Annotated in this window: 56 protein-coding genes (1 of these 56 running past the window's edge); 35 read left to right on the forward strand and 21 right to left on the reverse strand. The window is 62.5% G+C overall.

Annotation, left to right across the window (positions count from 1 at the left end; translation table 11 throughout):
- Positions 1-458 precede the first annotated feature (458 nt).
- The 4 genes from BMY03_RS23350 to BMY03_RS23365 all read right to left on the reverse strand — a co-directional run bounded on the left by BMY03_RS23350 (position 459) and on the right by BMY03_RS23365 (position 3084).
- Complete coding sequence (locus BMY03_RS23350) at positions 459-1217, reverse strand: hypothetical protein (protein WP_094012389.1); 759 nt, start codon at positions 1215-1217, stop codon at positions 459-461.
- Positions 1210-1485, reverse strand: coding sequence for a DUF1145 domain-containing protein (locus BMY03_RS23355; RefSeq protein ID WP_023632547.1), 276 nt, complete (start codon positions 1483-1485; stop codon positions 1210-1212). Before BMY03_RS23355 ends, BMY03_RS23350 begins: the two co-directional genes overlap by 8 nt.
- Positions 1486-1582: 97 nt before the next feature.
- Positions 1583-2302 (reverse strand): PA1041 family peptidoglycan-binding anchor lipoprotein, encoded by a 720-nt coding sequence (locus BMY03_RS23360; RefSeq protein ID WP_046854473.1) that lies wholly within the window; start codon positions 2300-2302, stop codon positions 1583-1585.
- Between the two features lie 89 nt (positions 2303-2391).
- Positions 2392-3084 carry a PA1041 family peptidoglycan-binding anchor lipoprotein gene (locus tag BMY03_RS23365; protein ID WP_038706655.1) on the reverse strand — a complete coding sequence of 231 codons (693 nt, stop codon included), beginning with the start codon at positions 3082-3084 and terminating at the stop codon, positions 2392-2394.
- Positions 3085-3244: 160 nt separating this feature from the next.
- Between BMY03_RS23365 and BMY03_RS23370 the strand changes: the two genes are divergently transcribed.
- The 5 genes from BMY03_RS23370 to BMY03_RS23390 all read left to right on the forward strand — a co-directional run bounded on the left by BMY03_RS23370 (position 3245) and on the right by BMY03_RS23390 (position 7538).
- Positions 3245-3739, forward strand: coding sequence for a DUF6231 family protein (locus tag BMY03_RS23370; RefSeq protein WP_094012390.1), 495 nt, complete (start codon positions 3245-3247; stop codon positions 3737-3739).
- Between the two features lie 4 nt (positions 3740-3743).
- Positions 3744-4220, forward strand: coding sequence for a YchJ family protein (locus BMY03_RS23375; RefSeq protein WP_038706657.1), 477 nt, complete (start codon positions 3744-3746; stop codon positions 4218-4220).
- A 2-nt stretch (positions 4221-4222) separates the two neighbouring features.
- Positions 4223-4699 carry an LEA/WHy family protein gene (locus tag BMY03_RS23380; RefSeq protein ID WP_023632502.1) on the forward strand — a complete coding sequence of 159 codons (477 nt, stop codon included), beginning with the start codon at positions 4223-4225 and terminating at the stop codon, positions 4697-4699.
- Between the two features lie 7 nt (positions 4700-4706).
- Entirely contained in the window at positions 4707-4910 is a 204-nt protein-coding gene (locus BMY03_RS23385; protein WP_023632501.1) for an SEC-C metal-binding domain-containing protein, read from the forward strand.
- 192 nt (positions 4911-5102) lie between these two features.
- A complete protein-coding gene (locus BMY03_RS23390) occupies positions 5103-7538 on the forward strand; it encodes a penicillin acylase family protein (protein WP_094012391.1) in 2436 nt (811 codons plus the stop codon).
- A 69-nt stretch (positions 7539-7607) separates the two neighbouring features.
- Here the strand turns inward: BMY03_RS23390 and BMY03_RS23395 are convergent, their stop codons facing one another.
- Both BMY03_RS23395 and BMY03_RS23400 read right to left on the reverse strand, forming a co-directional pair.
- Positions 7608-8033, reverse strand: coding sequence for a type II toxin-antitoxin system HicB family antitoxin (locus BMY03_RS23395; RefSeq protein WP_023630767.1), 426 nt, complete (start codon positions 8031-8033; stop codon positions 7608-7610).
- Between the two features lie 20 nt (positions 8034-8053).
- A complete protein-coding gene (locus tag BMY03_RS23400; protein WP_094012392.1) occupies positions 8054-8236 on the reverse strand; it encodes a type II toxin-antitoxin system HicA family toxin in 183 nt (60 codons plus the stop codon).
- A gap of 233 nt (positions 8237-8469) precedes the next feature.
- Between BMY03_RS23400 and BMY03_RS23405 the strand changes: the two genes are divergently transcribed.
- The gene (locus BMY03_RS23405) at positions 8470-9585 is read left to right on the forward strand and encodes a succinylglutamate desuccinylase/aspartoacylase family protein (protein ID WP_094012393.1); all 1116 of its coding nucleotides are present in this window, start codon (positions 8470-8472) and stop codon (positions 9583-9585) included.
- Positions 9586-9591: 6 nt separating this feature from the next.
- Here BMY03_RS23405 and BMY03_RS23410 read toward each other — a convergent pair whose 3' ends face one another.
- Positions 9592-9834, reverse strand: coding sequence for a hypothetical protein (locus BMY03_RS23410; protein WP_046854466.1), 243 nt, complete (start codon positions 9832-9834; stop codon positions 9592-9594).
- 97 nt (positions 9835-9931) lie between these two features.
- Positions 9932-10498: a dCTP deaminase gene (gene dcd / locus BMY03_RS23415; RefSeq protein ID WP_023630764.1), complete on the reverse strand. Its 567-nt coding sequence runs from the start codon at positions 10496-10498 to the stop codon at positions 9932-9934.
- A 327-nt stretch (positions 10499-10825) separates the two neighbouring features.
- Between dcd and BMY03_RS23420 the strand changes: the two genes are divergently transcribed.
- Positions 10826-11035: a cold-shock protein gene (locus tag BMY03_RS23420; protein ID WP_012273869.1), complete on the forward strand. Its 210-nt coding sequence runs from the start codon at positions 10826-10828 to the stop codon at positions 11033-11035.
- Positions 11036-11156: 121 nt separating this feature from the next.
- Here BMY03_RS23420 and apbC read toward each other — a convergent pair whose 3' ends face one another.
- A complete protein-coding gene (gene apbC / locus BMY03_RS23425) occupies positions 11157-12251 on the reverse strand; it encodes an iron-sulfur cluster carrier protein ApbC (protein WP_023630763.1) in 1095 nt (364 codons plus the stop codon).
- A gap of 158 nt (positions 12252-12409) precedes the next feature.
- On the opposite strand from apbC, the gene metG reads away from it, so the two are divergent.
- The 7 genes from metG to BMY03_RS26440 all read left to right on the forward strand — a co-directional run bounded on the left by metG (position 12410) and on the right by BMY03_RS26440 (position 18205).
- The gene (gene metG, locus BMY03_RS23430) at positions 12410-14452 is read left to right on the forward strand and encodes a methionine--tRNA ligase (RefSeq protein ID WP_046854465.1); all 2043 of its coding nucleotides are present in this window, start codon (positions 12410-12412) and stop codon (positions 14450-14452) included.
- A gap of 101 nt (positions 14453-14553) precedes the next feature.
- Positions 14554-15102 carry an Rnf-Nqr domain containing protein gene (locus BMY03_RS23435; protein ID WP_023630762.1) on the forward strand — a complete coding sequence of 183 codons (549 nt, stop codon included), beginning with the start codon at positions 14554-14556 and terminating at the stop codon, positions 15100-15102.
- A 78-nt stretch (positions 15103-15180) separates the two neighbouring features.
- On the forward strand, positions 15181-16152 hold the full coding sequence (locus BMY03_RS23440; protein ID WP_094012394.1) for an RnfABCDGE type electron transport complex subunit D: 972 nt from the start codon (positions 15181-15183) through the stop codon (positions 16150-16152).
- Entirely contained in the window at positions 16149-16760 is a 612-nt protein-coding gene (locus tag BMY03_RS23445; RefSeq protein ID WP_094012395.1) for an RnfABCDGE type electron transport complex subunit G, read from the forward strand. The genes BMY03_RS23440 and BMY03_RS23445 overlap by 4 nt, the downstream gene beginning before the upstream one ends.
- A complete protein-coding gene (locus BMY03_RS23450; protein ID WP_023630759.1) occupies positions 16757-17281 on the forward strand; it encodes an Rnf-Nqr domain containing protein in 525 nt (174 codons plus the stop codon). The genes BMY03_RS23445 and BMY03_RS23450 overlap by 4 nt, the downstream gene beginning before the upstream one ends.
- Before the next feature lie 4 nt (positions 17282-17285).
- The gene (gene nth / locus BMY03_RS23455; protein WP_023630758.1) at positions 17286-17924 is read left to right on the forward strand and encodes an endonuclease III; all 639 of its coding nucleotides are present in this window, start codon (positions 17286-17288) and stop codon (positions 17922-17924) included.
- Positions 17925-18028: 104 nt separating this feature from the next.
- The gene (locus BMY03_RS26440) at positions 18029-18205 is read left to right on the forward strand and encodes a PA3496 family putative envelope integrity protein (protein WP_023630757.1); all 177 of its coding nucleotides are present in this window, start codon (positions 18029-18031) and stop codon (positions 18203-18205) included.
- 46 nt (positions 18206-18251) lie between these two features.
- Here the strand turns inward: BMY03_RS26440 and BMY03_RS23465 are convergent, their stop codons facing one another.
- Entirely contained in the window at positions 18252-18878 is a 627-nt protein-coding gene (locus BMY03_RS23465) for a response regulator transcription factor (RefSeq protein WP_023630756.1), read from the reverse strand.
- A gap of 372 nt (positions 18879-19250) precedes the next feature.
- Here BMY03_RS23465 and BMY03_RS23470 point away from each other — a divergent pair, with 372 nt between their 5' ends.
- Positions 19251-19712: a hypothetical protein gene (locus BMY03_RS23470; RefSeq protein ID WP_023630755.1), complete on the forward strand. Its 462-nt coding sequence runs from the start codon at positions 19251-19253 to the stop codon at positions 19710-19712.
- Between the two features lie 44 nt (positions 19713-19756).
- Here BMY03_RS23470 and BMY03_RS23475 read toward each other — a convergent pair whose 3' ends face one another.
- The gene (locus tag BMY03_RS23475) at positions 19757-20974 is read right to left on the reverse strand and encodes an argininosuccinate synthase (protein WP_023630754.1); all 1218 of its coding nucleotides are present in this window, start codon (positions 20972-20974) and stop codon (positions 19757-19759) included.
- Between the two features lie 128 nt (positions 20975-21102).
- A complete protein-coding gene (locus BMY03_RS23480; RefSeq protein WP_094012396.1) occupies positions 21103-22083 on the reverse strand; it encodes a flagellar protein MotY in 981 nt (326 codons plus the stop codon).
- A 130-nt stretch (positions 22084-22213) separates the two neighbouring features.
- Between BMY03_RS23480 and pyrC the strand changes: the two genes are divergently transcribed.
- Positions 22214-23260 (forward strand): dihydroorotase, encoded by a 1047-nt coding sequence (gene pyrC, locus BMY03_RS23485; RefSeq protein ID WP_038706662.1) that lies wholly within the window; start codon positions 22214-22216, stop codon positions 23258-23260.
- Positions 23261-23319: 59 nt separating this feature from the next.
- The gene (gene rnt / locus BMY03_RS23490) at positions 23320-23931 is read left to right on the forward strand and encodes a ribonuclease T (RefSeq protein WP_236661015.1); all 612 of its coding nucleotides are present in this window, start codon (positions 23320-23322) and stop codon (positions 23929-23931) included.
- Between the two features lie 135 nt (positions 23932-24066).
- On the opposite strand, the gene BMY03_RS23495 is transcribed toward rnt, so the two are convergent.
- Positions 24067-24669, reverse strand: coding sequence for a peroxiredoxin (locus BMY03_RS23495; RefSeq protein ID WP_023629028.1), 603 nt, complete (start codon positions 24667-24669; stop codon positions 24067-24069).
- Positions 24670-24882: 213 nt separating this feature from the next.
- Here BMY03_RS23495 and BMY03_RS23500 point away from each other — a divergent pair, with 213 nt between their 5' ends.
- Both BMY03_RS23500 and bfr read left to right on the forward strand, forming a co-directional pair.
- Entirely contained in the window at positions 24883-25104 is a 222-nt protein-coding gene (locus BMY03_RS23500) for a bacterioferritin-associated ferredoxin (RefSeq protein ID WP_038706663.1), read from the forward strand.
- A 202-nt stretch (positions 25105-25306) separates the two neighbouring features.
- Positions 25307-25780 (forward strand): bacterioferritin, encoded by a 474-nt coding sequence (bfr, locus tag BMY03_RS23505; protein WP_023629026.1) that lies wholly within the window; start codon positions 25307-25309, stop codon positions 25778-25780.
- A gap of 70 nt (positions 25781-25850) precedes the next feature.
- On the opposite strand, the gene grxD is transcribed toward bfr, so the two are convergent.
- A complete protein-coding gene (gene grxD, locus BMY03_RS23510) occupies positions 25851-26186 on the reverse strand; it encodes a Grx4 family monothiol glutaredoxin (RefSeq protein ID WP_031314504.1) in 336 nt (111 codons plus the stop codon).
- Positions 26187-26277: 91 nt separating this feature from the next.
- Entirely contained in the window at positions 26278-28386 is a 2109-nt protein-coding gene (locus BMY03_RS23515) for a molybdopterin oxidoreductase family protein (RefSeq protein WP_094012397.1), read from the reverse strand.
- A 364-nt stretch (positions 28387-28750) separates the two neighbouring features.
- On the opposite strand from BMY03_RS23515, the gene argF reads away from it, so the two are divergent.
- Both argF and BMY03_RS23525 read left to right on the forward strand, forming a co-directional pair.
- The gene (gene argF, locus BMY03_RS23520; protein ID WP_038706664.1) at positions 28751-29671 is read left to right on the forward strand and encodes an ornithine carbamoyltransferase; all 921 of its coding nucleotides are present in this window, start codon (positions 28751-28753) and stop codon (positions 29669-29671) included.
- Positions 29668-30777, forward strand: coding sequence for an ABC transporter ATP-binding protein (locus BMY03_RS23525; protein ID WP_023629021.1), 1110 nt, complete (start codon positions 29668-29670; stop codon positions 30775-30777). The genes argF and BMY03_RS23525 overlap by 4 nt, the downstream gene beginning before the upstream one ends.
- Before the next feature lie 85 nt (positions 30778-30862).
- Here BMY03_RS23525 and BMY03_RS23530 read toward each other — a convergent pair whose 3' ends face one another.
- Both BMY03_RS23530 and ybaK read right to left on the reverse strand, forming a co-directional pair.
- Positions 30863-31642, reverse strand: a complete 780-nt coding sequence (locus tag BMY03_RS23530; protein WP_038706665.1) for a PhzF family phenazine biosynthesis protein — start codon at positions 31640-31642, stop codon at positions 30863-30865.
- 98 nt (positions 31643-31740) lie between these two features.
- Positions 31741-32211, reverse strand: a complete 471-nt coding sequence (ybaK, locus tag BMY03_RS23535; protein ID WP_023629020.1) for a Cys-tRNA(Pro) deacylase — start codon at positions 32209-32211, stop codon at positions 31741-31743.
- Between the two features lie 305 nt (positions 32212-32516).
- Here ybaK and BMY03_RS23540 point away from each other — a divergent pair, with 305 nt between their 5' ends.
- The 4 genes from BMY03_RS23540 to glpD all read left to right on the forward strand — a co-directional run bounded on the left by BMY03_RS23540 (position 32517) and on the right by glpD (position 37578).
- A complete protein-coding gene (locus tag BMY03_RS23540) occupies positions 32517-33368 on the forward strand; it encodes an MIP/aquaporin family protein (protein WP_023629019.1) in 852 nt (283 codons plus the stop codon).
- Positions 33369-33445: 77 nt separating this feature from the next.
- Positions 33446-34945, forward strand: coding sequence for a glycerol kinase GlpK (gene glpK / locus BMY03_RS23545; RefSeq protein ID WP_046854445.1), 1500 nt, complete (start codon positions 33446-33448; stop codon positions 34943-34945).
- Positions 34946-35058: 113 nt separating this feature from the next.
- Positions 35059-35814, forward strand: coding sequence for a DNA-binding transcriptional repressor GlpR (glpR, locus tag BMY03_RS23550; RefSeq protein WP_023629017.1), 756 nt, complete (start codon positions 35059-35061; stop codon positions 35812-35814).
- A 234-nt stretch (positions 35815-36048) separates the two neighbouring features.
- On the forward strand, positions 36049-37578 hold the full coding sequence (glpD, locus tag BMY03_RS23555; RefSeq protein ID WP_023629016.1) for a glycerol-3-phosphate dehydrogenase: 1530 nt from the start codon (positions 36049-36051) through the stop codon (positions 37576-37578).
- 51 nt (positions 37579-37629) lie between these two features.
- Here the strand turns inward: glpD and BMY03_RS23560 are convergent, their stop codons facing one another.
- Positions 37630-38220 carry an NEL domain-containing protein gene (locus BMY03_RS23560; protein ID WP_232888003.1) on the reverse strand — a complete coding sequence of 197 codons (591 nt, stop codon included), beginning with the start codon at positions 38218-38220 and terminating at the stop codon, positions 37630-37632.
- Positions 38217-39200: a dermonecrotic toxin domain-containing protein gene (locus tag BMY03_RS26715; RefSeq protein WP_232888002.1), complete on the reverse strand. Its 984-nt coding sequence runs from the start codon at positions 39198-39200 to the stop codon at positions 38217-38219. The genes BMY03_RS23560 and BMY03_RS26715 overlap by 4 nt, the downstream gene beginning before the upstream one ends.
- Before the next feature lie 350 nt (positions 39201-39550).
- On the opposite strand from BMY03_RS26715, the gene BMY03_RS23570 reads away from it, so the two are divergent.
- From BMY03_RS23570 to BMY03_RS23600, 7 genes are all read left to right on the forward strand, one after another.
- Complete coding sequence (locus BMY03_RS23570; protein WP_031314503.1) at positions 39551-40468, forward strand: glutamate/aspartate ABC transporter substrate-binding protein; 918 nt, start codon at positions 39551-39553, stop codon at positions 40466-40468.
- A 147-nt stretch (positions 40469-40615) separates the two neighbouring features.
- Positions 40616-41362, forward strand: a complete 747-nt coding sequence (locus BMY03_RS23575; RefSeq protein ID WP_023629014.1) for an amino acid ABC transporter permease — start codon at positions 40616-40618, stop codon at positions 41360-41362.
- Positions 41363-42034 carry an amino acid ABC transporter permease gene (locus BMY03_RS23580; protein WP_023629013.1) on the forward strand — a complete coding sequence of 224 codons (672 nt, stop codon included), beginning with the start codon at positions 41363-41365 and terminating at the stop codon, positions 42032-42034.
- On the forward strand, positions 42031-42765 hold the full coding sequence (locus BMY03_RS23585; protein ID WP_038706667.1) for an amino acid ABC transporter ATP-binding protein: 735 nt from the start codon (positions 42031-42033) through the stop codon (positions 42763-42765). Before BMY03_RS23580 ends, BMY03_RS23585 begins: the two co-directional genes overlap by 4 nt.
- Positions 42766-42833: 68 nt before the next feature.
- Complete coding sequence (aauS, locus tag BMY03_RS23590) at positions 42834-44738, forward strand: two-component sensor histidine kinase AauS (RefSeq protein ID WP_094012400.1); 1905 nt, start codon at positions 42834-42836, stop codon at positions 44736-44738.
- Positions 44735-46063, forward strand: coding sequence for a two-component response regulator AauR (aauR, locus tag BMY03_RS23595; protein ID WP_023629617.1), 1329 nt, complete (start codon positions 44735-44737; stop codon positions 46061-46063). Before aauS ends, aauR begins: the two co-directional genes overlap by 4 nt.
- Before the next feature lie 27 nt (positions 46064-46090).
- Complete coding sequence (locus tag BMY03_RS23600; RefSeq protein ID WP_023629616.1) at positions 46091-46426, forward strand: GlpM family protein; 336 nt, start codon at positions 46091-46093, stop codon at positions 46424-46426.
- Positions 46427-46501: 75 nt separating this feature from the next.
- On the opposite strand, the gene BMY03_RS23605 is transcribed toward BMY03_RS23600, so the two are convergent.
- Positions 46502-47491, reverse strand: coding sequence for an alpha/beta fold hydrolase (locus BMY03_RS23605; protein ID WP_023629615.1), 990 nt, complete (start codon positions 47489-47491; stop codon positions 46502-46504).
- A gap of 197 nt (positions 47492-47688) precedes the next feature.
- On the opposite strand from BMY03_RS23605, the gene BMY03_RS23610 reads away from it, so the two are divergent.
- Positions 47689-53088 (forward strand): coiled-coil domain-containing protein, encoded by a 5400-nt coding sequence (locus BMY03_RS23610; RefSeq protein WP_094012401.1) that lies wholly within the window; start codon positions 47689-47691, stop codon positions 53086-53088.
- A gap of 116 nt (positions 53089-53204) precedes the next feature.
- Positions 53205-54122: a transcriptional regulator MetR gene (gene metR / locus BMY03_RS23615; RefSeq protein ID WP_094012402.1), complete on the forward strand. Its 918-nt coding sequence runs from the start codon at positions 53205-53207 to the stop codon at positions 54120-54122.
- On the opposite strand, the gene BMY03_RS23620 is transcribed toward metR, so the two are convergent.
- Entirely contained in the window at positions 54106-54519 is a 414-nt protein-coding gene (locus tag BMY03_RS23620) for an NUDIX hydrolase (RefSeq protein WP_094012426.1), read from the reverse strand. The genes metR and BMY03_RS23620 overlap by 17 nt on opposite strands.
- A gap of 181 nt (positions 54520-54700) precedes the next feature.
- Here BMY03_RS23620 and BMY03_RS23625 point away from each other — a divergent pair, with 181 nt between their 5' ends.
- On the forward strand, positions 54701-55757 hold the 5' portion of the coding sequence (locus BMY03_RS23625; protein WP_094012403.1) for a DEAD/DEAH box helicase. It continues 3227 nt past the right edge of the window; only the first 1057 of its 4284 coding nucleotides appear in the window; it begins with the start codon at positions 54701-54703; its stop codon lies beyond the right edge, outside the window.

Here is a 55757-nt window from a genome sequence, read left to right on the forward strand (position 1 = left end):
GTGGGAGCGGGCTTGCCCCGCGATGTTGATCTAGAGTTCCCACGATGGCAACTAGCGACTAGCTGCGTTAGTGCAGGCGCCGCCCGTAACTTCGCGACTTCAGGAGGCCGAACGGAGGTCTTGCGGAGGGAGGTGACGGGCATGGATGCCCGTCAAGCGCTGCGCCCCAGGATGGGGCGTTCAGCGCGGTCCTCCCGGGAGCAAGGCCGGAGTGAGGGAACCCGGAGCGAAGCGGAGGGCCGGATGAATGGAGCGAGGATTTTTTGGTTCCTTTTTGATCCTTCAAAAAGGGACCCGCCGTAAGGGCGGAAAGGTGAATAAGCGTCGACATCGCAAATGAATGCGCATACAACTTCCAACACCAACTAACCAAACAACCAAACAACCAAACAACCAAACAACCAAACAACCAAACAACCAAACAACCAAACAACCAAACAACACTACCCCAGAAAAACTCAAAGCCGCTGAAGAATCAACTCCCCCGAGGCCCCAGCCAACCCAGGCTGCCCGGCCTGCCCAGGCCGCCCATTCCCCCCCGCATCGGTCCGATAAACCAGACACCCCTTACTGACCCCACCCGCCCCGGCCTTCCCCGCAGCCCCCGCCTTACCAGGCGCACCACCATCAAGCCGCACCACAATCCGCTCCTGCGCAAACCCTTCAGGCACCGCCAGACGAACTCGCCCACCGGGAGCCCCATCATGCCCGTTGCCACCATCATCGCCATTCGCCCCACGACTGGCCTGCCCCCAGGTGCAGCCCCCAGGCTTGCCATTGGCGCCGTCGAGCCCGACATACCCCGGCGCCCCAGCCCCGCCCCGGGCGTCGATCGATAGCCGCTCCGCCTCCAACGCCTGCAGCCGCAGATCCAGGTTACGCCCCGGCCGCGCGGGCCGCTCGTAGCTTCCGGGCGCCCCTGGCGCACTGAATTCGCTACCCTCGCCCAGCCGAGCCGTCAACGCCTCGATGCGCAGGTCGCGCTCGGCCGGCGCGATGGCGATGCGCGCATCGCGCCCCAGTTCGAGCCGGTCGATCTTCAGTTCGGTAAGGCTGGCTGGTAGCAACAAGGTCGCCGAGTCGGCCACCCGCAGGTGCTCCAGATGCACGCTAGCCGCCTTGTTCGGCAGTCGCAGCATGGAATGGGGAGCAACCTCCAGGCTTTCGGCCTGGGCCAAGGGTGTAGCCATTACAGCCAGCAAAATCAGTTTACGCATGGCTCGGCGCCTCCTGCGACCGGGGAATGGACATGACATGGAAGATGCCGGTCAACAGAATCTGCAGGCGGTCGAACCAGCGGTGGCTGCGCCCGCGCAGGCTGCCGTTGAAGAACAGCACCTCGAGCACATGCAGCGACAGCACGACGATACCTGCGGCATTGATCAGCAGATTGAGCGGCAATGGCTGCGGCATGAACTGGTTGAACAGCACCACACCCCAGAATGCCACCGTCAGAGCCTTGCCCAGGCCCAGGATGAACTTCATACCCCGCCCCCATGATTTATTGTTATGCCGAAGCGGTTCGTTCGAGCGGACCGCGTCGGCAACAGTAACCCTACTGCCGGGGCATGCGCCAGAGGGGTCAGTTCAGGTGGAGTTCCACCCGTCGGTTGCGCGAGCGACCTTCGTCGGTGTCGTTGTCAGCCACCGGCTCACTCTCGCCACGGCCCTGGCTGGTCACCTTGTTCGGCGCCAGGCCCTGGCTGATCAGGTACTCCGCAACACCGCTGGCACGGCGCTCGGACAGGCGTTGGTTGTAACTGTCGGAGCCCACGCTGTCAGTGAAACCGATCACCTTGACACTGGCCACACTGGGATCGTTGAGCTTGGGCAGCAAGCCCTGCAGGCGCTGCTGGGCACCCTGGGTGAGTTCGGCGGAGTCGAAGGCGAACAGCACCTGGCCCTGATCATCCAGCGTGATCACCTCTGGGGTCGCCGCAGGCTCTGGCTGCGGTGCGGTGGCTGGATATTGCGGCAACGGGCAGCCCATATGGTTGACCTGGGTACCAGCCGGGGTATCCGGGCAACGGTCGCGGCGGTCGAAAACGCCATCGCCATCCTCGTCGCCATCCTGGGCATAACAAATCAACCCACCGGCAATCGCACCGGCAACGCCGGCACCAGCCGCCCAGCTGGAACTTTCGATGGCGCCCAGGCCGCCACCGACCAAACCGCCAAGCAGGCTGCAGATGGGCCATGTCCTTTGATTGAGGGGCGCGCTGCCATCGCTGTGGGTGGCGCAGCCTGCCAGCAGGCTCGTGGCCACCACCAACGGCAGTGCCGCTTTCGACAATACACGCATGGTGAATGCTCCTGTGTCACCGGCCGCTACCGGTCACACAGGAGTAAAGACGTGCCCACGCCACTTCTCAAGGCGCGGGCACATCGCCGTCAACGCTGGATCTTGATCTCGGTTCGACGGTTCATGGCACGCCCATCGGCGGTGGCGTTGTCGGCGACCGGCTGCGTTTCACCCGCCCCCACCACCGAGACGAAGCTGGCGCGCGGTACACCGCTTTCGACCAGGTAGTTGGTCACCGACTGGGCGCGGCGCTCAGAGAGCTTCTGGTTGTAGCTGTCGGAGCCAACGCTGTCGGTGTGACCGGAAACGCTCAGTCGCGCGCTCGGGGCTTCCTGCTTGAGGCGCGTGGCGATGGTGTTCAGGCGCTCTTTGTCGGTGGCCGTCAGGCGTGCCGAGTCAAACTCGAAATGCACGTCACGGATGACGATGACTTCTTCCTTCTGTACCACGACCTCCTCGACCACCGGCGCCGGCTCCGGCGGGCAGCCATTGGCGTCGACCTGCACGCCGCGCGGGGTGCCCGGGCACTTGTCGCGGCTGTCCGGGACGCCATCGCCGTCTTCGTCACCGTCACCATGGGCCCAGCAGTAACCCGCCGCCAGGCCGCCACCGAGCAAGGCGCCCCAGCCAGCCCAGCTGGAGCTCTCGATCGCGCCCAGGGCCGCGCCGCCAACGCCCCCGACGGCAGCACACTTCGGCCAGTCGGTTTTCTGCAAACCTGCACAACCAGTCAACACACTGGTGAGCAAAACCAGGGGTATCGCTGTGCGTACTATGCTCATCTTGTTGCTTCTCCTAGGGGGAATCGGTAGAAAACCGATGCTCTGGGAGTAAAGACCGGCGCTTCCCGCTCTGCCAACAATAAGCCACGCCGCAGCGGCGCGCCCCTTTGCCCGCTGGCCTGGGACCGTTAGTCTTGAGCGACCTGAACGAGGAATGGCAATGACCGAAGCTTTCTCCCAACGCACGCCCCAGCAGGCACTGGCCGCCCTGCTGGAGCGCTTCACCCCGCGCCACTTGCTGCTGGTGGGCAGCCGCTTCCCGGCTCTGGAAGCCTTCGCCGCCGCCCATCCCGATACCCATATCGAAGCCACCGCACCCGGCCCGCTGCCCGCCGAACAGGCCGCCCGGCGCTTCGACCTGGCGGTGCTGGTCGATTGCCTGGAGCACCTGCCCAAACGCACCGGCCTGGAGCTGCTGGGCGGCATTCGCAACCTCAACGCCAGCCGCGTCGCGGTGCTGGCCGACCTGACCGCCTGCGGCTGGCAGGCCACCGACTTTTACTCGCTGGCGCTCTCGGCCAGCGAGCAGTTCCAGCGCGATGACCAGGTGTTGAGCCTGTTCACTTATGATCTGCATGACTACAAGCAGGTCCCGGACTGGCTCAATGCCAAGTTCTGGGCCAACCCAGAAAACTTCGGCAAGTACTGGTGGTGAACGAATGAGTGTCTCGATCTGCCCCTGCGGCAGTGGCAACCTGCTCGATACCTGCTGCGGGCACTATCACAGTGGAACACCAGCGCCGGATGCCCAGACGCTGATGCGTTCACGCTACAGCGCCTATGTGCTGGGCCTGGTGGATTATCTGGTGGCCACCACCCTGCCAGCACAGCAACCGGGCCTGGACCGCGCCGCCATGGCGGCCTGGAGCGCGCAGAGCACTTGGCTAGGCCTGGAGGTGGAGGGCGCCGAGGTGCTGGGCGGGCAGCCCGAGCATGCCTTCGTCACGTTCACCGCGCGCTGGCACGACCTCGAGGGCGATCACCAGCACCGCGAGCGCTCGGCATTCGTCCAGCATGCCGGACGCTGGTACTTCATCGACCCGACCGCGCCCCTCAAGGCCGGACGCAACGACCCCTGCCCCTGTGCCAGCGGGCAGAAGTTCAAGAAATGCTGCGCCAGTTACTTCGGTAGTTGAGCATGCGCACCCTGGCCCGCCTGCTCTCGCTCAGCCTGCTGCTGTGCGGGTTGGCGGGCTGCGTCAGCTGGGGCAGTGATCCCTGGCGCGAACCACAGTTGCACCTGCTTGAGGTGGAACCGGTGAAGGTGCGCCTGCACCAGCAGGAGTTCGTTCTGCACCTGCGGGTCGACAACCCCAATGACAGCCGCCTGTTCATCCGCCACCTGGCCTATTCTGTACGCTTGGGCGACCTGTTGCTGGCCGAAGACGAGGCCAGCCTGTGGCGCAGCGTTGGCGGCCATGCCCGGCGCACCTTCAAGGTCACCGTGCGGACCAATCTCTGGCAGCACCTCAAGCCTCTGGCAAAGCTGCTCAAGAGCGGGCAACCCGTGCAGTATCAACTGCGTGGCGAGCTGGCCACCGGACTGTTCGTGCATCGGGACCTGCACTTGAGGCAAAGGGGTGAGATAATCCCCGGCGATCTTAAACCGGAGTAACGCTGCAATGACCCAACAACCCCATGTCCATGGCCCCGACTGCGATCACGATCACGGTCACGACCATCACCACGACCACGGCCATGTGCACGGCCCGCACTGCAACCACGGCCACCAGGAGCCGGTGCGCAACGCCCTGAAGGACGTCGGCCGCAACGACCCTTGCCCATGCGGCAGCGAGAAGAAATTCAAGAAGTGCCACGGCGCCTGATCAACGTCAGCGCACGTGTTCAGGGCCAAGCCCACTCCCAGGCAAACCGTCGTGGGAACGGGCTTGGCCCATGATCAACCCGCTCCAGCATGACCACTGGTAAATAAAGCTCCCCGGCACCTTGCACGGCGACTGCGCGCTCACTACCTTAGCGCCTTTCAGAACCCCGCCACGCCCTGCAGGAATCCAGCCATGGCCGCCCCCGTCCTTCCACCCTTCCCCCTCCGCCTCGGCAGTGCTGCCGCGTTGCTTGGCCTGCTCGCGCTGGGCGGCTGCCAGATGGGTGGCTACCAGGACAGCGTCCTGCCCTACAGCGGCGTGCAACCGCTCAAGGGCCTGGCGCAGAACGTCTCGGTACGGCGTAACGCCATGGGCGCGCCGCTGATCGAAAGCAGCAACTTCCATGATGCGCTGTTCAGCCTGGGCTACCTGCATGCCGGGGATCGCATCGAGCAGATGGTCGCCATGCGCCTGCTGGCCCAGGGGCGCCTGGCCGAGCTGGCGGGAGCCGACGCCCTGGAGATCGACCGGCTGATGCGCGCGGCCAACCTCAAGCAGGGTGCCAGCCAGCTGTATGCCGATGCCTCGCCGCGCCTGAAGCGCTTCTTCGAAGTCTATGCCCGCGGGGTCAACGCCTACCTGTTCCGCTATCGCGACAAGTTACCGGGCGAACTCGCTCGCAGCGGTTATCGCCCGGAATACTGGAAACCCGAGGATTCGGCGCTGATCTTCAGCCTCTACGCCTTCAGCCAGTCGGTGAACCTGCAGGAGGAACTGTCGGCATTGACCCTGGCGCAGAAGGTCGGTGCCGACAAGCTGGCCTGGCTGCTGCCCGGCGCTCCGGACGAGCCCCTGGCCGAAAGCGAAGTCGACAAGCTCAAGGGCCTGAACCTGGCCAGCCAGCTGCCGGGCCTGGGCGCGCTCGCCGCCACTGGCCAGCAATTGGCCGACCTCGGCCTGCTGGGCGTGCCCGGCTCGAGCAACCTGGCCCTGTCGCCCCAGCGCAGCCGTGCCGGCAAGAGCCTGCTGGCCAGCGACAGCCGCGCTGCCTGGGCACTGAGCCCGGTGCAGATCCACACCGGCAAGTATCAGGTCGCCGGCCTGTCGCTGCCGGGGCTGCCGATCGTACTGGCAGGCTACAACGGCAAGCTGGCCTGGAGCAGCAGCGCGGTGATGGCCGACAACCAGGACCTGTTCCTCGAGCAGGTGCGCCGCCAGGGCCCCCAGCTGACCTACCTCGCCGACGGCAAGTGGCAACCGGCGCGTGCCCGCAACGAGACCTTCTTCGTTCGCGGCCAGCGCCCTCAGCGCGAGGTGATGTACGACACCCGCCACGGCACCCTGTTGCCGGGGCATGGCAGCCTGGCCCTGGCCCTGCATCTACCGCAGCTCAAGGATGATCGCAGTCTAGATGCGCTGTTCGACCTGACCCGCGCGCAAAACATCGAGCGTGCTTTCGACAGCACCCGCGAGGTCGGTGCGGCAGCGCTGAACTTCGTGTTCGCCGAGCCCCAGCATATCGGTTGGCAGGTCAGCGGACGCTATCCCAACCGCCGTGAAGGCCAGGGCCTGCTGCCCTCGCCAGGCTGGGACGGGCGCTACGACTGGGATGGCTACGCCGACGCGATGCTGCACCCCTACGATCAGGATCCGCCCGCCGGCTTCATCGGCCACGCCAACCAGCGCAGCCTGCCCAAAGGCTACGGCATGCAGCTGTCGAGCAGTTGGTACTACCCCGAGCGTGCCGAACGCCTGGCCCAGTTGGCCGGCAACGGTCGTCACGACAGCCGCAGCCTGATGGCCCTGCAAAACGATCAGGTGACACTGCTGGCCGACAAGCTCAAGCAGATGTTCGACGCCCCCGGCATGGCCCAGCCGCTCAAGCAGGCCATCGACGCCCTGCCTGGCGCCCAGCGCGACAAGGCTCGCGATGCGCTGGCGCGGCTAAAGGCCTTCGATGGCCGGCTAAGCCCGGTGTCGGCCGATGCCGCCTTGTACGAACTGTTCCTCCAGGCAGTCACTCGCCAGACCTTCCTCGATGAACTGGGCCCGGAATCCAGCCCGGCATGGCAAGCGTTCATCGGCAATGCCAAGCTTTCCTACTCCGCCCAGGCCGACCACCTGCTGGGGCGCGAGGACAGCCCGTTCTGGGACGATCGCGGCACGCCGCAAAAAGAAGACAAGCCGGCCATCCTCGCCCGCAGCCTGGCTGCGGCGGTGGATGCCGGCACCACACAACTCGGCGCCGACCGCCGTGCCTGGCAGTGGGGCAAGCTGCATCAGTACCGCTGGCCGGCACCGGCCTATCACGGCCTGGGCGACAAGCTCGAGCGCGCGCCCCTGGCGGCGGGTGGCGACTTCAGCACCCTGGCCCTGACGCCCTATGCCTGGGGGAGCAGCTTCGACACCCAACTGCCGGCCTCGGCGCGGATGATCGTCGATTTTGGGCAGACCGAACCGCTGCAGGTGCTGACCAGCAATGGCCAGTCCGGCAATCCGGCCAGCCACCATTACAGCGATGGGCTCGATGCCTGGTTCAAGGGCCGCTTCACCAGCCTGCCGCTGCAACCGCAGAATTTTGCCCGGGCCTACGGTAGCCAGCGGTTGACGCTGGTGCCTGGCAAATAGGCCTTCGGCCCCACGGAAGTAGCTTCCTGGCGCAGCATCTGCGCCAGGAAGGAACCTCTCGGATCATCTTCAGGCAGCTACCACCGCGAGTTCTATGCGTTGTCCCAATACATGCAAGGCATGCTCGACCTGCTCGATCTTGGAGCGATGCAGCAAATCAACCAGCCGGTCCACCTGCGGCCGATTAACGCCAAGCCGTCGGGCCATTTCGGTCTTGGTCACGTTCTGAGAGACCATGGTGTTCCACAGCGCCGCCTTGGCCGCGGTCAGCGCCGGCAACCTGACAATGGCCTCGGCTGACTGCACTGGTGTCGGCAACGGAATGGCTGCCCGACGCTCCACGTACAGGGAAAGCGCTGACTCCAGGGCATCCACTGCATCGAACAATGCTTCATCGAGCGTATCGCCCGCACTGGCCATCTCAGGTATATCCGGACAACTGATCCAGACACTGCCTGTATCACGGTGCACGTTTACCGGATAGTCGAAATTCATTTGGAAACCTCGTTGCGTGGTCAGTCGCTCAGTCCAAGATCCTTGAGGATCTTCTTCCTCAGCCCCTCCCCTGTTTCCTTGGCGCCGTGGTCGGGGAAGATGGTTTGTCGATTGCCCAGGTAAACCTTGAAATGGCTGCCTTTGGCAGGAACGAAGGTGGCTCCCTGAGAACGCAGCCATCGACGTAGTTCGCTGTACTTCATGCATGCACCAGGAGAAAAATGCAGCAAACAGGTTGCACTCGCAACATATTTGTTGCGCAGCGCGATGAAGCATCAGTAGACAGCACCTGCGGGTTCGGCATGTCCTCATTTCAGGTAGTCCATATCCGAGCTCCACCGTCCGCCCGGCCGATATGAATAGTGCGCCAACGCCGAAGTTATGCTTCTATCCTTGATCCCGGCCCTTGCCGCACAGCGCTCACATCAGGACCACCATGCACCACTCGACCCACGACCTGCTCTCCCCTGTCCCGGGTATCGCCCGCCAGTTGCACAGCTTCCATTTCGGCCCACGTGGCGCCGGCAAGGTGTACATCCAGGCCTCGCTGCATGCCGACGAGCTGCCGGGCATGCTGGTGGCCTGGCACCTAAAGCAGCGGCTTGCGGACATGGAGCAGCAGGGGCGGTTGCGCAAGGAGGTCATCCTGGTGCCGGTGGCCAACCCGGTCGGCCTCGAGCAGGTGTTGCTGGACGCGCCCCTGGGGCGCTTCGAGCTGCAAAGCGGCGAGAACTTCAACCGCAGGTTCGTCGACCTGTCGGACAACATTGGTGACCAGATCGAAGGCCACCTCTCCCAAGACCCGGCGCACAACCTGGCGTTGATCCGTGAATACCTGCGCCGGGGCCTGGATGCCCACCCCGCGCACACGCCGCTGCAGTCCCAGCGCCTGACCCTGCAGCGCCTGGCCTGCGACGCCGACATGGTGCTCGACCTGCATTGCGACTTCGAAGCCGTCGAGCACCTGTACACCACACCCGAGGCCTGGCCCGAGGTCGAACCGCTGGCACGCTACCTGGGCGTCCAGGCCAGCCTGCTGGCCACCGACTCGGGCGGACAATCGTTCGATGAGTGTTTCAGCCTGGTGTGGTGGCAGTTGCAGCAGCGCTTCGGCAAACGCTTCCCGATCCCCCAAGGCAGTTTTTCGGTGACCATCGAGTTGCGCGGCCAGGCCGATGTCAGCCACGCCCTGGCCACCCAGGACTGCCAGGCGATCCTCGACTTCCTGACCCACGCCGGGGTCATCGAAGGGCAGCCTGCCCCGTTGCCGGCGCTGCGTCGACCGGCCACGCCACTGGCAGCGGTGGAACCGGTCATGGCACCGCTTGGCGGGTTGCTGGTGTTCCATGCCAGCCCCGGCCAGTACCTGCAAGCCGGGACACTGATCGCCGAGGTCATCGACCCGCTCAACGACCGGGTCACTCCCTTGCGCAATAGCCAGGCGGGGCTGCTCTATGCCCGCAGCATCCGGCGCATGGCCACGGCGGGCATGGTGGTCGCCCATGTGGCAGGCGAGCAGGTCTGTCGCAGCGGTTACCTGCTGGGCAACTGAGCGGCGTCAAGCCACGGGAGCGGGAGGCGGCTCATCCGGCAAGGTCGGTTCGCCCGGCTCCATCGGTGGCTGCTCGCCAGGCTGTGGCGGCTGGGGGGTGTCGGGATCAGGCTGGTGAGGCACGCCGCCAGCGCGCATGGGCAGTGGCGTGTGTATCGGCGGATGGGCCAGCAGCGACCAGGCCAGCAATCCGATCTGGTTCGGCTGCAGGACGGCCAGCTTGGCACTGATTGCGGGGTCAATTTTCATGGAAGGCTCCTGACGAGAGCCGGCGCACGTCATGCGCGCCGGAACTGTTCACTCGTTGGAGTGCCAGGCGCGGAAACAATTCCCGCGCTTTGTCGGCTCAGGTGCGCGGCAAGGTGACGCCGCGCTGGCCCTGATACTTGCCACCACGATCCTTGTACGACACTTCGCACTCCTCGTCGGACTGCAGGAACAGCATCTGCGCCACGCCTTCGTTGGCGTAGATCTTCGCCGGCAACGTGGTGGTGTTGGAGAACTCCAGCGTCACATGACCTTCCCACTCGGGCTCGAGCGGGGTGACGTTGACGATGATGCCGCAGCGGGCGTAGGTGCTCTTGCCCAGGCAGATGGTCAGCACGTCACGCGGGATGCGGAAGTACTCGACGGTGCGGGCCAGGGCAAAGGAGTTTGGCGGGATGATGCACACGTCACTCTTGATGTCGACGAAGCTGCCGGCGTCGAAGTTCTTCGGGTCCACGGTGGCCGAGTTGATGTTGGTGAACACCTTGAATTCGTCGGCGCAGCGTACGTCGTAGCCGTAGCTGGAGACGCCGAAGGAGATGACCCGGCTGTCGTGCTCGCCGCGCACCTGGCGCTCGACGAACGGTTCGATCATGCCGTGTTCCTGCGCCATGCGGCGAATCCACTTGTCCGATTTGATGCTCATGGCGGGGTGTCCTGAAGAGTGCAAGGTGAAAAACGAGAAGCGCATCTTACCGGTCCCGGCGCGCGGGTTAAAGTTTCCTTGCCCATCCCGCGCCAGACGGGGCCTGCACCGGCCGCCGATCCGAAATTCATCAAAGCGCTCCTTGACCATTGGCAGGTCGTGGAAAGTGGGTTAAGGTGGCGCCACTGTGCTGCACGTGACACCGAGAATCTCTAGTTTGATGCACGATTATCATCGGCCCATCGCTGAATTTTCTGCTCTCTTTGCACTCAGTCCCGGCCAGGGTTTTTCCTGACCGTAATCAACTTTGTCCAAGGAGACAGAAACATGTCCAACCGTCAAAACGGTACCGTCAAGTGGTTCAACGATGAGAAAGGCTACGGCTTCATCACCCCTCAGTCGGGTGACGACCTGTTCGTGCACTTCAAAGCCATCCAAGCTGACGGCTTCAAAACCCTGAAAGAAGGCCAGGCTGTTACTTTCGTCGCTACCCGCGGCCAGAAAGGCATGCAGGCTGAAGAAGTTCAGATCGCCTAAGTCGATCTCGCTTCCTCGCTTTCAAAAAAACCCGCCATTGGCGGGTTTTTTTGTGCCTGAGCGAATGGTCAGAAGCGATCGGGGGAGCGAGCTTGCCCGCTCCCACATGACTTCCTGAACCTCAATCCTCGCTGATGGTGATGCTCGGCATCGCCGGCGCCGCCGCTTCCTGCAGCACGATCCGCGCCCCCACCTGCCGCGCCAGCTCCTGGTAGACCATGGCGATCTGGCTTTCCGGCTCGGCAATCGCGGTCGGCTTGCCACTGTCGGCCTGCTCGCGGATAAGCATCGACAACGGCAACGATGCCAGCAGTTCGACACCGTACTGGGCCGCCAGCTTCTCGCCGCCGCCTTCACCAAACAGGTGCTCGGCATGGCCGCAGTTTGAGCAGATGTGCACCGCCATGTTCTCTACCACGCCCAGCACCGGGATGTTGACCTTGCGGAACATTTCCACGCCCTTCTTGGCATCCAGCAGCGCCAGATCCTGCGGGGTGGTGACGATGACGGAGCCCGCCACCGGCACCTTCTGCGCCAGGGTCAGCTGGATATCGCCGGTGCCTGGCGGCATGTCGATCACCAGGTAGTCGAGGTCGTCCCAGGCGGTCTGGGTCACCAGTTGCAGCAACGCCCCCGAGACCATCGGGCCGCGCCAGACCATGGGCGTGTTGTCATCGGTGAGGAAGGCCATGGACATGACCTCGACGCCATGGGCCTTGATCGGCACGAACCACTTCTGCTCGCGCACCTGCGGGCGGGTGCCCTCGGGGATGCCGAACATCACACCCTGGCTGGGGCCATAGATGTCGGCGTCGAGTATCCCCACCCGCGCACCCTCGCGGGCCAGGGCCAGGGCCAGGTTGGCGGCGGTGGTCGACTTGCCGACCCCACCCTTGCCCGAGGCCACGGCGACGATGTTCTTGACGTTGGCCATGGCCGGCACCTGAGCCTGGGCCTTGTGCGTAGCGATCACACAGTCAATGCCGACCGAGGCCGAAGTCACACCGTCGAGGTTCTCGATGGCGGTCTGCAGTACCTGCGCCCAGCCGCCCTTGAACAGCCCGGCGGCATAGCCCAACTGCAACTGCACATTGACTTGCCCACCCTGGATTTCGATGGCGCGCACGCAACCGGCGCTGACCGGGTCCTGGTTCAGGTAGGGGTCGGTGTACTGGCGAAGCACGCCTTCGACGGCGGCACGGGTAACGGCACTCATGGAGGCTCCCATTGGCAAACTGAATACGGAACAGGCGCCTATGCTAACCCGTCAATCGTCAGCGGATGCGTTGTTGGGGTGAAATATATTCGCCAGCCCTTTATAGTGGCCGATCACCCTCATTTTTACCCCGTAGCCAGATAAGTAGCCGAGCCACCATGTCCGAGCCACGTCAGATTCTCGTCACCAGCGCCCTGCCCTATGCCAATGGATCGATCCACCTTGGCCACATGCTCGAGTACATCCAGACGGACATGTGGGTGCGCTTCCAGAAGCTGCGCGGCAACCAGTGCATCTATGTCTGTGCCGATGATGCCCACGGTTCGGCCATCATGCTGCGTGCTGAAAAGGAAGGCATCACGCCCGAGCAACTGATCGCCAACGTCCAGGCCGAGCACAGCGCCGACTTCGCCGACTTCCTGGTCGATTTCGACAACTACCACTCCACGCACAGCGAGGAGAACCGCGAGCTGTCGAGCCTGATCTACACGCGCCTGCGCGATGCCGGGCATATCGCCACCCGTTCGGTCACCCAGTATTTCGACCCTGAAAAGGGCATGTTCCTCGCCGACCGCTTCATCAAGGGCACCTGCCCCAAGTGCGCAGCCGAGGACCAATACGGCGACAACTGCGAAAAATGCGGCGCCACCTACGCCCCGACCGAGCTGAAGAATCCCAAGTCGGCCATCTCCGGCGCTACCCCGGTACTGCGTGATTCCCAGCACTTCTTCTTCAAGCTGCCCGACTTCCAGGCCATGCTGCAACAGTGGACCCGCAGCGGTACCCTGCAGGACGCCGTGGCCAACAAGCTCGCCGAGTGGCTGGACTCCGGCCTGCAGGAATGGGACATCTCCCGCGACGCTCCGTACTTCGGTTTCGAGATCCCGGGCGAGCCAGGCAAGTACTTTTATGTCTGGCTGGACGCGCCGATCGGCTACATGGCCAGCTTCAAGAACCTCTGCGCGCGCCGACCGGAACTGGACTTCGACGCGTTCTGGAAAGAAGACTCCACGGCCGAGCTGTATCACTTCATCGGCAAGGACATCGTCAACTTCCACGCCCTGTTCTGGCCGGCCATGCTCGAAGGCGCGGGCCTGCGCAAGCCGACCGCGGTCAACGTGCACGGCTACCTGACCGTCAACGGCGCGAAGATGTCCAAGTCGCGCGGGACCTTCATCAAGGCGCGCACCTACCTCGACCATCTGCAGCCGGAGTACCTGCGCTACTACTACGCCGCCAAACTGGGCCGCGGTGTCGACGACCTCGACCTGAACCTCGAAGACTTCGTGCAAAAGGTCAATTCCGACCTGGTCGGCAAGGTGGTCAACATCGCCAGCCGCTGCGCCGGTTTCATCCACAAGGGCAATGACGGCGTAATGGTCGCCGGTGACGCCGCGCCGGAGCTGACCGAAGCCTTCCTCGCGGCAGCCCCGTCGATTGCCGAGGCCTATGAAGCCCGCGATTTCGGGCGCGCCATGCGCGAGATCATGGCCCTGGCCGACCGTGCCAACGCCTGGATCGCCGACAAGGCCCCGTGGTCGCTGGCCAAGCAGGAAGGCAAGCAGGACGAGGTGCAGGCCATCTGCGCCCAGGGCGTCAATCTGTTCCGCCAGTTGGTGATCTACCTCAAGCCGGTCCTGCCGGTGCTGGCCGCCGACGCCGAGGCCTTCCTCAATGTCGCGCCGCTGACCTGGAACGACCACCAGTCGCGCCTGGAAAACCACCAACTCAACCCGTTCAAGGCGCTGATGAGCCGCATCGAACCGGCCAAGGTCGAAGCCATGATCGCCGCCAGCAAGGAAGACCTGCTGGCCGCCGAGGCCAAGACCGCCCCGGCGGGCAATGGCGAGCTGGCCAAGGACCCGCTGTCGGCCGAAATCGAGTTCGACACCTTCGCCGCAGTCGACCTGCGCGTGGCGCTGATCGTCAAGGCCGAAGCCGTGCCGGGTGCAGACAAGCTGCTGCAATTGACCCTGGACATCGGTGACGAGCGTCGCAATGTGTTCTCGGGTATCAAGTCGGCCTACCCGGATCCGTCCCAGCTGGAAGGCCGTCTGACCATGATGGTGGCCAACCTCAAGCCACGGAAGATGCGCTTCGGCGTTTCCGAGGGCATGGTCATGGCAGCCGGTCCGGGCGGCGAGGAAATCTACCTGCTCAGCCCTGACAGCGGTGCCAAGCCAGGCCAGCGCATCAAGTAACCGCCTTAAGTAACTACCATGCCCCGGCCACCTGGCCGGGGCATTTGCATCTGCCACCCGCTGCCGGATAATGGCGCCATCCTCCCGCCGTCGGCATCCCCATGAGTGACTACGTTCTGGTCCTGGTCAGCGCCGCGCTGGTCAATCACCTGGTCCTGCAGGCAGAACCGGGCGAGCGAGCGCGCCTGCATGCGCTGGGGCTGTGCAGCGCACTGCTGATCCTCCTGGCACTGCCAGTCGGGGCATGGATCTACCAGCAACTGCTCGTGCCATCACAGTTGCAGGACCTGCAGTTGTTGCTCTTCCTGCCGCTGCTGGCGGCGTTGGCCTGGGCGCTGCCGAACCTGCTGCAACGCCTGCGGCCAGACTGGCCAACACAAGGCCTGCCGAGTCTGCTGAGCGCTAATGCCGTGGTGCTAGGCTTGCTGGTGCAACTGTCCAATGCCGAAATGTACGGCTGGCGCCTGCTGGCGTGGCCACTTGTTACCGCTTTGGGCTTCTGGCTCGCGCTGATGTTGTATGCGGACCTGGACATGCGCAGCCGCCAAGCCGAGGTACCCACGGCATTACGCGGCCTGCCTATCCAACTGATCGGTGCCGGGCTTATGGCCATGGCTTTTTCGGGACTCAATGGGCTCTTCGCACAATGAGCCTGACTCTTAACACCGGCGTCTTGCTGCCGGCATTTCAAAACGCCGCCCGACACTACTTCGAGGAACTGCCGCCCCATGCCGCCATCTGATCCGCGCCTGCGCAGCGCCATGCAACTGGTGCTGCTGGCCTGTGTCCCGGGGCTGCTCGCGCTGTTCTGGCTGCATGGCTGGGGCGTGCTGATCAACCTGCTGCTGAGCAGTTGCGCGGCGCTGGCCACCGAGGCCGTGCTGCTGAGCTGGCGCAAGCTGCCGGTGGCCTCGACCCTGGGCGATGGCAGCGCGCTGGTCACCGCCGTTCTGCTGGCTGCGGCCCTGCCCATTCAGGCACCCTGGTGGTTGCCGGTAATTGCAGCCTGTGTCGCCATTGGCCTGGGCAAACAGGCCTTCGGTGGAGTGGGACGCAACCTGTTCAACCCGGCCATGGCGGGCTACGTGTTCGTACTGCTGAGCTTCCCCCTGCAAATGAACCACTGGCCCGCCCAAGCACCCGGATTGCTTGAGAGCCTGAACCTGAGCCTGGGTACCGGCGATCGCATCGATGCCTGGGCCAGCCCCACGGTGCTCGACGTACTGCGCCACAACCGCAGCCTGACCATCGACGAACTGTTTGCCAGCCATTCGGCCTTTGGCCACCTCGGTGGACGTGCAAGCGAATGGGTCAACCTCGCCTTTCTGCTCGGCGGGTTGTTCCTGATGCAACGCAAGGTCTTCGGCTGGCATGCGCCGGTCGGCCTGCTCGGCGCCTTGTTCCTGTTCAGCCTGGTGGGTTGGAATGGCTCCGGCTCCGACTCCAATGGCTCACCATTGCTGCACCTGCTGTCGGGCTCGACCATGCTGGCCGCGTTCTTCATCGCCACCGAGCCAGTATCCGGTTGCCGACAGCCATTGGCCCGCCTGCTGTTCGGTGCCGGCGCCGGCATGCTGATCTACCTGATCCGTACGTGGGGCAGCTTTGCCGACGGCACGGCATTCGCGATCTTGCTGATGAACCTTGCCGCACCGTCCCTGGATCGCTGGGCGCAACGCCGCCAAGAGGCCTGCCTGTGAATGCCCGTTGGTGCAGCGCTGCCTGCCTTCTGCTGCTGGCACTCCTGGCCGTCGCCACGACACTGGCCTGGCAACGCTTCACTGCCGAACCGATTGCACAAGCATCGCGCCAGTGGCAGGAACGGCAATGGCTGGCGGTGCTGCCGCCGGGCAGCTACGACAACCAGCCCTTGCAGACACCCTTGGCACTGGCAGATACCAGCCTGCGCCACAGCCGCCTGCTCGCCGGTTACCGTGCCACGCTAGGCGGCAGCCCTACCGCCATCCTGCTGCACAACAGGTTCCAGGGCTATGGCGGCGCCATCGAAATGGTCATCGCCATCGACACCCACGGTCGCCTGGCAGGCATGCGTGTACTTGAGCAACAGGAAAGCCCCGGCCTGGGCGACCAACTGGCAGACCCTGCCCGTCACTGGCTCGACCAGTTCATTGGCCGGGCACACGAAGGCACCCCGGAGCAGGCCTGGGCGATCAAGCGTGACCAGGGCGCGTTCGATCAGCTGGCCGGGGCGACGGTAACTTCCAGGGCAGTCATCGAGGCGATCCAGGATGCGCTGCGCTACTTCGACGACCACCGCGAGGCACTGCTCGACGAGGCGCGCCCATGAGCAGGTTCTGGCTAGTGATGATCAGCCTGGCACCGTTGCTCGGCGCGACCCGGACCATTGTCCAGGCTATCGCCATCAGCCTTTGCGCCTGCCTGCTGACAGGCCTGCATCAGGCGCTGATGGCACCACTGCGTAGCCACCTTGCCCAAGGCGCCAGCCTGTGGGCGAGCGCTTTACTGACCGCCACCTTGGTAACCTGTCTGCACCTGGGGCTGCGGGCGTGGGCCCTGCCCTTGGCCGAGCAACTTGCCCTCTACCCCCTGTTGCTGGCGCTGCCCTGCCTGGCATGCGAGCAGTTGCTGCCACAGACTCACCGCTACCGCCAACTGTGCCGCGGCCTGGGTGGGCTCTTGGTGGCCAGCCTTGCCCTGGGTATCTGTCGACAAGTGCTCGCCGACGATCTCGGCCTGCACATTGCCACGCTCGCTCCCGGCGCCTTGATACTGCTCGGCCTGCTGCTGGGCTTGTACAATCACCTGCGCCCATCGACCACCTCACCACGCCGTCTAGGAAGCCGTTGACCCCATGAATGCCGCCAAACGCCTGGAGATTTTTCGCAGGCTGCATGAAGACAACCCCGAACCCAAGACCGAACTGGCCTACTCCACCCCCTTCGAACTGTTGATCGCGGTGATCCTCTCGGCCCAGGCGACGGACGTCGGCGTCAACAAGGCTACCGCACGCCTGTTTCCGGTCGCCAACACGCCGCAGGCCATCCACGCCCTGGGTGTCGAAGGCCTGAGCGAGTACATCAAGACCATCGGGCTGTACAACAGCAAGGCCAGGAATGTCATCGAGACCTGTCGCCTGCTGGTCGAACTGCACGGTGGTGAAGTCCCGCAGAGCCGCGAAGCGCTGGAAGCCCTGCCCGGCGTCGGCCGCAAGACCGCCAACGTAGTGCTCAACACCGCCTTTCGCCAACTGGCCATGGCCGTCGATACGCATATATTCCGGGTCAGCAACCGCACGGGTATAGCGCCGGGCAAGACCGTTCTGGAAGTCGAAAAGAAACTGCTCAAGTTCGTGCCAAAGGAGTATCTGCTCGATGCCCACCACTGGCTGATCCTGCATGGCCGCTATGTCTGCCAGGCCCGAAAACCCCGCTGTGGCAGCTGCCGAATCGAGGACCTGTGCGAATACAAGCTCAAGACCTCGGACGATTGAAGCAATAGCTGACAACAGCACAAGGCGATTGAAAAAATCTTTTTTACCCGCTCTGCGATTCCCGTTATAAGGACGGCCAATGGCCCTTTGGCTTGGAGTGACGCATGAGCACCGATAAAGAAGATCTGGCGAACGACGACGACTTCCAAAGTACGGACGACGACGTGGAGCCGCAGGCCGAACCGGCCAAGACCAACCTTAGCAAGCGCCGCACCATCGACAACATGCTCGAGGAACGGCGCCTGCAGAAGCAATTGGCCGACTTTGACTACGATCTGTAGCGCAAACGTGCAAAAGCCTCCTGAACGGAGGCTTTTTCAATAGGGGTCAGGCCAGCCCATGGCGCTGTGCGAGTTCGATCAGATCCACCAACGAGCGCGCATTCAACTTGAGGAGCAGGCGCGTCTTGTAGGTACTGACCGTCTTGTTGCTGAGGAACATGCTGTCGGCGATTTCCTTGTTGCTTTTGCCTCGTGCCAGTTGTTGCAGCACCATCATCTCCCGGCCGGAAAGCCGCTCGACCATCTCCATTTCCGTGGCGCCTCCCGTACCCGAGCGCCCCTTGTGCAATGCCTGATTGGGGAAATAGCTGTAGCCGGACAGCACGGCCTTGATGGCACTGAGCAGCTCGGTCAACTCCTGTTGCTTGCACACATAACCTGCTGCACCCGCTTGCATGCAGCGCATCGAGAAGTGCCCAGGGGCCTGGGAAGTCAGTACCAGTACCTTGCTCGCGGGGCTCGCCAGCGTCATCCGCGCAATCACTTCCAGCCCATCCAGTTTGGGGATCCCGATATCCAGAATGACAATATCCGGCAGATACTCCCGCGTCAGTTGCAGGGCGTCTACACCATTGTCACTCTCCGCCACCACTTCGTAGCCATGCCGTTCCATCAGCATGCGTACGGCCAGGCGAATGACCGGGTGATCATCCACGATCAGCACTTTATTCATGCGATTCCCATTGATACGTTATTTTTAGTTCGATAGACCACCACACCCGAGCATAACGATTATTTATGCAGCGGTTTCCCTGGTAAATTCACCGAAAGAAGCGGCCTACAATTAATGGAGATTCTTCCTACACACTGCCACTTTCACAAAATGTAATAGATAGAGGTTCGTCGCAACGAATCAGAAAGTAACAGTCGGCATAATTGGATCCAAGTGCTATTGAGTCATACTTCATGCGGGAAAATTCGACTGTACATACTGGATAAATGGTAGGTGTTGAAGCTGCGCCGTGGCCTGGGAGGGAAACAAGGCACGCTTAATACGCGGGGGAAAACGCGCTACAGATGGGCAAAGCATCACCAGGCCCTCATCATGAACCGCGACCCCATCAGTCCGTTGACCCTTATCGCTGTCTTTGCCGGCGTGATCGAAGCGTCTGCCCTGGCATCACTCCCGTTCCTCAGCGAAGACAGCCAGACCCTGTATACCTGGTTCCTGGTGGGCTTCCCGTTTTTTCTCACCGTACTGTTCTTCCTCACCCTCAACTTCAACACTCGCTCGCTGTTTGTACCAGACAGCAATGCCAACAGTGCCGGCAAGCCTGTACGCACACCTGTGGCAGAGAGCAAAGGCGCAATGATCATCGCCATTTCCGGAGCGGACAGTCAGAAGATCATCGAAACCCATGTACTGCGAATGATCGACCGCCCGCACGGGCGACAACGACGCTGGGTGCTGTATAACCTGGATACGCGCACCTGCATCCATCTCTCAGCCGCGCCCATGCCGGATGAAGAGGCCACGACCGCCACCCAGGCAAAAACCCAGGCATGAAAAAACCCGGCCTAGGCCGGGTTTTTTCTTATGCTCGAGGCGGCTTACAGCAGCGAACGACCCTTGTTGGCCGCGATGCGCATACGCAATGCATTGAGCTTGATGAAGCCTGCGGCATCAGCCTGATTGTAAGCCCCGCCGTCTTCCTCGAAGGTCGCGATGTTGGCATCGAACAGCGAATCGTCCGACTTGCGACCCACGACGGTGACATTGCCTTTGTACAGCTTCAGGCGGACAACACCATTCACGTTGAGCTGCGAGGCATCGATCATCTGCTGCAGCATCAGACGCTCCGGGCTCCACCAGTAGCCGGTGTAGATCAGGCTGGCGTACTTGGGCATCAGCTCATCCTTCAGGTGAGCGACTTCGCGATCCAGGGTGATCGACTCGATGGCGCGGTGAGCCTTGAGCATGATGGTGCCGCCCGGGGTCTCGTAACAACCGCGCGACTTCATGCCGACATAGCGGTTCTCGACGATGTCCAGGCGACCGATGCCATTGGCGCCGCCAATGCGGTTGAGGTCGGCCAGCACGGTGGCCGGGGTCTTCTCGACGCCGTCGATGGCGACGATGTCACCGTTGCGGTAGGTCAGTTCGATGTAGGTGGCCTGGTCCGGGGCGTTCTCCGGAGAGACGCTCCATTTCCACATGTCTTCCTCGTGCTCGGTCCAGGTATCTTCCAGGACACCGCCTTCGTAGGAGATGTGCAGCAGGTTGGCGTCCATCGAGTACGGCGACTTCTTCTTGCCGTGGCGCTCGATCGGAATGCCATGCTTCTCGGCGTAGTCCATCAGCTTCTCGCGGGACAGCAGGTCCCACTCACGCCATGGCGCGATGACCTTGACGCCAGGCTTGAGCGCATAGGCACCCAGTTCGAAACGCACCTGGTCGTTGCCCTTGCCGGTAGCACCGTGGGAAATGGCGTCGGCGCCGGTTTCGTTGGCGATTTCGATCAGGCGCTTGGCGATCAGCGGGCGGGCGATGGAAGTACCGAGCAGGTACTCGCCTTCGTAGACGGTGTTGGCGCGGAACATCGGGAAGACGAAATCACGCACGAACTCTTCGCGCAGGTCGTCGATGTAGATTTCTTTCACGCCCATCGCCTGGGCCTTGGCGCGGGCCGGCTCGACCTCCTCGCCCTGGCCGAGGTCAGCGGTGAAGGTCACCACTTCACAGTTGTAGGTGTCCTGCAGCCACTTGAGAATCACCGAAGTATCAAGGCCGCCGGAATACGCCAATACGACCTTTTTTACGTCCGCCATGCCATCACTCCACGGGGTTGTACGGAAAGCCGATGATTCTACCGGCCTTGCCGAAAAATTTACAATGGGGCGACAGCTTGTGACGACAAAGCGACAGGAATTGTCGAGAGCGCGACCCGCTGTCGCACTCAGGATTTCGCTGGAGCGGGCTGGGCGGAAGCGGCCGCAGGCGTCGCAGGCGCAGGTGAGGTAGCCGCGGGTGCCGGGGCCGCCGGCGCAACCGGTGGCGCCGGTTTCTCCAGCGGTTTCTCGACCGGTGTCACGCGCTCGAGCTGGATGTTCACCCGGCGGTTACGCGCCCGATTGGCGGCAGAGTTATTCTTGGCCAGCGGATAGCGCTCGCCGTGGAAGCGCACGGTGATCTGCTCTTCCGGCACGCCATGGGCCTTGAGGTAGTCGGCAACCGCCAACGCCCGTCGACGCGAGGTGTCGCGGTTGGTCAGGCGGTTGCCGCTGTTGTCGGAGTGGCCGTTGAGCTCGATGTGATTGACCGTCGGATCGGCCTTCAAATAATCGAGCAGCACATCCAGGCGCGCACGCGCCGAGCTGTCCAGTTCGATCCCGCCTCCGGGGAAACCAACCTGGGTCTGGCGGATCTGGTCATAGTTCATCGGCAGCAGCTTGGCGGCGCACAGTTGGTAGTCGCTGTAGGCCTTGGCGAAGCTGACGGGCATTACCTGCACTTGCATCGGCCGGCCACCCTCGCCCCGGTAGTTGCGCACCACCGTGCTGCGCCCATCGAGCAGGCCATTGATCAGGCGGCTGGCTTGCCCTTGGCTGGAGGTGAACAACACGCCAGTGCGGGCCATGTGCACCGCACCGAGGTTGATATCGCCCCGCCCTGGCTGCCAGGGGGCCGCGGCGGCCAGCAAGGTCGCTGACCCTGCGCCGAGGACATTGCTGTCCGAACGTAGCTGGAACGTCGGTTGTTCGCCGGCACGGCGCACGAACTCGCCGCTGCCGAAACCGTCGATCGGCTGGATCAGGCGACATTCGAACTGGTCACCCTCGACTTTCCAGGCGACGTTCTCCACGCGGGTCTGGAAGGTCATGGCCCCGGCCGGCAGGCTGGCGACAAGGGTGAACAGGGCTAGGTAACGCTGGCGCACGGTCGGCTCCACTGATTCTGACGGCTTACCTGAATGCTATCGGACGCCTGTCGGAAAACTTGATAGCCGTGCTCGAACAGGGGTTTTCCGGTAGCATTGGCTTCTGAGTTCGACCCGCCTGGAATCTCCAATGTCCGATCGCCTGACCCTCCTGCGCCCCGACGACTGGCACATCCATCTGCGCGATGGTGCCGTCCTGCCTCACACCGTTGGTGACGTGGCGCGCACCTTCGCCCGCGCCATCATCATGCCCAACCTGGTTCCGCCGGTGCGCAACGCCGGCGAGGCCGACGCCTACCGCCAGCGCATCCTTGCCGCACGCCCCGCCGGCAGCCGCTTCGAGCCACTGATGGTGCTGTATCTTACCGACCGCACCAGCCCGGAAGACATCCGCGCCGCGAAGGCCAGCGGGATCGTGTACGCCGCCAAGCTGTACCCGGCCGGCGCGACCACCAACTCCGATTCGGGCGTGACCAGCATCGACAACATCCTCCCGGCAATCGAGGCACTGGCCGAAACCGGCATGCCCTTGCTGGTGCACGGTGAGGTAACGCGCAGTGAGATCGACGTGTTCGACCGCGAGAAGCGCTTCATCGACGAGCACATGCGCCGCCTGGTCGAGCGTTTCCCGACCCTGAAAGTGGTGTTCGAACACATCACCACCAGCGACGCCGCGCAGTTCGTCACCGAGGCGCCGGCCAATGTCGGTGCCACCATCACCGCCCAGCACCTGCTGTACAACCGCAACCACATGTTGGTCGGCGGTATCCGCCCGCATTTCTATTGCCTGCCGATCCTCAAGCGCAACACCCACCAGGTTGCGTTGCTGGATGCCGCGACCAGCGGCAACCCGAAGTTCTTCCTCGGTACCGACTCAGCGCCTCACGCCAAGCATGCCAAGGAAGCCGCCTGCGGCTGCGCCGGCTGCTATACCGCCTATGCCGCCATCGAGTTGTATGCCGAGGCGTTCGAGCAGCGTAACGCCCTGGACAAGCTCGAAGGCTTCGCCAGCAAGCATGGCCCTGATTTCTACGGCCTGGCGCGCAATACCGACACCATCACCCTGGTGCGTGAGCAATGGACCGCGCCGGACAGCCTGCCCTTCGGTGACACCACCGTCATTCCCCTGCGCGCTGGTGAAACACTGCGCTGGCGCCTGCAGGAGGACCACGCGTGAGCGAAGATCTTTACGAAGACGACCAGGACAGCCAGGTCAGCAGCGGCTCGCGCCATCCGATGGCCGAGCGTTTCCGCGGCTACCTGCCTGTGGTGGTGGATGTCGAGACCGGTGGCTTCAACAGCGCTACCGACGCGCTGCTGGAGATTGCCGCCGTCACCATCGGCATGGATGAAAAGGGCTTCCTGTTCCCCGAGCACACCTACTTCCATCGGGTCGAACCGTTCGAGGGAGCCAATATCGAGGCCGCCGCGCTGGAGTTCACCGGCATCAAGCTCGATCACCCGCTGCGCATGGCGGTGAGCGAGGAAAGCGCGCTGACCGATATTTTCCGCGGCGTGCGCAAGGCGCTGAAAGCCAATGGCTGCAAGCGGGCGATCCTGGTGGGGCACAACAGCAGCTTCGACCTGGGTTTCCTCAATGCTGCGGTGGCGCGCAACGATATCAAGCGCAACCCGTTCCACCCGTTCTCCAGCTTCGACACCGCCACCCTCGCCGGCCTCGCCTACGGCCAGACCGTGCTGGCCCGAGCTTGCCAGAGCGCGGACATCGACTTCGACGGCCGTGAGGCGCATTCGGCGCGTTACGACACCGAGAAGACTGCAGAGCTGTTCTGCGGCATCGTCAATCGCTGGAAAGAGATGGGCGGCTGGCGCGATTTCGACGATTGAGCTGCGAGCCACAAGCTTCAAGCGACAAGAAAGAGCTGTCTGCATGCGCCGTGCTTTTCACTTGTAGCGTGCAGCTTGAAACTTGAGGCAAAAAAAAACCGGCCACCAGGGCCGGTTTTTTATGCACTTGGCAAATTACAGCTTGCCAGCGTTCTCGCTCAGGTAAGCCGCGACGCCTTCCGGCGAAGCGTTCATGCCCTTGTCGCCTTTCTTCCAGTTGGCCGGGCAGACTTCGCCGTGCTCTTCGTGGAATTGCAGGGCGTCGACCAAGCGCAGCAGCTCGTCCATGTTGCGGCCCAGCGGCAGGTCGTTGACGATCTGCGAGCGGACAACACCATTGGTGTCGATCAGGAAGGCGCCACGGAAGGCCACACCGCCTTCGGACTCGACGTCGTAGGCCTTGCAGATTTCGTGGGTCATGTCAGCCGCCAGGGTGTACTTGACCTGGCCGATGCCGCCATTGTTGACCGGGGTATTGCGCCAGGCGTTGTGGGTGAAGTGCGAGTCGATCGACACGCCGATCACTTCAACGTTGCGCGCCTGGAAGTCAGGGATGCGGTTGTCCAGAGCGATCAGCTCGGACGGGCAGACGAAGGTGAAGTCCAGCGGGTAGAAGAACACCAGGCCATACTTGCCCTTGATGGCCGAGGCCAGGTTGAAGCTGTCGACGATTTCGCCGTTGCCCAGCACGGCTGGAACGGTGAAGTCCGGGGCTTGTTTGCCAACGAGTACGCTCATTCGATCTCTCCTGATGAGGGGGGAAAACCTTGTCCGGGCGGAACGCGTTCCCCCGGATCCAACAAAGGCTGACCATCATACACAGCTTTGCGTGACAGGCCGAATCTCTACCATCGGTCGCTCTGGCGCGGGCCTTACACAAAGTGTTTTGACAACCATTCTCATTACTATTACTCTCCAACCCATCGAATCAACCTGCGATGGTCAGCCTTTATGTATGTGTGTCTTTGTGTCGGTGTCACCGACGGACAGATCCGCGATGCGATCTACGAAGGATGCTGCAGCTACAAGGAAGTTCGAGCCGCCACCAGTGTTGCCAGCCAATGCGGCAAATGCGCCTGCCTCGCCAAGCAGGTGGTACGCGAAACCCTCACCGAGCTGCAACTGAGCCAGCAGGCCGCCCTGCCCTACCCCGTTGAATTCAACGCGGCGTAATGCCCCCCAAATTCGAAGAACCGGACCTAGTGTCCGGTTTTTTTATGCCTGCAATTCAATAAGTTAGCGCTCGAACGCGGTTCACAAACATTCTTATTCCGATTAATTTTCATTTATTATTCAATCACTTAGGTTTGACACAGATAGTTGCGAGGCTCAAACTTGTTTGCATTGGCTCAACTTCTACAGGTCAGACCCCATCATGAAAGGCGACGTAAGCGTCATCCAGCATCTCAACAAGGTCCTCGGAAACGAGCTGGTCGCAATCAACCAGTACTTCCTGCATGCGCGCATGTACGAAGATTGGGGCCTGAATCGGATCGGTAAACTCGAGTACAAAGAGTCCATCCAGGCGATGAAGGATGCAGACAAGCTGATCAAGCGCATCCTCTTTCTCGAAGGTATTCCCAACGTCCAGGACCTGGGCAAGCTCATGATTGGCGAGCACACCAAAGAGATGCTCGAGTGCGACCTGAAGCTCGAGAAAAAGGCTCACGTCGACCTGAAAGCCGCCATCGCCCATTGCGAAACCGCTGGCGACTTCGGTTCGCGCGACGTGCTCGAGGACATCCTCGAGGACCAGGAAGAGCACATCGACTGGCTGGAGACTCAACTGGGCCTGATCGACAAGATCACTATCGAGAACTACCTGCAGTCGCAGATGGGCGAAGAGTAACTGCAAGACCGACGACAACAAAAAGCCCCGCTATTGCGGGGCTTTTGCATCCTGGCAAGGAACGCCGGAATCAGGCCTCGGAAGCCTTGGCCTTGGCGGCCGCATCCTTGATCAGGGTCTGCAGTTCACCATTTTCGAACATCTCGATCATGATGTCGCTGCCGCCGACCAGCTCACCCGCCACCCACAGTTGCGGGAAGGTAGGCCAGTTGGCGTACTTGGGCAGGTTGGCGCGGATTTCCGGGTTCTGCAGGATGTCGACATAAGCGAACTTCTCGCCACACCCCATCACGGCTTGCGAAGCCTTGGCCGAGAAGCCGCACTGCGGGGCATTCGGCGAACCTTTCATGTAAAGCAGAATGGTGTTGTTGGCGATCTGCTCTTTGATTGTATCGATGATATCCATGAAGCACCTCGGCTGAACTTTCCGACTGGGTCGTCGGCACGGTGACGCATTGTATCGGAAAGCCGAGCGGCGTGCTCGGCCTTGCCGATGCTCAGGCGGCCTCCACTTGCACAGGTACGCCATTGAGGGCGGCGTTGCCGGATACGCCATCACGCAAGTGCTCGTCGGTCAGGTCATTGGCACTCACGCCCGGCTGTGCACCGGCCACCTGCAAGCGCGCGCCCTGGCGCCCGTGACCGTAGCCGTGGGGCAGGCTGACCACCCCTGGCATCATCTCCTCGCTAGCTTGGACAGGCACTTCGATCACGCCCGTGCGTGAGCGGATCCGCACCATCTGCCCGTCTTGCAACTGGCGGTGGAGCAGATCATCCGGATGCATCAGCAGATGATGCCGCGGTTTGCCTTTGACCAGCCGATGATAGTTGTGCATCCACGAATTGTTGCTGCGCACGTGGCGGCGGCCGATCAGCAACAACTGGCCTGCCGTCGGCGCTGCCTGCCGGGCCAGACGCTGCAGGTCACCGAGCAGTACCGCCGGTGCGGCTTCGACTTTGCCGCCAACCGTGCGCAAGCGTACCGCCAGGTTGGCACCCAGCGGCCCTAGATCCAAGCCGTGGGGGTGCTCATCGAGCATCTGCAGGGAAAGCTTCCAGGACGACTCGTCACCATAGGGGCCCTTGCGCAAGGCAAAGTCGATCATCCGTGCCGGTGGCAGGGTCGCCTTGAGCTCGACCTGCGCACGCTGGGCAAAGGCCTCGGCCAGGCCTACGAAAATCTCCCAGTCATGCAGCGCCCCCTCCGGTTTGGGCAGGATCGCCCGGTTGAAGCGGGTGACGTTGCGTACCGCCAGCAAGTTGAAGGTGGAATCGTAGTGGTCATTCTCCAGCGCCGAGGTGGAGGGCAGGATCAGGTCAGCATGACGCGTGGTTTCGTTGATGTAGAGGTCGATGCTGAGCATGAACTCCAGGCCGGCCAAGGCCTCGTCCAGACGCCGCCCGTTGGGCGTGGACAGCACCGGGTTGCCGGCCACGGTCACCAACGCCCGTACCTGCCCGTCACCGGGCTCGAGGATCTCCTCGGCCAAGGCCGAGACCGGTAGCTCACCAGCATATTCGGGCAACCCCGAGACGCGGCTGCGCCACTGGTCGAAGTGGCCACCCGAGGTGCTGGCGACCAGATCGACCGCCGGCTCGGTGCATAACGCACCGCCAACCCGATCAAGGTTGCCGGTGACCAGGTTGATCAATTGCACCAGCCAGTGGCACAACGAGCCGAAGGCCTGGGTCGATACCCCCATCCGGCCATAGCACACCGCTTTGTCGGCGGCGGCGAAGTCCCGCGCCAATCGGCGGATTTCCTCGGCCGGGATGCCGCACAACGCGCTCATGCTGGCGGCATCGAACGGCAGGATCGCCTCGCGCACCTGCTCCAGGCCATTGATCGGCAGGTGCGAACCACGGGCCAGGCCCTCGGCGAACAGGGTATGCAACAGACCACACAACAGCGCTGCGTCGCCACCGGGGCGAATGAACAGGTGCCGATCGGCCAGTAACGCCGTCTCGCTGCGCCGCGGATCCACCACCACCAACTGCCCGCCCCTGGCCTTGAGTACCTTCAGGCGTTTTTCCACATCGGGGACGGTCATGATGCTGCCATTGGAAGCCAGGGGATTGCCGCCAAGAATCAGCATGAACTGCGTGTGGTCAATGTCCGGAATAGGCAACAACAGGCCATGGCCGTACATCAGGTGGCTGGTCAGGTGCTGCGGCAGCTGGTCCACCGAGGTGGCCGAGAAGCGGTTGCGGGTCTTGAGCAGGCCGAGGAAGTAGTTGCTGTGGGTCATCAAACCATAGTTGTGCACGCTGGGATTGCCCTGGTAGACCGCCACTGCGTTACGTCCATGGGCTTGCTGCACCGCCCACAGCCGCTCTGCGGCGAAGGCGAAGGCCTCGTCCCAGCCGATCGCCTGCCACTGGTCACCGATGCGCCGATGAGGCTGGCGCAGGCGGTCAGGGTCTTCCTGGATATCCTGCAGGGCGACCGCCTTGGGGCAGATGTGGCCGCGGCTGAACGGATCCTGCGGATCGCCCTTGATCGAGCTGATCCGCGGCGGTCCCTCTGCCTCATGGGTGATTTCGATGTTCAGGCCACAAATGGCCTCGCACAGGTGACAGGCTCGGTGATGCAGGGTCTTGGTCATGGCCGCCTCTGCCTTGTTGTTCTGGAGGTTCGACTATGCGCCGCACCAACCGGGCTTGCCAGCGCGCTTCGCGGCATGAATCGGGCGACATCAGGCCGACGATTCGCGACGATGAATTTGCCAAAATCGAGGTAAGCCGTGTACAACCTCTGTAGCAAATAAAAAACAGCTGCTCGCCAAAGGCTTACGACACCCTTTGACACAGAGGCGCTGTTTCCCCTCTTGGTTTAAGGCGACATTTAATTATAGTATTGCGCCTTTCCCTATTCCGTCCGCCCCGTGCGGCTTACGCCGCAGGTCACTCCCGTTGTCAACAAAACCCATACGGTCGACCTGCAAAACGTTGCAGATAAGGTAGTCAATCATGAGCGCTAGGCACTTTCTCTCCCTGCTGGATTTCACCGCTGACGAATTGCTCGGCGTGATCCGTCGCGGCATCGAGCTGAAGGACCTGCGTAAACGAGGCGTGCTGTTCGAGCCGTTGAAGAACCGCGTGCTGGGGATGATCTTCGAGAAATCCTCGACCCGTACCCGGGTATCGTTCGAAGCGGGCATGATCCAGCTTGGCGGCCAGGCGATCTTCCTGTCGCCGCGCGACACCCAGCTGGGCCGCGGCGAGCCGATCGCCGACAGCGCCATCGTGCTGTCGAGCATGGTGGATGTGGTCATGATCCGCACGCACGCCCACAGCACGCTCACCGAATTCGCCGCCAATTCGAAGGTGCCGGTCATCAATGGCCTGTCCGACGAATCGCACCCCTGCCAGTTGCTGGCAGACATGCAGACCTTCTTCGAGCACCGTGGCGCGATCCAGGGCAAGACCGTGGCCTGGGTCGGCGACGGCTTCAACATGTGCAACTCTTATATCGAAGCTGCCGTGCAGTTCGATTTCCAATTGCGCATCACTTGCCCTGAAGGCTACGAGCCCGATCCGCGCTTCCTGCAATTGGGCGGCGACCGCGTGCAGATCATCCGTGATCCGAAGGAAGCCGTGCGCGGCGCCCACCTGGTAACCACGGATGTCTGGACTTCCATGGGCCAGGAAGAGGAAACTGCACGCCGCCTGGCGCATTTCGCGCCTTACCAGGTCACCCGCGAACTGCTCGACCTGGCGGCACCCGACGCCCTGTTCATGCATTGCCTGCCCGCCCACCGTGGCGAGGAAATCAGCCAGGACCTGCTCGATGACCCCCGCTCGGTCGCCTGGGACGAAGCTGAGAACCGCCTGCATGCGCAGAAGGCCCTTCTGGAATTTCTTGTAGAACCGGCTTACCACCACGCATGAGTCAACAGCTACTGCTCAACCTGCGCAACCTGGCCTGCGGCTATGGCGCGCAGCGCATCGTCCAGAACCTCAACCTGCACCTCAACGCGGGCGACATCGGTTGCCTGCTAGGGTCGTCCGGTTGCGGCAAGACCACCACGCTGCGCGCCATCGCGGGGTTCGAGCCGGTGCACGAGGGCGAGATCCAGCTGGGAGGCGAGGTCATCTCCCGCGCCGGCTTTACCCTGGCTCCAGAGAAACGCCGGATCGGCATGGTGTTCCAGGACTACGCACTGTTTCCCCATCTGACCGTCGCACAGAACATCGCCTTCGGCATCGCCAAGCATCCGCGCCAGGCTATGGTGGTCGAGGAGATGCTCGAACTAGTCAAGCTGGCCGGCCTCGGCGGGCGTTACCCGCACGAACTGTCGGGTGGCCAGCAGCAACGCGTGGCACTGGCCCGGGCGCTTGCGCCGGAGCCACAGTTGCTGTTGCTTGACGAGCCGTTCTCCAACCTCGACGTGGAGCTGCGCCGACGCTTGAGCCATGAGGTCCGTGATATTCTCAAGAGCCGAGGCACCAGCGCCATCCTGGTCACCCACGACCAGGAAGAAGCCTTTGCCGTCAGCGATCACGTAGGGGTGTTCAAGGAGGGGCGCCTGGAGCAGTGGGACACGCCCTACAACCTCTACCACGAACCGCAGACCCCGTTCGTCGCCAGCTTCATCGGCCAGGGCTACTTCATTCGTGGCCAGATGAGCAGCCACGAAGCAGTAAGCACCGAACTCGGCGAGCTTCGCGGCAACCGAGCCTACACCATGGCACCCGGCAGTTCGGTGGACGTGTTGCTGCGCCCTGACGACATCATCCACGCTCCAGACAGCACGTTGCGAGCGCAGATAATCGGCAAGAGTTTCCTTGGCGCTTCAACCTTGTACCGCCTGCAGCTTCCCACCGGCAGCCAGCTTGAAGCGATCTTCCCCAGCCACAACGACCACCCGCTCGGCCAACAGGTCGGTATTGCAGTGGCGGCCGAACACCTGGTGTTGTTCGCGGTGCCCGGCAGCGTTGCCGCGCAGCTGACGCGCCAGGAGAGCGGTGTGCGACGCATCAGCTCGGCGCTGTAGGATTTGACAAGCATTATGGGGCATGCCCGCTTTCGCATACCGCTACAACGGTGCGGAAGCGGACTTGCTTCGCGAACGGCTTGAATCACAGCACCAAGGTGCCAGAGGCTACCAACCGGGCCTGCCCACCAATCTTCACCCGCTGCCCCTGCAGTCGGCAGAACAGCTCCCCACCACGTGCGGAGAGCTGGAACGCGTGCAATTGCGACCTGCCAAGGCGTGCCGCCCAGTAAGGAATGAGCGAGCAGTGAATCGAACCGGTGACAGGATCCTCGGGGATTCCGATACTCGGTGCAAAATAGCGCGACACGAAATCGTGCTCTTCACCAGGCGCCGTTACGATTACGCCCAAACCCGGCAGTCTTGCCAACGCCACCATGTCTGGCGCGCAGGCACGCACGGCTTGCTCAGAAGCCAGTACAACCAGCAGTTCCTTGGTCTGGTAAACCTCCTGTACCTCGCACCCCAGCGCCTCGGCCACGGCCACCGACTCAGCCATGGGCTGAGGATCAATGCGCGGGAAATCGAGCCACAGGCGGCCCCCTTCACGCGCCACGCTCAATGGACCGGACAGGCTTTGAAAGTCCAGACGAGGCTTCTGCTCACCATAGACCTCGAACAGAACATGGGCACTGGCGAGGGTGGCATGACCGCACAGCGGCACTTCGGTTGCGGGGGTGAACCAGCGAATCCGGTAGCCCTCTCCTTCAGCGACCACGAACGCAGTTTCGGCGAGGTTGTGCTCGGCGGCGATCTGCTGCATCAGCGCATCGTCGAGCCACTGTTCCAGGTGGTAGACCATGGCCGGATTGCCGGCGAAGGGCCGGTCACTGAACGCATCGACCTGGTGAAAATGCAGTTGCATGCCACGACTCCTGTGTAGGGCGCAAAGGCCACGAGCATGGAGCAAGGCGTCTGGACCGAACAGTGACAGAGTCGTGGAATTTGAATCAGTACAGATGATCAGCCACGGCCGATCTCGGCGAACTGTGCCTGGGTATGGGCAGCGAGCACTGCTGCGGCGAGTTCCACCTCCAGGCCGCGGCGGCCAGCGCTAACATGAATCGTTTCATGTTGTTGCGCGGATTGATCGATGAAAGTGCGCAGGCGCTTCTTTTGTCCCAGCGGGCTGATCCCGCCAACCAGGTAGCCCGTGGCGCGCTGGGCAGCCTGGGGGTCGGCCATTTCGCATTTCTTCACGCCGGCCGCATGGGCCAACGCCTTCAGATCGAGCGTTCCACCCACCGGCACCACTGCCACCAGCAGCTCACCTTTTTCGCTGCTGGCGAGCAGCGTCTTGAACACGCGCAATGGGTCAAGGCCGAGCTTTTCCGCAGCCTCCAGACCGTACGATGCGGATTTCGGATCATGTTCGTAGCTGTGCACGCGGTGTTCGGCACGCGCCTTTTTCAATAGGTCCAGGGCGGGGGTCATCAACGGCTCCAGGCGATCACAAGTCGCCCGGTACTTTAGGGTAAATCCGCCGGGGCAGCCAGCGCAGGACCCAGGCTAGAGCACCGGCCTTGGGTTCACCGCGCGGCACGGCAGTCAGAATGTGGCTGAACGTTCATTTTCGACCTTTGACATCAGCGTTTCTTGTCTATATTTTTTCGTTTATGAATAAATGGTGCACCTATAAGGTGCGCCTCCTGTACCCGCCCGGCGTCAATGGGGATCGACTCCGGGCTTTTTGCTGTCGAGCGCCCAGCGCCTCACAACAACAAGAACCGAGGTCATACATGACGACTGCTCTACGACAACCCACGCTTTCCGCCCAGTGCCTGGCCGAATTCCTCGGCACTGCCCTACTCATCTTCTTCGGTACCGGCTGTGTTGCCGCGCTCAAGGTCGCCGGGGCCAGCTTCGGCCTGTGGGAAATAAGCATCATCTGGGGGGTCGGCGTGAGCATGGCGATCTACCTCACTGCCGGTGTGTCCGGCGCGCACCTGAACCCGGCGGTCAGCATCGCGCTGGCCGTGTTCGCCGGCTTCGACAAGCGCAAGCTGCCGTTCTACATGCTCGCCCAGGTGTGCGGCGCATTCTGCGGCGCCGCGTTGGTGTACTTCCTGTACAGCAATCTGTTCTTCGATTTCGAACAAAGCCACGCCATGTTGCGCGGCAGCCAGGCCAGCCTCGAACTGGCCTCGGTGTTCTCCACCTATCCGCACCCGGCGCTATCCACCGGCCAGGCGTTCCTGGTCGAAGTGATCATCACCGCCATTCTGATGGCCGTGATCATGGCCCTGACCGACGACAACAACGGCCTGCCCCGTGGCGCCACCGCGCCCCTGCTGATCGGCCTGCTGATCGCCGTGATCGGCAGCGCAATGGGCCCGCTGACCGGGTTTGCGATGAACCCGGCGCGCGATTTCGGGCCTAAACTGATGACCTTCCTGGCCGGCTGGGGCGAAGTTGCCTTCACCGGCGGGCGCGATATTCCGTATTTCCTGGTGCCGGTGTTCGCGCCGATCCTCGGCGCCAGCCTGGGCGCGGCCCTGTACCGCGGGCTGATCGCCCGCAATTTGCCGACGATACAAGCCGCGGCTCAACAGACAGACGATAATCCTCAGGGCGACACCCAGGTTTCCTGATGCCAACGCCGGGCCCGGGCTGACACCCGGCGCCCGCCACGCCCTGAACTACCCCCTATTCGTGCAAGGCCACCGACATGACCGATACCCTGGACAAGAACTACATCATCGCCCTGGACCAGGGCACCACCAGTTCGCGCGCCATCATCTTCGATCGCGACGCCAACGTGGTGGGCACCTCGCAGCGTGAATTCGCCCAGCACTACCCACAGGCGGGCTGGGTCGAGCACGACCCGATGGAAATCTTCGCCACCCAGAGCGCGACCATGGTCGAGGCCCTGGCCCAGGCCGGCATCAGCCACGCCCAGGTCGCCGCCATCGGCATCACCAACCAGCGCGAGACCACCGTCGTCTGGGACAAGGAAACCGGGCGCCCGGTGTACAACGCCATCGTCTGGCAATGCCGGCGCAGCACCGAGATCTGCGCTCAGCTCAAGCGCGACGGCCATGAGCAATATATCCGCGAGGCAACCGGCCTGGTCACCGACCCGTACTTCTCCGGCACCAAGCTCAAGTGGATCCTCGATAACGTCGAGGGCGTGCGCGAACGCGCCGAGCGTGGCGAGCTGCTGTTCGGCACCATCGATACCTGGCTGATCTGGAAATTCTCCGGCGGCAAGGTGCATGTCACCGACTACACCAACGCCTCGCGCACGCTGATGTTCAACATCCACAGCCTGCAATGGGACGAAAAGCTCCTCGATATCCTCGGCATCCCAAGCCAGATGCTGCCCGAGGTTCGCCCGTCGTCCGAAGTCTATGGCCACACCAAGAGCGGCATTGCCATCGCCGGTATCGCCGGTGACCAGCAATCGGCGCTGTTCGGCCAGATGTGCGTGGAGCCCGGCCAGGCCAAGAACACCTACGGCACGGGCTGCTTCCTGCTGATGAACACCGGCGACAAGGCGGTGCAATCGTCCCACGGCCTGCTCACCACCATCGCCTGCGGCCCGCGTGGCGAAGTGGCCTACGCCCTTGAGGGCGCGGTCTTCAACGGTGGCTCCACCGTGCAGTGGCTGCGCGACGAACTGAAGATCGTCAACGACGCCTACGACACCGAGTACTTCGCCAGCAAGGTCAAGGACAGCAACGGCGTCTACCTGGTGCCAGCCTTCACCGGCCTGGGCGCGCCCTACTGGGACCCGTACGCCCGGGGCGCGCTGTTCGGCCTGACCCGTGGCGTCAAGGTCGACCACATCATCCGTGCCGCCCTCGAGTCGATCGCCTACCAGACCCGCGACGTGCTCGACGCCATGCAGCAGGACTGCGGCCAGCGCCTGTCCGAACTGCGCGTGGACGGTGGCGCGGTAGCCAACAACTTCCTCATGCAGTTCCAGGCCGACATTCTCGGCACCTGCGTCGAGCGTCCGAAAATGCGCGAAACCACAGCACTGGGCGCAGCCTACCTGGCGGGCCTGGCCTGCGGTTTCTGGAGCGGCCTGGACGAGCTGCGCGACAAGGCGATCATCGAGCGCGAGTTCAGCCCGCAGTTGGACGAAGCGGCCAAGGAGAAGCTGTACAAGGGCTGGCGCAAGGCCGTGGATCGCACCCGCGACTGGGAAGATCACGACGCCTGAAGCTATGAAGTCGGGGCCGCTGCGCGGCCCCGACTGAGCAACGGCCTACTGGTCGCCATCCCCTTCCTGCGGCATCATTGCAGAATTTGTCCGGCTGCCCCAAAGGACCGCCCATGAATCTGCCCCCACGCCAACAACAAATTCTCGAGCTCGTCCGCGAACGCGGCTATGTCAGCATCGAGGAAATGGCGCAGCTGTTCGTCGTCACCCCACAGACCATCCGCCGCGATATCAACCAGCTCGCCGAAGCCAACCTGCTGCGCCGCTACCATGGTGGGGCCGCTTACGACTCGAGCATCGAGAACACCGCCTACGCCATGCGCGCAGACCAGATGCGCGACGAGAAGCAACGCATCGCCGACGCCGTGGCCCGGCAGATTCCCGACCATGCCTCGCTGTTCATCAACATCGGCACCACCACCGAATCCATCGCCCGCGCCCTGCTCAACCACAATCACCTGAAAGTCATCACCAACAACCTGCACGTGGCGGCGATCCTGGCGGCCAAGGACGATTTCGAAGTGCTGGTGGCCGGCGGCACGGTACGCCGCGACGGTGGCGTGGTTGGCCAGGCAAGCGTCGACTTCATTAATCAGTTCAAGGTCGATTTCGCCGTGGTCGGTATCAGCGGCATTGACGAGGACGGTAGCCTGCTGGACTTCGACTACCAGGAAGTACGGGTATCCCAGGCCATCATCGCCAATGCCCGCCAGGTGCTGCTGGCGGCGGACTCAAGCAAGTTCGGGCGCAATGCCATGGTTCGCCTGGGCTCGATCAGCCTGGTCGACTGCCTGGTGACCGACCAGGCACCTTCCCCGGCCCTGACCCAGTTGCTCAACCAGTACAAGATTCGCCTCGACGTGGTTTGAGACCGCCCGCCTCGCCTATTGCAAGCAGTCGGGTCGAGCACCGTCCTGGCGGCGCTTGATCTTCCTGCCTTGCAAATCGATCACCCTGCCTTTTCGAAAATGTTCATTTCCCTGTCATCCGATCAGTTTTTTCTATGAAGACTGACTGGCCGCCGCCTGTTCATTAGGCTACTATTTTCGCAAACGAACATTGATGTTCACATTCGCTGTGAACAGCCCCAGGAGGCCTTGCCCGTGTCCCAGCCCGTTTCGTCCCAGCCCCCCCTCCAAGACTGCTACGACCTCGCCGTTATCGGCGGTGGCATCAATGGCGTGGGCATTGCTGCCGATGCCGCCGGGCGTGGCCTCAAGGTGTTCCTTTGTGAAAAGGATGACCTGGCACAACACACCTCCTCGGCCAGCAGCAAGCTGATCCACGGTGGCTTGCGCTACCTGGAGCACTATGAGTTCCGCCTTGTACGCGAAGCCCTGGCCGAGCGTGAAGTGCTGCTGGCCAAGGCGCCGCACATCGTCAAGCCCATGCGCTTCGTGCTGCCGCACCGCCCGCACCTGCGCCCCGCCTGGATGATCCGCGCTGGTTTGTTCCTCTACGATCACCTCGGCAAGCGCAAGCGCCTGGGTGCTTCGCGCAGCCTGCGCTTCGGCCCGGGTTACCCGCTCAAGCCGGCCATCACCCGCGGTTTCGAATATGCCGACTGCGCGGTGGATGACGCCCGCCTGGTAGTGCTCAACGCGATGGCCGCGCGTGAACAGGGCGCGCAGATCCGCACGCGCACCCGCTGCCTGCGCGCCGAACGCATCGATGGCGTGTGGCAGGTGGAATTGCAGAACGCCGATGGCAGCCTGCAGACCATTCGTGCCCGCGCCTTGGTCAATGCTGCCGGCCCCTGGGTGGCCAGCTTTATCAAGGACGACTTGAAGCTCGACGCGCCCTACGGTATCCGCCTGATCCAGGGCAGCCACCTTATCGTGCCGCGTCTGTACGAAGGCGAACATGCCTATATCCTGCAGAACGAAGACCAGCGCATCGTTTTCTGCATCCCGTACCTGGACCGTTTCACCCTGATCGGCACCACCGACCGCGAATACAGCGGCGACCCGGCCAAGGTGGCGATCACCGAGCAGGAAACCGATTACCTGCTGAATGTAGTGAACGCCCACTTCAACCACCAACTGAACCGCAGCGACATCCTGCACACTTACTCCGGGGTGCGTCCGCTGTGCAACGACGAGTCGGACAACCCGTCGGCGGTGACCCGTGACTACACACTGGCGTTGTCCGCAAGTGAAGGGCAGGCGCCGCTGCTGTCGGTGTTCGGGGGCAAGCTGACCACCTACCGCAAGCTGGCCGAATCGGCCATGGCCGAACTCAAGCCGTTCTTCACCCAGATGCGCGGTAGCTGGACTGCCGATGCGCCATTGCCAGGCGGTGAAGACATGAGCACTGCTCAGGCACTCGCCGCAGACATACAAGCCCGTCACGGCTGGTTGGCACCAGATATCGCCAAACGCTGGGCAATTACCTACGGCAGCCGAGCCTGGCACCTCCTTGACGGTATGAACGGACCAGAGGACCTGGGCCAATCCATCGGGGGCGGACTGTTCAGCCGAGAAGTGGATTATCTTTGCCTGCAGGAATGGGCGCTGGACGCCGAAGATATTCTTTGGCGCCGCACCAAGCTGGGCTTGTTCACAAGCTTCTCGGAGCAACAGGCTCTCGCCACCTATCTGCGGGCTCGCTCCGAACAGGCTTGCGCCGCTTGAAAGCATCCCATGCGCCCCGCGATGGGCGCCCAGGAGCGATTGCGCAGGTATTCAGGAATACAGACGCTGGTAGACCTCACGGGCCAGCGTCCTGAGCAAGCGGCGCTCGGCGAGCTCGAACTCGTACATCAGTGCGTTGCTGCGTAGCGTGAAGGTCCAATCATCAATCCGGCTTTGCTCGACATCCGCCTCCAGCGCTTCCATGCGCAACCGCAGAGGTTCAGCCAACGCAGCGAATCGAGAAGCGTAGCGCTCGCGCACATGGGCCGCCCAGAACGGGCGCTGTGCAGTCGACTCGATCAACGCATCTGCCGTTTCAGCGCCCAATACCTGGTCTTGCGCACGGAGCACGTCACTGGTAGTCACCCGGGCGTGACCTTGGTAATGCATTGAGTCCGACTCCAGCGGCAAGCCGAGTGGGTGTAGCAGTTTGTAACGATAGAAAAACCTTACCTCAATCTCATCTACCGGCAGGCTGGCCTCACGCATTCGCTCAACGTGCCGGGCCGCGATGCGGTCCACCTCATCCAGGCGGAACAACGATCGCCCAAGGCGCATCAGCCGATCCTCGACATCAACAGCAGGTACACCACTGACTGCTCGCTCGACCAGTACGCCAAGCTCCAACTGGCTGAGAATCAACAGCAGGCCGTCTTCGCAGGTGCGCTGGCCGGAAGCCGCTCGCTTATGAAACGTGAAAAGAAGCCGCGAAAGGTCTTGTCGCGCAGCCGTTCGGCCAGCGCGTCGTACAGCGCCTGCCAAGAGTCATGACGCGCAACGGGTGATAGCGGATCGCCAGGAATCCAGGCGATCACACCTAGTAAAGGCGCATCAAGCTCCTGCCGCACCTCCAGTGTCACCACCCCCCTCACGCATTTACCGAGCAGGTAGAGTTGGCGCGGCATGATGACGCCTGGCAAGGTAGGCACGATCGGCTTGGGCGCAGTTACTGGCAACAAGTGAAGATAACTTTGCTCATCCAGGTTCCCCTTGAGTGTGGCAATGCGCACAGCTACCTCAAAGTGACTGCGCAGGCTCTCCTCGAAACGTCGATGCAGCCGCTGCGCAGCCTCTCCAGGAAGGTCGCCTGGCTGATCGGATGGCACCAGGTGCTGATTGAGAAGCGCCTGGTAGCGCCCCCCTATGTCCACTTGTCGACACAGCCCTGCGAAAGCTTCGAATCCCAGCGGCAGCACACGGCCGGACTTTGCATGCAATTGCCCCTTGCGCCTAAGCCCAGGCCGGGTTTCGGTGACATGGAAATTGTGCAGGGCGGCAACCAACAGCGTGCGGATGGAAGAACGCTCGTAGCTTGGTCGATAAAGGCTAGGGGCTACCGTCGGTAAACTGAATTGCTCGACGATGCGTACTGTGCTGCGTCGGACATCGGGGCTGGCAACGCCACGCGCGCGAAGCGCAGGCTCCAGCAGTTGCTCAGCAAACTTTTCCAGCGAAGGAATACCGTCCAATACCTGCTTAAGCGCGCTCGACGCCGCCTCCTGTCGACGTAGCGCGAGGCGCAACGACAGCAAGTGATGCACGCCGTGCCGAGTCATCCACACAGGTAGTTGCCGTGCAATCAGTCCATCGATCGAATGCGGGAAAAACGGCGCGACTGTCATGTCAGGGTCCTTGACGAGATGAGAATCTCAGTACACCACTCGCGCTTGAGAAAGACCCTGTACATAGTTGCCACTTTCCATTGGCCACCTCGCAAACCGATAACAATTCGTTCGGAACACCGAACGCCAAAGAGAGATCCGTTCGGGAACCCGTCTGCTACGAGCTAAGTTTCACCGCGTCAAAAAAGATTAATACTCAGCATTTTCACAGCGTTATGATGATTATCAGGGCTTGGCACGACTCATGCTCTACACTTGGAAGCCGAATGCACCCGCTTCATGCTGTATTCGTTGAACGAAGAGTCCGCCAACGGCTCCATAAAAAAAACAAACACGTCGAGGAAAATTTGATGCGCATCGTTCGTCAATTGCTGGGCGCCGCCATCGCGGCCGCTGTCATCGCATCGCCGGTCATGGCTGAAGAGCTCACCGGTACCCTGAAGAAGATCAAGGATTCGGGCACCATCACCCTGGGCCACCGCGACTCTTCCATTCCGTTTTCCTATCTGGCAGGCAGCACTGCGCCCGTGGGTTACTCCCACGACATCCAGCTGGCCGTCGTCGAAGCCCTGAAGAAGCAACTGGGCACCGACATCAAGGTCAAGTACAACCTGGTCACTTCGCAAACCCGCATCCCGCTGGTGCAGAACGGCACCGTGGACCTTGAGTGCGGCTCCACCACCAACAACGTCGAGCGCCAGCAGCAGGTCGGCTTCTCGGTGGGCATCTTTGAAGTCGGCACCCGCCTGCTGACCAAGGTCAAGGATGGCCAGCCATCCTATAAAGACTTCCCGGACCTGGCCGGCAAGAACGTGGTAACCACCGCCGGTACCACCTCCGAGCGCATCCTCAAGGCGATGAACGCCGACAAGCAGATGAAGATGAACGTGATCTCCGCCAAGGACCACGGCGAAGCCTTCAACATGCTCGAAAGCGGCCGCGCCGTGGCCTTCATGATGGACGACGCGCTGCTGGCCGGTGAAATGGCCAAGGCCAAGAAACCGTCCGACTGGACCATCACCGGTACCCCACAGTCGTACGAAATCTACGGCTGCATGGTGCGCAAGGACGACCCAGCCTTCAAGAAGGCAGTCGACGAAGCCATCGTCGCCTACTTCAAGTCGGGTGAAGTCAACAAGAGCTACGACAAGTGGTTCCAGCAGCCAATTCCGCCAAAGGGCCTGAACCTGCAGTTCCCGATGAGCGACGAACTGAAGAAGCTGATCGCCGAGCCGACCGACAAGGCCGCGGACGAGAAGAAGTCCTGACCTCCGGCAAATAGTGGCCTGAAGCGCATCCGCGCGAATCCATCCAACAGGCCACCTAGTTAGTGTCTAACCTTTACATCCGAGGGCGTCGAACGCCCCCGGATGTATCGAGGTGCCCGTGAAACAACCGTCTGAGGGGAAATCCCGATGAATTACAACTGGGACTGGGGCGTGTTCTTCAAGTCCACCGGCGTGGGCAGCGAAACCTATCTGGACTGGTACGTCACCGGCCTGGGCTGGACCATCGCCATCGCCATCTCCGCCTGGATCATCGCCTTGCTGCTGGGCTCGCTGCTCGGCGTGATGCGTACCGTACCCAATCGTCTGGTGTCAGGGATCGCCACCGCCTACGTCGAGCTGTTCCGCAATGTGCCGCTGCTGGTGCAGCTGTTCATCTGGTACTTCCTGGTGCCGGACCTGCTGCCCGAAGGCCTGCAGGAGTGGTTCAAGCAGGACCTCAACCCGACCACCTCGGCGCTGATCAGCGTAGTCATCTGCCTGGGCCTGTTCACCGCCGCCCGTGTCTGCGAGCAGGTGCGCACCGGCATCCAGGCGCTGCCCCGCGGCCAGGAGTCGGCCGGGCGCGCGATGGGCTTCAGCCTGCCGCAGATCTACATGAACGTGCTGCTGCCCCAGGCCTACCGGATCATCATTCCGCCGCTCACTTCGGAATTCCTGAACGTGTTCAAGAACTCCTCGGTGGCCTCGCTGATCGGCCTGATGGAGCTGCTGGCGCAGACCAAGCAGACCGCCGAGTTTTCCGCCAACCTGTTCGAGGCGTTCACCCTCGCCACGCTGATCTACTTCACCCTGAACATGGGCCTGATGCTGCTCATGCGCATGGTCGAGAAGAAAGTCGCCGTGCCTGGCCTGATTTCCGTGGGGGGCAAGTAAATGGAAATGGATTTCAGCGAAATCATCCCCGCGCTGCCCGCCCTGTGGGACGGCATGCTGCTGACCCTGCAACTGATGGTCATGGGTGTGGTTGGCGGTATCGCCCTGGGCACCGTCCTGGCCCTGATGCGGCTGTCGTCGAGCAAGCTGCTGGCCAACGTCGCCGGCGCCTACGTCAACTACTTCCGCTCCATCCCCCTGCTGCTGGTGATCACCTGGTTCTACCTGGCGGTGCCCTTCGTGCTGCGCTGGATTACCGGTGAAGACACCCCCGTGGGCGCGTTCACCTCCTGCGTAGTGGCGTTCATGATGTTCGAGGCGGCGTACTTCTGCGAAATCGTGCGTGCCGGCGTGCAGTCGATCTCCAAGGGCCAGATGGGCGCCGCGCAAGCGCTGGGCATGAGCTACGGCCAGTGCATGCGCCTGATCATCCTGCCCCAGGCGTTTCGCAAGATGACTCCGCTGCTGCTGCAACAGAGCATCATCCTGTTCCAGGACACCTCGCTCGTCTACACCGTCGGCCTGATCGACTTCCTCAACTCGGCCCGCGCCAACGGCGACATCATCGGGCGCTCCCACGAGTTCCTGATCTTCGCCGGTGTCGTCTACTTCCTCATCAGCTTCTCCGCTTCGTGGCTGGTCAAGCGCCTGCAAAAAAGGATCGCCGTATGATTTCCATCAAGAACGTCAACAAGTGGTACGGGGACTTCCAGGTACTGACCGACTGCAGCACCGAGGTCAAGAAAGGTGAAGTGGTGGTGGTCTGCGGCCCCTCCGGCTCGGGCAAGTCGACGCTGATCAAGTGCGTCAACGCCCTGGAGCCGTTCCAGAAAGGCGACATCGTGGTCGATGGCACCTCCATCGCCGACCCGAAGACCAACTTGCCGAAATTGCGTTCGCGGGTGGGCATGGTGTTCCAGCACTTCGAGCTGTTCCCGCACCTGTCGATCACCGAGAACCTGACCATCGCCCAGCGCAAGGTGCTCGGCCGTAGCGAGGCCGAAGCCACCAAGAAGGGCCTGGCCCTGCTCGACCGCGTCGGCCTTGGCGCCCACGCCAAGAAGCACCCCGGCCAGCTGTCGGGCGGCCAGCAGCAGCGCGTGGCGATCGCCCGCGCCCTGTCGATGGACCCGATCGTCATGCTGTTCGACGAACCGACCTCGGCGCTGGACCCGGAGATGGTCAACGAAGTACTGGACGTGATGGTCGAACTGGCCCACGAAGGCATGACCATGATGTGCGTGACCCACGAGATGGGCTTCGCCCGCAAGGTCGCCAACCGGGTGATCTTCATGGACAAGGGCAACATCATCGAGGACTGCCAGAAGGAAGACTTCTTCGGCAACCCCGAAGGCCGCCACGAGCGTACCCAGCACTTCCTCAGCAAGATCCTGCAACACTAAGTCGGCCACAGTGACGCTGCCCGGCCACTTGCCGGGCAGCGGAAGCTGGTCGTGACAAGGCCACTGTGATGAAATGCGACCCTTCGCTCCTTCGCCCTGCCCAGCCCACCGTGAAATCCCGCCTGATTCGCCAATTGCTCGTCCCCCCGCTGGTCATCCTATTGATGGTCGGTCTAGGGATGGCTGGCTTCCTGATCAGCGAAAGCAACGGCATCCGCACGCTCAGCGAAAACGGCGAGCGCCAGTTGGAGCTGCATGCGCGCACCGTCGAAAGCGAAATCAGCAAGTACACCTACCTGCCCAGCCTGCTCGAGCTGGAAGACAGCGTCTCGCGCCTGCTCACCGACCCTGACGCCGGCGACCGCCAGGTCGTCAACGAATACCTCGAGGGCCTGAACCGGCGCAGCCGCAGCCGGGCGATCTTCGTCCTCGATACCAATGGCCGGGTCCAGGCCACCAGCAACTGGCGCGACGCCGACTCCTTCCTCGGCGAGGACCTGGCATTCCGCGCCTATTTCCAGGTCGCCGTGCGCGGCGAACCCGGGCGTTTCTACGGTATCGGCAGCACCACCGGCGAGGCTGGCTACTATCTGGCCCACGGCCTGGAGGAGCACGGCAAGATCATCGGCGTGGCCGTGATCAAGGTGCGCCTCGATACCCTGGAGGAGCGCTGGCAGCGCGCCCGCCTGGAAGCCTTCGTCAGCGACGAGAACGGCATCATCATCCTTTCCAGCGACCCGTCCCGACGTCTGAAGTCGGTGCGGCCGCTGAACCCGCAGATCAAGGAACGCCTGGCGCGCAGCCTGCAGTACTACTGGTGGCCGCTCAACGAGCTGCAACCGCTGGCCCGGGAAACCCTGTCCGACGGCGTGGAAAAACTGACCTTTCCGGCCAACAGCGAGACCGAGCACGGCAAGCAGCACAATGTCTCCTACCTGGCACAGACCCGACGCCTGGCCGACACGCCCTGGCACTTCACCCTGCTTACCCCCTTGCAGGACCTGCGCCGCGAGTCGATGGTGCAGGGCATCCTGGTCGGGGTGGCCTTTGCCCTGCTGGCGATCCTGGCCATCGCCTGGAACGAGCGACGCAAGGTGATCGCCACCCGCCTGGCGGCCCGCGAGGCCCTGGAAGAGGCGAACAGCCAGCTGGAACGCAAGATCACCGAGCGCACCGCCGACCTGCGCGCTAGCAACGAACGCCTCAAAGGGCAAATCCGCGAACGCCGCCACGCCGAACAGACCTTGCGCCACGCCCAGGACGAACTGGTCCAGGCCGGCAAGCTGGCGGCCATCGGGCAGATGTCCACCAGCATCGCCCACGAACTCAATCAACCGCTGGCGGCGTTGCGCACCCTGTCGGGCAATACCGTGCGCTTCCTCGAGCGCGGCGCGCTGGAAACCGCCAGCGCCAACCTGCGCACCATGAACGACCTGATCGATCGCATGGGCCGCATCACCGCCAGCCTGCGCTCGTTCGCCCGACGTGGCGACGACAGCGGCCAGGCGTCTTTGGAAAAGGCCGTGGAAGCCACGTTGCAAGTGCTGGCCAACCGTATCAGCGCCTGCCACCTGCATTTGCACCGCCAGTTCGACGATGCGTTGCTGGCCATCGACCAAACTCGCCTGGAACAGATCCTGGTCAACCTGATTGGCAACGCCCTCGATGCCATGGCCACACAGCCCTTGCCACAACTGTGGCTGGAAGGCGAGAGGCAGGGCGACAAATACCGCCTGCGGGTGCTAGACAATGGCCATGGCATAGACGCCGAGGCGCGCAAGCACCTGTTCGAACCCTTCTTCACCACCAAACCGGGCGAGCATGGCCTGGGCCTGGGCCTGACCTTGTCGGCGAGCCTGGCCACTGCCGCCAAGGGTACACTGAGCGTCGAACATCCCGCCGGTGGCGGCACCGCATTCGTCCTTGCCCTGCCCCTGGCCACGCCCCCTAGCGAATTGGCTGAGCCTCTATGAAACAAGCACCTCTCACCGTCCTGATCGTCGAAGACGACCCGCACGTGCTGCTCGGCTGCCAGCAGGCGCTGGCCCTGGAAGACATCGCCTGCGAAGGCGTCGGCAGCGCCGAGCAGGCCCTCGAGCGAATCGGCGACGACTTCGCCGGCATCGTCGTCAGCGATATCCGCCTGCCGGGCATCGATGGCCTGGAGCTGCTCAACCGTCTCAAGGCACGCGACCGCAGCTTGCCGGTGGTACTGATCACCGGACACGGCGACATCGACATGGCGGTCGGTGCCATGCGCAACGGCGCCTACGACTTCATGGAAAAACCATTCTCGCCAGAGCGACTGGTCGATGTGGTGCGCCGCGCCCTGGAACAACGCGGCCTGTCGCGCGAGGTGTTCGCCCTGCGTCGCCAACTGGCCGAGCAGAGCAGCCTGGAAGGTCGCATCATCGGCCGCTCACCGGCCATGGAACAACTGCGCGAGCTGATCGCCAACGTCGCCGACACTTCGGCCAACGTCCTGATCGAAGGCGAGACAGGTACCGGCAAGGAGCTGGTTGCCCGCTGCCTGCACGACTTCAGCCGACGCCAGGGCCAGCCATTCGTGGCGCTGAACTGCGGCGGTCTCCCGGAGAACCTGTTCGAAAGCGAGATCTTCGGCCACGAAGCCAATGCCTTCACCGGTGCCGGCAAGCGCCGCATCGGCAAGATCGAGCACGCCAACGGCGGCACGCTGTTCCTCGACGAAGTCGAGAGCATGCCGATCAACCTGCAAATCAAGCTGCTGCGGGTACTGCAAGAGCGCACTCTGGAACGCCTGGGCTCGAACCAGAGCATCCCGGTGGACTGCCGGGTGATCGCCGCGACCAAATCCGACCTCGCCGTACTGGGCCAGAGTGGCCAGTTCCGCAGCGACCTGTACTACCGCCTCAACGTCGTCACCCTCGAGCTGCCACCACTGCGCGAGCGACGCGAAGACATCCTGCAACTGTTCGAACACTTCCTACAACAGTCAGCCTTGCGCTTTGACCGCGAGCCCCCCACCCTCGACAGCCAGACCCTGTCGCAGTTGCTGGCCCACGACTGGCAAGGCAACGTGCGCGAGCTGCGCAACGTCGCCGAACGCCATGCCCTGGGCCTGCCCGCGTTCAAGAAGGGGAGCAGCGGCGGGGCCAGCCAAGGGCTAGGTTTCGCCGAAGCGGTAGAGGCATTCGAACGCAACCTGCTCAGCGATGCCCTGCAGCGCAGCGGTGGCAATCTCAGCCAAGCCAGCCAGGAACTGGGGATGGCCAAGACCACGCTGTTCGACAAAGTGAAGAAGTACGGCCTCGGCTGATCGGCTACCTTACCTTGGAAGTTTAACGTGGACTTGGCATTCAAAGCGGCCCTGGGCGCGGGCGTGGTGCTCCTCCTGGCCATCCTGTCGAAAACCCGCAACTACTACATTGCCGGCCTGGTGCCGCTGTTTCCTACCTTTGCCCTGATAGCCCACTACATTGTTGGCAAGGGACGGTCGCTGGAGGATCTGAAAACCACCATCCTGTTCGGAATGTGGTCGATCATCCCCTACTTCGTGTACCTGGCCACGCTGTACGTACTGGTTGAGCGCATGCGCCTGGAGGCCTCGCTGGCCCTGGCCACGGTAGCCTGGCTGGTCGCTGCGACCCTGCTGGTGAGCCTATGGGTGAGAGTGCATTGAACGAACTGCGGGCTAAACCTGCGCCCAGCCGTGGTGGAAGTGGGCTTGCTCCAGTCGTTATCGTGCACCACCGCGCTAAAGCCCGGCGATATGCGTGACATCCTGCCGATGCGCCTGTAGGTAGGGGAGCACAACCCCCAGCAGGGGCGCCTTGAACGGCTCCTGGAACCGATGCGCCAGCCCCGGAATCAGCCGCAACTGGCTGCCCTGGATGTGTGCCGCCAGGTGTACCCCATGCATCACTGGCAACAGCGGATCGGCCGTTCCGTGCACCACCAATGTTGGTAGCCGCAGTTGGTTGAGCAACTCCACCCTGCTGGGTTCGGCGAGAATCGCCATGATCTGGCGTTTGGCCCCCTGCGGATTGAATGCCCGGTCATAGGCCACGGCAGCCTGCTCGATGAGGGCAGCGCGGTCATCGTGCACCTGGGGACTACCTAACGCCGCGAGCAACTCGGCTTGCTGCGCGATAGCCACCTCACGATTCGGTGCACTGCGTCGCGCCAGCAATTGCAACAGGGCCGGGGCAGGGGCCGGCAGGCCAACCGCGCCCGAACTGGACATCACCAGCGTCAAGCTACGCACCCGCTCCGGCGCCATGGCGGCGAGATGCTGCGCGATCATGCCGCCCATGCTCACGCCCAGCACATGAAACTGGCGGACCTCGAGTGCATCCATGAGACGTAAGCCATCATTGGCCATGTCCGTCAGGCTGTAAGGTGCCGAAACAGGCAGCCCCAGCTTGTAGCGCAGCAGTTCGATTGTCAGGTTCGCCGAAGCCGGCATTTGGTTCCAGCGTGACAGGCCGACGTCGCGGTTGTCGTAGCGAATCACTCGAAAGCCTTGACGGCACAGGGCTTCGACCACGTCATCCGGCCAGTGGATCAGTTGCCCGCCCAGGCCCATCACCAACAGCAGAACGGGGTCTCGGGGCGCACCGACGCTCTGGTACACCAGGCTCAGCTCGCCCAGCTCCGCCCGTTGCACAGGTGCATGAACATCACAGCGGCCTTCGGCGAAGCTCGCCGGTACGCTGACCAGTAGCAAGAAGAAAAGTAACCACATGAAAGCAACACCAGAATGCAGATCCCCAGTAGCGCGAGATTGTGATGAATCTCCTCCCGGCGCGCTGCCACAAAACCGTGACATTTTGATGAATCCTGCCCAATAGCCGGACACGACAATTAACTACGACCCAGCAGACGTGTCCCTTTCCTTCAATGACGTTGCCCGCTCCGGTAACTCTCAAGAAGGATCCTTCGATGTACGAGCTGACCCCCTCCCTCCCCTTTTCCCTCGCGTCCCTACCGATGCATGCCGTGCCGCCGGACTCTCCGGTTGTCCATCAAGCACGTCAAACATGCGAAGACCAGCAACGAATCTTCAATGCGCTGCTGGGCCAGGCGCCCGGTGTTCGACAGGTCATTGGTGAATGGCTGAACAAAACCCTCGGCATCATTCCCGGGCAAGCCGGCCTGGTCCTGGGATCGGCGCAGCAGCCCGCACGTATCGGTCTCGTTGAGTTGACTGCCTGGGCCCAACACCACAAACCCACTTCCATGATTGACCTTCGCGCCTCTATCACGGGGGTACCTGACGCGCTACAGCAGTCGCCCAGCGAGTTGCTGGAACGTCTGGCCGCCCTGAATCTCTCCGCTCTCGTTCGTGAATCCTGGATCAACTATTGGGGGGAACGCGCTCAAGGAACACCGAGGAGTCGAAAGGAACAGGCGCGCATACAGTACCAACGGCACTTCGAAGCCGCCGTCGAGATCGCCTTCGCCAGTGATCCCTCGGCGACAGTGCTGCGCCCAGTGCTAAGTGTCATGGACCACCCCGAGTGGCTACGGATCGACGATCGCCAGTTGTTTATCGAAACTCCCACCTGCGAGCCTGGCGCGCTGATCTTCAGTATCGAAGGTGAAGCCGGGCTGAGCCTGTACTCCCCCGGCAGCAACGAAACCCTGAGTTATCACACCTCACGTCCAGCGCTGGAGGCCAGACTGGGTGAGTCTTCAGGACAAATTCACTACAACGCACTGGACTCGATCGACGAAGGGTTCAACAGCCTGTTCGTGAGCCTGGAAGCCCGGCTGCTGGCAACACTCGAACATGATCCTGGTGACGAGCTTGGCGACGCCAGCGCAGCATTGGCGCAAGCAGATCGACTGCATGATCATTGGCGCTGCTCAACGGTTTTCGCCATGCCGCTAGCCCTTGAACCTGCCGATCAAGACGATCTCCCTGGCCCCTCACTGTTCGAGCTGGCCCCTTTTGGCCTGGAGGTGCCCTGCTCAACACGCGCGCAAATGATCGCTCGACAAATGGAAAAGTTGACAAGGCTTTCCCATCAGGACCTTGAGGCGTGCCAACGACAACATGATCTCCTGCTCGCTGCGCGCAAGGCCGCTCAGACCCAGATCGAAGCCATCCTGGCATCGGCGAAATGGCACTCGGACGCCCGCCCGTTCAACGCTCCGCCCGCTCTGTCGACAGCTCACGGCCAAGCCCTGCTTGCCCATGCTCGAATGAAAGCGTTGCTGGGCGAACTGACGCCTGACGTGCTCGCGTTGGTCGAAGCACTAGCCAGCCCCCATGACAACAGCCCCCTGACGGCTTCACTCGTGCTTCGCTCAGCGCCCGAAGATCCCTCGAGCAGTGCTCGCGAACAGCTACTGCACGAGGTCATCGTCATCACCAGGCGTACGCCCCGGGACACGCCCGATACCCGTCACCCCTTCGCCATCTACTGGATCGGAGGGCCAGGGGGACTTTTGCAATGCGATGACCAAGCTGCCCTCGCTCGCTACCTGAGCCAGTTTGACCCCAAGCTGTCACTGCGCTTGGAACCCATCGTCGGCGACAGCCTTGCCCATGCGCTCGATGCACAACTGGCGCACGCACGCCGGGCGTGGCAGGCACTGCAGAATGAGAAGGGAGTCGATGCCGCGGCACCTGGACTGGTGCAGGCCAAACAGAGTTTAGGCCAACACCTGCAGGTGTCCTGCAAGGGTGCCCGGGAGGCGGCGCTCTCTGTCCTGCGCGCAGAGCAACAGCTAGCGAGCAAACTGGGCAGTTCGCCGACCGCCTTCGCCAAGATGAATGATGAGGCCCGCAACGCTTTCAAAGCCCTCGCCAAAGACTATCTCAACGCCATGCGCGACAGCCAGGCACTGATAGAGCGCGATCTGCCGGAGCGCAATGCGTTCTGCCAGCGTTTGGTGTCGCAAACCCTGATAGCGGATTTCGATGATTTCAGCGGTGGCCAGATTGTTCTGCAACTGCCGTTATCGACGAGCTGGCGCAATCATCCCGTCGGGGGTGGCGGCACTCCAGGCACGCCAACCCGGCCTGTATTGACGGCAAGCCAGGAAACCGAGGAGATCACCCTTGAGAGCCTGCTGTTGAACAACCTCGACAGCACCATGCTGGAACGGCTGAGATTCGCCAAGCCCAAGCGTGCCGACGGGCAGCCTCTCGGACAGCCCATGGAAGAAGGCCTCGATCACGCCTATCTGCAGAGTCTGGCACGCCGCCTGGACCTCGCCGGGCGCTACGAAACGGCAATACATGCGGCATTCAGCGATCCCGACGAGTCCGACTATGCCCATGCCTATCGCAGGGAGTGCTTGATTGCGCCGCACCGTTTGTTGTTGAAGTTGCAAAACCTGCTCTACCACCAGCGAGGGGACTTGGACAACATCGGCCACGCGATCCTGTCGGTGGCAATCGATGCCGACAGCCGAACCGCCTTCCAGGCCGACGGTCATGACATTCAATTGTTGCCCGCCTCGCTGGCCGTTGGTGGCGAGGATACCGATGAGCAACCTACGACACTTTCGGGGATCACCTTTATCGAAGACCGTATCAGAAAGGTCACCGTGCTCTATCTTCCCGATCATCCGACCCACGGGCTGCGCCAGTACGCCACGCTCGAGCAGGCGCGACAGGCGCTACTCGATGAGCGCGACGACTACCTCGTCAGCCGCGCACTCAGCGGTAACCCAGACGCCCATCGCTCAAGGCTACGCGAAGCGCGGGTTCGTCATTTCGAACACATGATTGTCGCAGGTGCCGCCTGGCCCGCCACCACCTCGCTGGCAGCCCACCTGCTTGATGGCCACCGAGGGCGCCTGGTGATGGAACACCGCGCGACAGCTCGCTCCAATCTGGACCTGTATTTCGAGCATTTGGCCCAACAGAGCGCCGGCGTGCTCATAGGGTTCAAGATCGCATTGGGAGCAATACCATTCCTGGGGCTGCCGATCAGCATCTATGACACATTCGTCAGTGCAACTGAGGTGGTGAAGGCTTTTTCCACGGGTTCGTCGTGTGACATCCTGCAAGCTCTCAACGACTTCATCGTCTCGTTGATTGATGTAGCAATGGATGCACTCGGAGGCGGTACTGGCATCAGCAGCACGTCTCTGCGTCGAGCGACAGGGATACGTCGCATCCATGGGCAGGGCGAACTGATCACCCGCCGGTATCAGGATTCATCCCCCCAGCGCAGCCTGGACCGCTTCACTGGGCTCGAATATGAGCAGCCTCTATCGCTCGCGGGGCTGAAAACGGCCACACATGGCAAATACAAAGGCATCTATCGGCATACCGAAGGACACTTCATCCTCGTTGGCAAGCAAACCTACAAAGTGAGCTGGGACGCGACCGCCCGCACCTGGCAACTAGATGGCAACACCCGCCACCGATGGAAACGCGCAATCGCTCAAGACCAGAACGGTCAGTGGGACACTCATTTCGCCCTCTATGGCGTGCACCGCCAGGGGGCAGGCGGCGGCGGCGGACAAGCCCTTGGCCGCGTAGCCGATACGCTGGAGCCACTCTGGCCAGCAGCGATACGCGAACGCTTGCCACGCTGGTGGCGAGACCACGCCTATCGCCAGCACAACCGCTTGCGCGACAGCATTACCCGCGACATGCAGCTACTGCAGCCCCGTGCCAACGAGCTCAATCAACACATGAAGCGCGCTTTGGAACAACAGGGAAAACTCGACGCGTCACTGAAAGCTTCGCTCGAAAAGACCCTCGCCGACGCCGAGCGCATTCACCGTGACTGCCAGGCATTCCAGCAGGTTGCCGCCGGACGAATTCGCAAACGAGCTCAAGATCAGGCGAAGGATCTGGCCATACTCATTTGCAATGGTCGTCAACGCCTTAGCGACGAAGCCCATACTCAACTCAGTCACGTGATGGATGAGATAGAGAGTCTCAAACAACGTCTTCAGCAAAAATCCATCGAGCTTTCACCAGGCCTCGATGACAGACAGCTCCAGGTCGCCTTCGAACAGCTGTCCGAGCTGAGGATCCGCATGAACCAAGCCCGACAACATGCGCTGGCGGCGGTGGATGACATCCGCGAGCAAGTCGCCCAGCTACGCACCTGGCGCGATCAGGTGCATCAAGCTGGTGAACATCGGGACTTGTTGACAATCGTCGACAGCACCTTGAGCGCTTTCAGCGAGCCGGTCCTGAACTACATGACTGTCAGCCAACTGACAGCGCTGCTGGTCAAACCTAGCCACGCGATGAGCGGCGCCGGCATCCGCCTGCAGTTCTTGATGAAGGAACCGCGAACAACATTGGATCGTGCCCTGTATGCCCTGCATCAACTCGGCGCAACACAAGCCTCGGCCACGCAACGTATAACCATCATGACGGCGTCGATACAGCATTCCGAACGCTTTCGTCATCAGTTGAAATACTGGCTCGGCAGCTACACAACGTACATCGACCACGCTGCCGCGCAGCGCCTGGAGTCGTCACTGACGGCCTATGAAGCACATTTCAGGAGGCTGCTGCTCAATAAAACCAAGCCCGCCCCGCTGGCTAGCAAAAAGGGCACCAGCCAGCCGCGCGTATTCGAGACCATCGACAACCGCCTGCTGGTCGGTGAACCCGACCAGCATAGCCTCAACGTCTACCGCATCACCGGGGTCAACGGGCGGACCGAAATCTATCATCAGGACCGCTCGGGAAAATTCACCCTGACCAACCCTGACACCGCTCCCAGCCCGGGGGGTAGCGTATCCCTGAAAGAGCTGAGTAACGAGGCCAGACGGCAATTGGGCGAACTGCAAGCGTATCGAGCCAAGGTACAGCAGTACGCGCATCAAGGCATGGACGGCGCGAGTCTCGATGATCTCATGCAGTTCAAGGCCACCGATCTGGAAAGCCTCGCACTGCGAATTGCCGAACAGGCGCATGACGACGACCTGGTACGGCAGTTGCGCGACATGGCACTGGAGGCAAGGCGGTATGGCAAGACACTTCGCGTCGACTTCATCATCGGTACGGGCCAACCCAATAGTGCACACCTTGATTATTTGCACGAAGCAGGCCTGGTGCGCATCGAGAAGGAGGGCGGGCTGGTGGAGCGGCGACGGACCAGCGATGGCCGCAGGGACTTCCTGCAGGAATTTGTGGTACTCGATACCCGTGGCGCCTCGCCACGCCCACTATGGTATGCCCACTTCCATTTCAACAAGGCCAATCCCACCTTCGACGAGTACGTCAAGGCGCACTTGAAGACCGTCCCTCAAAGGCGCCTGGGGCGGGAATGGCAAGACAGCCACGTCGAGCAGATCTGGCGTGGTGAACTGACGCGAGCCATTGCCCGCAAGCACTTCGCGACATTGTTCTGATCGGCCGCGAGGGGCTCGGCCAAGCCCCTCGCGCCATGCATCGACAGACACCATCAACATGAGAGAAACTCAACATTCCTGATCAGCCTGCGCCAGAATATCGTTGGAGTTTCACCGTGCTGGAAATACGCCACTTGAAAACCCTTCACGCCTTGCGTGAAGCCGACAGTCTGGTGGAAGCCGCTGAGCGGTTGCACCTTACGCAGTCGGCGCTGTCGCACCAGTTCAAGGAACTGGAAGAACGCCTCGGCTTGCCACTGTTCACGCGCAAGACCAAGCCGATCCGCTTCACCAGCGCCGGCCTGCGCCTGCTGCAACTGGCCGACGCCACCCTGCCCCTGCTACGTGGAGCCGAGCGTGATATCGCCCGCCTTGCCGGCGGCACCGCTGGGCGCCTGCACATGGCCATCGAATGCCACAGCTGCTTCCAGTGGCTGATGCCAACCATCGACCAGTTCCGCGATGCCTGGCCGGAGGTGGAACTGGACCTGGCATCGGGTTTTGCTTTCGCGCCACTGCCGGCCCTGGCCCGCGGCGATCTCGACCTGGTGGTGACCTCCGACCCGGTGGACCTGGCCGGCATCACGTACGTGCCGTTGTTCACCTACGAGGCCATGCTCGCCGTTGCCAACCAGCACCCGTTGGCCGGCAAGCCCTATATCGTGCCCGAGGACCTGCTCGACCAGACCCTGATCACCTACCCGGTGGAACGCGACCGCCTGGACATCTTCACCCGCTTCCTGGAGCCGGCCGACATCGAGCCGGCCGCGGTGCGCACCTCGGAGCTGACGGTGATGATGATGCAACTGGTGGCCAGCGGCCGTGGCGTGTGCGGCATGCCGCACTGGGCCCTGCACGAGTACAGCTCGCGCGGCTATGTGAAGGGCAAGCGACTGGGCGACAAAGGGTTGTTCGCCACCCTTTACGCGGCAGTGCGCACCGACATGCTCGACGCCCCGTACATGCGCGACTTCCTGCTGACCGCCAAGGACACCTCGTTCGCCACGCTCGACGGAGTCAGCGCGGTGCGTTGAAGCCTTCGCGCCACAGCGGCAGGATCAGGTCGCGAGTCAGCGGCGCCAGGTTCAGCGTGTTCGCTTGATCGACGGCCAGCCAGATCACCTCTTCGATTTCCGCCGCCGGGACCACCGCCTCGCGGCACTCGACACGGAACATTTCGGCCTGGACTTCAAAGCCCGGCTCGTTGGCGGCCGGGGCACTGAAGCGGCCCAGGTGGACGGCCTGGGCGGGATCGACGCGCAGCCCCAGTTCCTCGTGCAGCTCACGCACCAGCGCCTGCGCCGGAGACTCGCCCGGGTCGATCTTGCCACCCGGCTGCATGAAGGTCAGGGTATCGCGCTTGCGTACCAGCAGGGTTCGCCCCTGGGAGTCAATGAGCAGGGCGGCGGCGATTCGGATGGTATTGGGCATGGTGGACACTCGGTTTACTCCAGTTGCGCAGAATACCTGACAAGGCTCAATCGCGGGGCAAGCCCGCTCCCATGAGTACCTGGCAGGGCTGTCGTGGGAGTGGGCTTGCCCCGCGATTGAGCCAGAACAGGCAGACGAACGGCCCCTTGCCATTGCCCTGCTTACCCGCCATAACCAACCCATGAACCTGCCCGCCCCCCTGCACCCGGTGCTCGACCTGTTCCACCCCGCCGTCGCCACCTGGTTCCGCCAAAGCTTTGCCACGGTCACCGAAGCCCAGGCCGGCGCCTGGCCGCTGATCCATGCCGGCCAGTCGATGCTGCTGGCCGCGCCGACCGGCTCGGGCAAGACCCTCAGCGCCTTCCTCGCGGTGCTCGACGAGTTGTTCCGCCAAGGGCTGGAACAGGACGGCGAGCTACCTGCGCAAACCCAGGTGGTCTATGTGTCGCCGCTCAAGGCGCTGTCCAATGACATTCGCCTCAACCTCGATGCGCCGCTCGAGGGCATCGGCCACCAGCTCGCCCAACTGGGTCTCAAGGCCCCGCGCATCACCACCGCCGTGCGCACCGGCGACACGCCCCAGAAGGAGCGCGCCGCCATGCGCAAGCTGGCGCCGCACATCCTGGTGACCACGCCAGAATCATTGTATGTACTGATGGGCTCGGCCTCCGGTCGCCAGGGGCTGGCCAGTGTGCACACGGTGATCGTCGACGAGATCCATGCCCTGGCCGGCAACAAGCGTGGCTGCCACCTGGCGCTGACCCTGGAACGCCTGCAGGCCTTCGCTGGCCGACCTTTGAGGCGTATCGGCCTGTCCGCGACCCAACGGCCGGTGGAGCGCGTGGCGCAGTTTCTGGTTGGCCACGGACAGCCCTGTGCCATCGTCGATATCGGCCATGTCCGCCAACGCGACCTGGCTCTGGAAGTACCGCCTGTGCCACTGGGCGCGGTCATGGCCACCGATGTCTGGAGCCTGGTCTACGAGCGGCTCGTGGTGCTCGCCCGCGAGCATCGCACCACGCTGGTATTCGTCAACACCCGACGCCTGGCCGAGCGCCTGACGCGTCACCTGGGCGAGCGCCTGGGCAACGACGCGGTCGCCGCCCATCACGGCAGTCTGGCAAAGGAACATCGCCTGGTCGCCGAGCAGCGGCTCAAGGCTGGCGAACTGCAGGTGCTGGTGGCCACCGCGTCGCTGGAGCTGGGCATCGATATCGGCGATGTCGACCTGGTCTGCC

It is taken from the genome of Pseudomonas soli (genome assembly GCF_900110655.1).
In the GTDB taxonomy this organism is placed as follows: Bacteria; Pseudomonadota; Gammaproteobacteria; order Pseudomonadales; family Pseudomonadaceae; genus Aquipseudomonas; species Aquipseudomonas soli.

Excerpts from the sequence above, each read along its gene's own strand:
- BMY03_RS23525 (WP_023629021.1), top strand. The coding sequence starts at position 29,668 with ATGAGTCAACAGCTACTGCTCAACCTGCGCAACCTGGCCTGCGGCTAT.
- BMY03_RS23440 (WP_094012394.1), top strand. The coding sequence starts at position 15,181 with ATGCCGCCATCTGATCCGCGCCTGCGCAGCGCCATGCAACTGGTGCTG.
- BMY03_RS23585 (WP_038706667.1), top strand. The coding sequence starts at position 42,031 with ATGATTTCCATCAAGAACGTCAACAAGTGGTACGGGGACTTCCAGGTA.
- BMY03_RS23470 (WP_023630755.1), top strand. The coding sequence starts at position 19,251 with ATGAACCGCGACCCCATCAGTCCGTTGACCCTTATCGCTGTCTTTGCC.
- BMY03_RS23610 (WP_094012401.1), top strand. The coding sequence starts at position 47,689 with ATGTACGAGCTGACCCCCTCCCTCCCCTTTTCCCTCGCGTCCCTACCG.
- BMY03_RS23350 (WP_094012389.1), bottom strand. The coding sequence starts at position 1,217 with ATGCGTAAACTGATTTTGCTGGCTGTAATGGCTACACCCTTGGCCCAG.
- nth (WP_023630758.1), top strand. The coding sequence starts at position 17,286 with ATGAATGCCGCCAAACGCCTGGAGATTTTTCGCAGGCTGCATGAAGAC.
- BMY03_RS23495 (WP_023629028.1), bottom strand. The coding sequence starts at position 24,669 with ATGAGCGTACTCGTTGGCAAACAAGCCCCGGACTTCACCGTTCCAGCC.
- BMY03_RS23540 (WP_023629019.1), top strand. The coding sequence starts at position 32,517 with ATGACGACTGCTCTACGACAACCCACGCTTTCCGCCCAGTGCCTGGCC.
- BMY03_RS23365 (WP_038706655.1), bottom strand. The coding sequence starts at position 3,084 with ATGAGCATAGTACGCACAGCGATACCCCTGGTTTTGCTCACCAGTGTG.
- BMY03_RS23405 (WP_094012393.1), top strand. The coding sequence starts at position 8,470 with ATGCACCACTCGACCCACGACCTGCTCTCCCCTGTCCCGGGTATCGCC.
- apbC (WP_023630763.1), bottom strand. The coding sequence starts at position 12,251 with ATGAGTGCCGTTACCCGTGCCGCCGTCGAAGGCGTGCTTCGCCAGTAC.
- BMY03_RS23420 (WP_012273869.1), top strand. The coding sequence starts at position 10,826 with ATGTCCAACCGTCAAAACGGTACCGTCAAGTGGTTCAACGATGAGAAA.
- BMY03_RS23450 (WP_023630759.1), top strand. The coding sequence starts at position 16,757 with ATGAGCAGGTTCTGGCTAGTGATGATCAGCCTGGCACCGTTGCTCGGC.
- BMY03_RS23380 (WP_023632502.1), top strand. The coding sequence starts at position 4,223 with ATGCGCACCCTGGCCCGCCTGCTCTCGCTCAGCCTGCTGCTGTGCGGG.
- BMY03_RS23605 (WP_023629615.1), bottom strand. The coding sequence starts at position 47,491 with ATGTGGTTACTTTTCTTCTTGCTACTGGTCAGCGTACCGGCGAGCTTC.
- glpK (WP_046854445.1), top strand. The coding sequence starts at position 33,446 with ATGACCGATACCCTGGACAAGAACTACATCATCGCCCTGGACCAGGGC.
- BMY03_RS23395 (WP_023630767.1), bottom strand. The coding sequence starts at position 8,033 with ATGAATTTCGACTATCCGGTAAACGTGCACCGTGATACAGGCAGTGTC.
- BMY03_RS23355 (WP_023632547.1), bottom strand. The coding sequence starts at position 1,485 with ATGAAGTTCATCCTGGGCCTGGGCAAGGCTCTGACGGTGGCATTCTGG.
- BMY03_RS23385 (WP_023632501.1), top strand. The coding sequence starts at position 4,707 with ATGACCCAACAACCCCATGTCCATGGCCCCGACTGCGATCACGATCAC.
- aauR (WP_023629617.1), top strand. The coding sequence starts at position 44,735 with ATGAAACAAGCACCTCTCACCGTCCTGATCGTCGAAGACGACCCGCAC.
- BMY03_RS23570 (WP_031314503.1), top strand. The coding sequence starts at position 39,551 with ATGCGCATCGTTCGTCAATTGCTGGGCGCCGCCATCGCGGCCGCTGTC.
- BMY03_RS23400 (WP_094012392.1), bottom strand. The coding sequence starts at position 8,236 with ATGAAGTACAGCGAACTACGTCGATGGCTGCGTTCTCAGGGAGCCACC.
- BMY03_RS23435 (WP_023630762.1), top strand. The coding sequence starts at position 14,554 with ATGAGTGACTACGTTCTGGTCCTGGTCAGCGCCGCGCTGGTCAATCAC.
- ybaK (WP_023629020.1), bottom strand. The coding sequence starts at position 32,211 with ATGACCCCCGCCCTGGACCTATTGAAAAAGGCGCGTGCCGAACACCGC.
- bfr (WP_023629026.1), top strand. The coding sequence starts at position 25,307 with ATGAAAGGCGACGTAAGCGTCATCCAGCATCTCAACAAGGTCCTCGGA.
- grxD (WP_031314504.1), bottom strand. The coding sequence starts at position 26,186 with ATGGATATCATCGATACAATCAAAGAGCAGATCGCCAACAACACCATT.
- BMY03_RS26715 (WP_232888002.1), bottom strand. The coding sequence starts at position 39,200 with ATGACAGTCGCGCCGTTTTTCCCGCATTCGATCGATGGACTGATTGCA.
- BMY03_RS23375 (WP_038706657.1), top strand. The coding sequence starts at position 3,744 with ATGAGTGTCTCGATCTGCCCCTGCGGCAGTGGCAACCTGCTCGATACC.
- BMY03_RS23620 (WP_094012426.1), bottom strand. The coding sequence starts at position 54,519 with ATGCCCAATACCATCCGAATCGCCGCCGCCCTGCTCATTGACTCCCAG.
- BMY03_RS23410 (WP_046854466.1), bottom strand. The coding sequence starts at position 9,834 with ATGAAAATTGACCCCGCAATCAGTGCCAAGCTGGCCGTCCTGCAGCCG.
- metG (WP_046854465.1), top strand. The coding sequence starts at position 12,410 with ATGTCCGAGCCACGTCAGATTCTCGTCACCAGCGCCCTGCCCTATGCC.
- BMY03_RS23370 (WP_094012390.1), top strand. The coding sequence starts at position 3,245 with ATGACCGAAGCTTTCTCCCAACGCACGCCCCAGCAGGCACTGGCCGCC.
- BMY03_RS23465 (WP_023630756.1), bottom strand. The coding sequence starts at position 18,878 with ATGAATAAAGTGCTGATCGTGGATGATCACCCGGTCATTCGCCTGGCC.
- BMY03_RS23475 (WP_023630754.1), bottom strand. The coding sequence starts at position 20,974 with ATGGCGGACGTAAAAAAGGTCGTATTGGCGTATTCCGGCGGCCTTGAT.
- BMY03_RS23360 (WP_046854473.1), bottom strand. The coding sequence starts at position 2,302 with ATGCGTGTATTGTCGAAAGCGGCACTGCCGTTGGTGGTGGCCACGAGC.
- BMY03_RS23580 (WP_023629013.1), top strand. The coding sequence starts at position 41,363 with ATGGAAATGGATTTCAGCGAAATCATCCCCGCGCTGCCCGCCCTGTGG.
- BMY03_RS23575 (WP_023629014.1), top strand. The coding sequence starts at position 40,616 with ATGAATTACAACTGGGACTGGGGCGTGTTCTTCAAGTCCACCGGCGTG.
- argF (WP_038706664.1), top strand. The coding sequence starts at position 28,751 with ATGAGCGCTAGGCACTTTCTCTCCCTGCTGGATTTCACCGCTGACGAA.
- BMY03_RS23390 (WP_094012391.1), top strand. The coding sequence starts at position 5,103 with ATGGCCGCCCCCGTCCTTCCACCCTTCCCCCTCCGCCTCGGCAGTGCT.
- BMY03_RS23530 (WP_038706665.1), bottom strand. The coding sequence starts at position 31,642 with ATGCAACTGCATTTTCACCAGGTCGATGCGTTCAGTGACCGGCCCTTC.
- glpR (WP_023629017.1), top strand. The coding sequence starts at position 35,059 with ATGAATCTGCCCCCACGCCAACAACAAATTCTCGAGCTCGTCCGCGAA.
- pyrC (WP_038706662.1), top strand. The coding sequence starts at position 22,214 with ATGTCCGATCGCCTGACCCTCCTGCGCCCCGACGACTGGCACATCCAT.
- BMY03_RS23500 (WP_038706663.1), top strand. The coding sequence starts at position 24,883 with ATGTATGTGTGTCTTTGTGTCGGTGTCACCGACGGACAGATCCGCGAT.
- dcd (WP_023630764.1), bottom strand. The coding sequence starts at position 10,498 with ATGAGCATCAAATCGGACAAGTGGATTCGCCGCATGGCGCAGGAACAC.
- rnt (WP_236661015.1), top strand. The coding sequence starts at position 23,320 with ATGGCCGAGCGTTTCCGCGGCTACCTGCCTGTGGTGGTGGATGTCGAG.
- BMY03_RS26440 (WP_023630757.1), top strand. The coding sequence starts at position 18,029 with ATGAGCACCGATAAAGAAGATCTGGCGAACGACGACGACTTCCAAAGT.
- aauS (WP_094012400.1), top strand. The coding sequence starts at position 42,834 with ATGAAATGCGACCCTTCGCTCCTTCGCCCTGCCCAGCCCACCGTGAAA.
- BMY03_RS23515 (WP_094012397.1), bottom strand. The coding sequence starts at position 28,386 with ATGACCAAGACCCTGCATCACCGAGCCTGTCACCTGTGCGAGGCCATT.